The sequence below is a fragment of the Cohnella cellulosilytica genome (assembly GCF_042431195.1).
Taxonomy (GTDB): domain Bacteria; phylum Bacillota; class Bacilli; order Paenibacillales; family Paenibacillaceae; genus Cohnella; species Cohnella cellulosilytica.
On the sequence record NZ_JBHMDN010000025.1, the window covers coordinates 57,672 to 113,728 of the forward strand.

At 58.1% G+C, this 56,057-nt stretch carries 48 protein-coding genes; 35 read left to right on the plus strand and 13 right to left on the minus strand.

What is annotated here, in order from left to right:
* Positions 1 to 63 precede the first annotated feature (63 nt).
* Together ACFFT4_RS18865 and ACFFT4_RS18870 are read right to left on the minus strand one after the other, a co-directional pair.
* Positions 64 to 1,116: a Gfo/Idh/MocA family protein gene (locus tag ACFFT4_RS18865; protein ID WP_378050293.1), complete on the minus strand. Its 1,053-nt coding sequence runs from the start codon at positions 1,114 to 1,116 to the stop codon at positions 64 to 66.
* A 7-nt stretch (positions 1,117 to 1,123) separates the two neighbouring features.
* Complete coding sequence (locus ACFFT4_RS18870) at positions 1,124 to 2,209, minus strand: FG-GAP repeat domain-containing protein (RefSeq protein ID WP_378050295.1); 1,086 nt, start codon at positions 2,207 to 2,209, stop codon at positions 1,124 to 1,126.
* 151 nt (positions 2,210 to 2,360) lie between these two features.
* Between ACFFT4_RS18870 and ACFFT4_RS18875 the strand changes: the two genes are divergently transcribed.
* On the plus strand, positions 2,361 to 3,200 hold the full coding sequence (locus ACFFT4_RS18875) for a helix-turn-helix transcriptional regulator (protein ID WP_378050297.1): 840 nt from the start codon (positions 2,361 to 2,363) through the stop codon (positions 3,198 to 3,200).
* 12 nt (positions 3,201 to 3,212) lie between these two features.
* Complete coding sequence (locus tag ACFFT4_RS18880) at positions 3,213 to 3,740, plus strand: DOMON domain-containing protein (RefSeq protein ID WP_378050299.1); 528 nt, start codon at positions 3,213 to 3,215, stop codon at positions 3,738 to 3,740.
* Here ACFFT4_RS18880 and ACFFT4_RS18885 read toward each other — a convergent pair.
* A complete protein-coding gene (locus ACFFT4_RS18885; RefSeq protein ID WP_378050301.1) occupies positions 3,737 to 4,684 on the minus strand; it encodes an AraC family transcriptional regulator in 948 nt (315 codons plus the stop codon). The genes ACFFT4_RS18880 and ACFFT4_RS18885 overlap by 4 nt on opposite strands.
* A gap of 140 nt (positions 4,685 to 4,824) precedes the next feature.
* Here ACFFT4_RS18885 and ACFFT4_RS18890 point away from each other — a divergent pair, with 140 nt between their 5' ends.
* Positions 4,825 to 7,305: a glycoside hydrolase family 38 N-terminal domain-containing protein gene (locus ACFFT4_RS18890; RefSeq protein WP_378050303.1), complete on the plus strand. Its 2,481-nt coding sequence runs from the start codon at positions 4,825 to 4,827 to the stop codon at positions 7,303 to 7,305.
* 118 nt (positions 7,306 to 7,423) lie between these two features.
* Here ACFFT4_RS18890 and ACFFT4_RS18895 read toward each other — a convergent pair whose 3' ends face one another.
* Complete coding sequence (locus ACFFT4_RS18895; protein WP_378050305.1) at positions 7,424 to 8,326, minus strand: helix-turn-helix domain-containing protein; 903 nt, start codon at positions 8,324 to 8,326, stop codon at positions 7,424 to 7,426.
* Positions 8,327 to 8,442: 116 nt separating this feature from the next.
* Here ACFFT4_RS18895 and ACFFT4_RS18900 point away from each other — a divergent pair, with 116 nt between their 5' ends.
* From ACFFT4_RS18900 to ACFFT4_RS18915, 4 genes are all read left to right on the plus strand, one after another.
* A complete protein-coding gene (locus ACFFT4_RS18900) occupies positions 8,443 to 10,947 on the plus strand; it encodes a family 78 glycoside hydrolase catalytic domain (protein ID WP_378050307.1) in 2,505 nt (834 codons plus the stop codon).
* Between the two features lie 977 nt (positions 10,948 to 11,924).
* Positions 11,925 to 13,169, plus strand: a complete 1,245-nt coding sequence (locus ACFFT4_RS18905) for a hypothetical protein (RefSeq protein WP_378050309.1) — start codon at positions 11,925 to 11,927, stop codon at positions 13,167 to 13,169.
* A gap of 48 nt (positions 13,170 to 13,217) precedes the next feature.
* Entirely contained in the window at positions 13,218 to 15,650 is a 2,433-nt protein-coding gene (locus tag ACFFT4_RS18910) for a hypothetical protein (protein WP_378050311.1), read from the plus strand.
* Complete coding sequence (locus ACFFT4_RS18915; protein ID WP_378050313.1) at positions 15,610 to 16,476, plus strand: ABC transporter ATP-binding protein; 867 nt, start codon at positions 15,610 to 15,612, stop codon at positions 16,474 to 16,476. Before ACFFT4_RS18910 ends, ACFFT4_RS18915 begins: the two co-directional genes overlap by 41 nt.
* Positions 16,477 to 16,805: 329 nt before the next feature.
* On the opposite strand, the gene ACFFT4_RS18920 is transcribed toward ACFFT4_RS18915, so the two are convergent.
* The 6 genes from ACFFT4_RS18920 to ACFFT4_RS18945 all read right to left on the minus strand — a co-directional run bounded on the left by ACFFT4_RS18920 (position 16,806) and on the right by ACFFT4_RS18945 (position 23,585).
* The gene (locus ACFFT4_RS18920; protein ID WP_378050315.1) at positions 16,806 to 17,633 is read right to left on the minus strand and encodes a carbohydrate ABC transporter permease; all 828 of its coding nucleotides are present in this window, start codon (positions 17,631 to 17,633) and stop codon (positions 16,806 to 16,808) included.
* On the minus strand, positions 17,630 to 18,514 hold the full coding sequence (locus ACFFT4_RS18925) for a carbohydrate ABC transporter permease (RefSeq protein ID WP_378050318.1): 885 nt from the start codon (positions 18,512 to 18,514) through the stop codon (positions 17,630 to 17,632). Before ACFFT4_RS18925 ends, ACFFT4_RS18920 begins: the two co-directional genes overlap by 4 nt.
* A 94-nt stretch (positions 18,515 to 18,608) precedes the next feature.
* On the minus strand, positions 18,609 to 19,919 hold the full coding sequence (locus tag ACFFT4_RS18930; RefSeq protein WP_378050320.1) for an ABC transporter substrate-binding protein: 1,311 nt from the start codon (positions 19,917 to 19,919) through the stop codon (positions 18,609 to 18,611).
* Positions 19,920 to 20,000: 81 nt separating this feature from the next.
* Positions 20,001 to 21,068, minus strand: a complete 1,068-nt coding sequence (locus ACFFT4_RS18935) for a response regulator transcription factor (protein ID WP_378050322.1) — start codon at positions 21,066 to 21,068, stop codon at positions 20,001 to 20,003.
* Between the two features lie 5 nt (positions 21,069 to 21,073).
* Positions 21,074 to 22,855: a cache domain-containing sensor histidine kinase gene (locus tag ACFFT4_RS18940; RefSeq protein WP_378050324.1), complete on the minus strand. Its 1,782-nt coding sequence runs from the start codon at positions 22,853 to 22,855 to the stop codon at positions 21,074 to 21,076.
* 124 nt (positions 22,856 to 22,979) lie between these two features.
* Positions 22,980 to 23,585 carry a GbsR/MarR family transcriptional regulator gene (locus ACFFT4_RS18945; RefSeq protein WP_378050326.1) on the minus strand — a complete coding sequence of 202 codons (606 nt, stop codon included), beginning with the start codon at positions 23,583 to 23,585 and terminating at the stop codon, positions 22,980 to 22,982.
* A 203-nt stretch (positions 23,586 to 23,788) separates the two neighbouring features.
* Between ACFFT4_RS18945 and ACFFT4_RS18950 the strand changes: the two genes are divergently transcribed.
* The 14 genes from ACFFT4_RS18950 (at position 23,789) to ACFFT4_RS19015 (ending at position 40,031) form a co-directional block, all read left to right on the plus strand.
* Positions 23,789 to 24,670, plus strand: a complete 882-nt coding sequence (locus ACFFT4_RS18950) for a carbohydrate ABC transporter permease (RefSeq protein WP_378050329.1) — start codon at positions 23,789 to 23,791, stop codon at positions 24,668 to 24,670.
* A gap of 26 nt (positions 24,671 to 24,696) precedes the next feature.
* The gene (locus ACFFT4_RS18955; protein WP_378050331.1) at positions 24,697 to 25,539 is read left to right on the plus strand and encodes a carbohydrate ABC transporter permease; all 843 of its coding nucleotides are present in this window, start codon (positions 24,697 to 24,699) and stop codon (positions 25,537 to 25,539) included.
* A 41-nt stretch (positions 25,540 to 25,580) separates the two neighbouring features.
* Positions 25,581 to 26,957: an ABC transporter substrate-binding protein gene (locus ACFFT4_RS18960; RefSeq protein ID WP_378050333.1), complete on the plus strand. Its 1,377-nt coding sequence runs from the start codon at positions 25,581 to 25,583 to the stop codon at positions 26,955 to 26,957.
* 10 nt (positions 26,958 to 26,967) lie between these two features.
* The gene (locus ACFFT4_RS18965; RefSeq protein ID WP_378050335.1) at positions 26,968 to 27,747 is read left to right on the plus strand and encodes an HAD family hydrolase; all 780 of its coding nucleotides are present in this window, start codon (positions 26,968 to 26,970) and stop codon (positions 27,745 to 27,747) included.
* Between the two features lie 15 nt (positions 27,748 to 27,762).
* On the plus strand, positions 27,763 to 28,086 hold the full coding sequence (locus ACFFT4_RS18970) for a DMT family transporter (protein WP_378050337.1): 324 nt from the start codon (positions 27,763 to 27,765) through the stop codon (positions 28,084 to 28,086).
* A 138-nt stretch (positions 28,087 to 28,224) separates the two neighbouring features.
* Entirely contained in the window at positions 28,225 to 29,097 is an 873-nt protein-coding gene (locus tag ACFFT4_RS18975) for a metallophosphoesterase family protein (RefSeq protein ID WP_378050339.1), read from the plus strand.
* Between the two features lie 167 nt (positions 29,098 to 29,264).
* Complete coding sequence (locus tag ACFFT4_RS18980) at positions 29,265 to 30,410, plus strand: helix-turn-helix domain-containing protein (protein WP_378050341.1); 1,146 nt, start codon at positions 29,265 to 29,267, stop codon at positions 30,408 to 30,410.
* 85 nt (positions 30,411 to 30,495) lie between these two features.
* Positions 30,496 to 31,533: an ABC transporter substrate-binding protein gene (locus tag ACFFT4_RS18985; protein WP_378050343.1), complete on the plus strand. Its 1,038-nt coding sequence runs from the start codon at positions 30,496 to 30,498 to the stop codon at positions 31,531 to 31,533.
* Complete coding sequence (locus tag ACFFT4_RS18990) at positions 31,530 to 32,144, plus strand: nitroreductase family protein (protein ID WP_378050345.1); 615 nt, start codon at positions 31,530 to 31,532, stop codon at positions 32,142 to 32,144. Before ACFFT4_RS18985 ends, ACFFT4_RS18990 begins: the two co-directional genes overlap by 4 nt.
* Before the next feature lie 170 nt (positions 32,145 to 32,314).
* Positions 32,315 to 33,946: a helix-turn-helix domain-containing protein gene (locus ACFFT4_RS18995; RefSeq protein WP_378050347.1), complete on the plus strand. Its 1,632-nt coding sequence runs from the start codon at positions 32,315 to 32,317 to the stop codon at positions 33,944 to 33,946.
* 89 nt (positions 33,947 to 34,035) lie between these two features.
* On the plus strand, positions 34,036 to 34,980 hold the full coding sequence (locus ACFFT4_RS19000) for an ABC transporter substrate-binding protein (protein ID WP_378050349.1): 945 nt from the start codon (positions 34,036 to 34,038) through the stop codon (positions 34,978 to 34,980).
* Positions 34,981 to 35,000: 20 nt separating this feature from the next.
* Positions 35,001 to 36,077: an NAD(P)/FAD-dependent oxidoreductase gene (locus tag ACFFT4_RS19005; protein WP_378050351.1), complete on the plus strand. Its 1,077-nt coding sequence runs from the start codon at positions 35,001 to 35,003 to the stop codon at positions 36,075 to 36,077.
* 1,600 nt (positions 36,078 to 37,677) lie between these two features.
* Positions 37,678 to 38,313, plus strand: coding sequence for an MEKHLA domain-containing protein (locus ACFFT4_RS19010; protein ID WP_378050354.1), 636 nt, complete (start codon positions 37,678 to 37,680; stop codon positions 38,311 to 38,313).
* Positions 38,314 to 38,414: 101 nt separating this feature from the next.
* Positions 38,415 to 40,031, plus strand: a complete 1,617-nt coding sequence (locus ACFFT4_RS19015) for a helix-turn-helix domain-containing protein (RefSeq protein ID WP_378050356.1) — start codon at positions 38,415 to 38,417, stop codon at positions 40,029 to 40,031.
* Here ACFFT4_RS19015 and ACFFT4_RS19020 read toward each other — a convergent pair.
* Positions 40,026 to 40,373, minus strand: coding sequence for a hypothetical protein (locus ACFFT4_RS19020; protein WP_378050357.1), 348 nt, complete (start codon positions 40,371 to 40,373; stop codon positions 40,026 to 40,028). The two genes, ACFFT4_RS19015 and ACFFT4_RS19020, sit on opposite strands and share 6 nt — an antisense overlap.
* Between ACFFT4_RS19020 and ACFFT4_RS19025 the strand changes: the two genes are divergently transcribed.
* Positions 40,372 to 41,187: an ABC transporter substrate-binding protein gene (locus tag ACFFT4_RS19025; RefSeq protein ID WP_378050359.1), complete on the plus strand. Its 816-nt coding sequence runs from the start codon at positions 40,372 to 40,374 to the stop codon at positions 41,185 to 41,187. The two genes, ACFFT4_RS19020 and ACFFT4_RS19025, sit on opposite strands and share 2 nt — an antisense overlap.
* A 77-nt stretch (positions 41,188 to 41,264) precedes the next feature.
* Here the strand turns inward: ACFFT4_RS19025 and ACFFT4_RS19030 are convergent, their stop codons facing one another.
* Positions 41,265 to 41,915 (minus strand): C40 family peptidase, encoded by a 651-nt coding sequence (locus tag ACFFT4_RS19030; protein ID WP_378050361.1) that lies wholly within the window; start codon positions 41,913 to 41,915, stop codon positions 41,265 to 41,267.
* A gap of 247 nt (positions 41,916 to 42,162) precedes the next feature.
* Here ACFFT4_RS19030 and ACFFT4_RS19035 point away from each other — a divergent pair, with 247 nt between their 5' ends.
* From ACFFT4_RS19035 to ACFFT4_RS19065, 7 genes are all read left to right on the plus strand, one after another.
* Positions 42,163 to 42,462, plus strand: coding sequence for a LiaF transmembrane domain-containing protein (locus tag ACFFT4_RS19035; protein WP_378050363.1), 300 nt, complete (start codon positions 42,163 to 42,165; stop codon positions 42,460 to 42,462).
* Between the two features lie 54 nt (positions 42,463 to 42,516).
* A complete protein-coding gene (locus ACFFT4_RS19040) occupies positions 42,517 to 43,182 on the plus strand; it encodes a PspA/IM30 family protein (RefSeq protein ID WP_378050365.1) in 666 nt (221 codons plus the stop codon).
* A gap of 4 nt (positions 43,183 to 43,186) precedes the next feature.
* Positions 43,187 to 43,720, plus strand: coding sequence for a PspC domain-containing protein (locus tag ACFFT4_RS19045; RefSeq protein WP_378050367.1), 534 nt, complete (start codon positions 43,187 to 43,189; stop codon positions 43,718 to 43,720).
* Between the two features lie 4 nt (positions 43,721 to 43,724).
* Positions 43,725 to 44,408: a PspA/IM30 family protein gene (locus ACFFT4_RS19050; protein WP_378050369.1), complete on the plus strand. Its 684-nt coding sequence runs from the start codon at positions 43,725 to 43,727 to the stop codon at positions 44,406 to 44,408.
* Between the two features lie 150 nt (positions 44,409 to 44,558).
* Positions 44,559 to 45,197, plus strand: coding sequence for a cell wall-active antibiotics response protein LiaF (liaF, locus tag ACFFT4_RS19055; protein WP_378050372.1), 639 nt, complete (start codon positions 44,559 to 44,561; stop codon positions 45,195 to 45,197).
* 20 nt (positions 45,198 to 45,217) lie between these two features.
* A complete protein-coding gene (locus tag ACFFT4_RS19060) occupies positions 45,218 to 46,261 on the plus strand; it encodes a sensor histidine kinase (RefSeq protein WP_378050374.1) in 1,044 nt (347 codons plus the stop codon).
* 22 nt (positions 46,262 to 46,283) lie between these two features.
* Positions 46,284 to 46,922 (plus strand): response regulator, encoded by a 639-nt coding sequence (locus ACFFT4_RS19065; RefSeq protein ID WP_378050376.1) that lies wholly within the window; start codon positions 46,284 to 46,286, stop codon positions 46,920 to 46,922.
* Here ACFFT4_RS19065 and ACFFT4_RS19070 read toward each other — a convergent pair.
* Positions 46,919 to 47,254 carry a hypothetical protein gene (locus ACFFT4_RS19070; RefSeq protein WP_378050378.1) on the minus strand — a complete coding sequence of 112 codons (336 nt, stop codon included), beginning with the start codon at positions 47,252 to 47,254 and terminating at the stop codon, positions 46,919 to 46,921. The genes ACFFT4_RS19065 and ACFFT4_RS19070 overlap by 4 nt on opposite strands.
* A 193-nt stretch (positions 47,255 to 47,447) precedes the next feature.
* On the opposite strand from ACFFT4_RS19070, the gene zwf reads away from it, so the two are divergent.
* The 6 genes from zwf to ACFFT4_RS19100 all read left to right on the plus strand — a co-directional run bounded on the left by zwf (position 47,448) and on the right by ACFFT4_RS19100 (position 55,741).
* Positions 47,448 to 49,001 carry a glucose-6-phosphate dehydrogenase gene (gene zwf / locus ACFFT4_RS19075; RefSeq protein WP_378050380.1) on the plus strand — a complete coding sequence of 518 codons (1,554 nt, stop codon included), beginning with the start codon at positions 47,448 to 47,450 and terminating at the stop codon, positions 48,999 to 49,001.
* Positions 49,002 to 49,020: 19 nt separating this feature from the next.
* The gene (locus ACFFT4_RS19080; RefSeq protein WP_378050382.1) at positions 49,021 to 49,644 is read left to right on the plus strand and encodes a cyclase family protein; all 624 of its coding nucleotides are present in this window, start codon (positions 49,021 to 49,023) and stop codon (positions 49,642 to 49,644) included.
* Positions 49,645 to 50,022: 378 nt separating this feature from the next.
* Complete coding sequence (locus tag ACFFT4_RS19085) at positions 50,023 to 53,667, plus strand: ABC transporter ATP-binding protein (RefSeq protein WP_378050384.1); 3,645 nt, start codon at positions 50,023 to 50,025, stop codon at positions 53,665 to 53,667.
* A gap of 88 nt (positions 53,668 to 53,755) precedes the next feature.
* Positions 53,756 to 54,379: a YhbD family protein gene (locus tag ACFFT4_RS19090; RefSeq protein WP_378050387.1), complete on the plus strand. Its 624-nt coding sequence runs from the start codon at positions 53,756 to 53,758 to the stop codon at positions 54,377 to 54,379.
* Between the two features lie 11 nt (positions 54,380 to 54,390).
* The gene (locus ACFFT4_RS19095) at positions 54,391 to 55,077 is read left to right on the plus strand and encodes a hypothetical protein (protein ID WP_378050389.1); all 687 of its coding nucleotides are present in this window, start codon (positions 54,391 to 54,393) and stop codon (positions 55,075 to 55,077) included.
* The gene (locus ACFFT4_RS19100) at positions 55,070 to 55,741 is read left to right on the plus strand and encodes a hypothetical protein (RefSeq protein ID WP_378050391.1); all 672 of its coding nucleotides are present in this window, start codon (positions 55,070 to 55,072) and stop codon (positions 55,739 to 55,741) included. The genes ACFFT4_RS19095 and ACFFT4_RS19100 overlap by 8 nt, the downstream gene beginning before the upstream one ends.
* The last annotated feature ends 316 nt before the right edge of the window (positions 55,742 to 56,057 follow it).

Below are 56,057 nucleotides of genomic sequence, written 5' to 3' on the forward strand. Positions count from 1 at the left end.
GCGTCCTTCTTCGCGGCCGATTATCGCCGTTTTCCTCCCACGTACCCCGCTATCTTGCCCGGTTTAGCGGTACTGCTGCATCAGCCGGATATAATCCCTGGCCAGCTTCAGATCCTCGAGCGCTTCCTTCGACTCGCAAGGGGCCGGACGTTCGCCCCGCGCCGCGGCGATAAAGTTGATCGCCTGCTGGCGCATCGCGGAGCGGTTGGGCATAACCGGCGTCTCATACGAGGGAATGCCGCGGCCGTTGTCCTTCATGATCGTCACCTTGCCGGCTTGCTGGCGGGCCAGCGGGGGCGGAAGGTCGACGCGGACAAATCCTTTCTCGAAGCAGACGAGCAGGCATTCATGCCATTCGATCGTCGTGCTGTAAGGGGCCATCTCCAGCGCGACGGTGGCGCCGCTGTCGCTCTCGCCGGTCAGCAGCACGCCCAGGCGGTCGCCGAAGGTCAGCCGGTAAGGCTCTCCAAGCAGGAAGCGGATGGCGTTAACCTGGTGAATGTAATAGTTGACGAAGGTGTCCAGCTCGCGGGATTGCTCCTCGGTAAAATAGGAAGGGAAGGCTTCGGCGTCGATCGCCGGATACTCCTCGTCCGTGCCGAGCGGAGCGTCCGCGCCGCCGATCCAGTCGCCGGGCGGCATCGTCACGCGCACATACCGAAGCTCGCCGTATTCCCCGGTGCTTTTCCACTCGTCGATCCGCTGCTTGGCGTATTCCATGGCGGGATCGGAGCGCTTGTGGTAGCCGATCATATGCAGCGTCCGATGCTCGTCGGCAAGCTGCACGAGCCGTTCGCCCGCCTCGACGGTCAGCGACAGCGGCTTCTCGGTCAGCACCGGTACGCCCGCCCGCAAAATATCGGGAAGCAGCGCCAGATGCGAGCGATACGGTTGAGGGGCGACGATGGCGTCTACCTTGGCGTCGCTTAACAGCTCCAGATGATCCGCGTATACCTTCGGAACGCCGTAACGCGCCGCCACCGTTCGCGCAAGCCGCGAACGAACCTCCGCCAGCGCGACGACCTCGCACAGCTCGGTCAGCGCCGCGTAGTTGGACAGATGCGCCATCTGCCCCATGCCTCCCGTGCCGACGAACCCGATTTTCAATTTTGCCATCGCACACTCACTCCTTCGGTCCCAGGTTTTCGAATAAATACAAGCCTTCCGTGCCCGGCGCGACGATGTCCGGATACCCGTTGCCCGTCACGTCCTCGATCCACATGAAAATCCCGTTGCCCGAAGCCTCGCCCGCAGGCCCGTAATCGATCACCTGCTTCTCGAAGCGGCCTCCGTCGATCTTGAAGTAGTAGAGGCCGAGCGGATCGTCGAAGCCGGGATCGTCGTCGTGCGCCAGGTAGCGCTTGCCCGTGACCAGCTCCAACTCCCCGTCCAGATCGAGATCGACGAGCATCAGGTCGTGGTATTGCGAAGCGGTCGTGTCGATGTCGTGGCGAATCCAGCTGCGGGAGCCGTCTTCCCCGATCGTTTGCTCATACCAGTGCAGGCCGTAGTCGTGCGCCTGACCGACGATCAGATCGCATAAGCCGTTGCCGGTGACATCATAGCCGATAATCGGCACGCTGGCCGAGCCGAGGGAGAATTCGGGATGGAACGTCCAAGGGCCTGAGAACGGATCTTCCGGCTGCTCCAGCCAGCCGCCGCTCAGCACGACGTCCAATCTTCCGTTGCCGGTAATGTCCGCGAAGCCGAGGCCGTGTCCGCTGGGCTGGTCGAAGAGGACGGTTTTGCGAAATTTTCCGGTGCCTCTGCCGTTCTCGTCGCGGACGAGCTTATAGAAGACCTGGGGACCTCCCGGCGTATTCGGAAAAATCTCGGGAACGCCGCAGCCGTCAATGTCGCAGAAGCGAATCGTCTCGATATTGGAGGTCGGGTCGATCTCGAACGTCTCCCATTCCGCGGAGGAATCCCCCGGATTTTTGCGCCATTTCAGCGCTCCGCCCCACCAGGAGCCGGTAATGATGTCCATCCGGCCGTCTCCGTTCACGTCCAGCGGATAATCGGAGAAGTCGTCCCGGTAATGTCCGTAAGCGGCGAGGTCGCAAATTTTGTGCCGCTTCACAAAGTCCGGTCCCTCGTACCAATAGGCGCCGCTGACGATATCGGGCACCCCGTCGTTGTTGACGTCGAATACCGAGCAGGCTTCATACGGGGCGTCGCTGAGCTTTCTTTTTCTGAACGCGATCGTCATGCTCCTTGCTCCTTCCTTCGGATAATATTCGATATTTGGGAAAGCGCTGTTGCAACAGCTCACGATATTAATCTACACTAGGGGTAAAATAAGGTTCAATGCGCATTATTGCGAACTTCGACTATTGAAAATTGGGTTTGGAGGAGCGAGGATGGGACAATCGATCGTCATTCGGACGCCTTCTCTCTCGGGCGGAGCGATCTTCCGGACGCCGCCGGGCGAGCGGTTCTATTTCCCGCTGCATCAGCACGAGAACAGCTCGGAAATGCTGCTGATCGTGGGAGGCGAGGGCGAATTCCGGGTGGACGGCAAAGTCTACGCGGCCAAGGAAGGCTGCCTGCTCGTCTACAATCGGGGCGTCTGGCACGAGGAGCGGTCGATCGGCGACGGATTCAAGGCTGTCTACGCGGGCTATTCCGGGCTGCAGATCAGAGGCTTGCCGCCGGATTATTTGACCGGGACCGAGCAGCCCGCGTGCGTGGAGCTTAAGGAGCATTTTCTGCCGATCAGGCAGCTGTTCTACGAGACGGTGACCGAATGGAACAGCCCGCTGCCGGAATCGGACACCGTGGCGAACGGGCTGCTCGGGGCGCTGATCGGCCGCGTGGCGCGGCTGCTGCACTATTCCGAGGAGGCCAAGGTCAGAAGGAGGCCGGGCAAGGAGGCCGTGCATCAGGCAAGGCGATATTTGGAGGAAAATTATCCGTCCGATATCAGCCTGGCGATTTTGGCGAAGCTGACGCATATGAACGCCTATCATCTGATCCACCTGTTTAAGGGGGAGACGGGGATGAGTCCGATTCAATATTTGATCCGATACCGGATGGAGGTTGCCAAGCAATATTTGGCGACGACCGAGCTGCCGATGGTCGACATCGCCGACAAGGTGGGCTACAAGAGCGAGACTTATTTTCAAAACCTGTTCAAGAAGACGACGGGAGTGTCCCCGGGAAAATACCGCTTGTCCTGCCGGGAGGAGCCGGGAAGCTAAGGGGGGGTTACGGTGCTGGCGGTGGTCGCGGTTCCGGTTCAAGGGCTGTGGGAGCAGGATGTCGTGGAGATGTTCATCGACGAGGAGGGCGCGTGCAAGCGATACATGGAGCTTGTCGTCAGCCCGAACGGCGTGCTCTGCGATCTGATGATCGAGCATGACGACGAGACCGACCCGCTTCGCTTTAAGGCCGACAAGGAATGGGAGGCGCAAGGCTTCGAACGGGCGATCGAGACCGACGGGGATAGGCGCATATATACCTTTAAGCTGCCTTCGCGAATTTCGCGAAAGCTCCCGAGGCGGGGACGCAATGGAGAATCAACTTTTTCCGCATCGACGACGAGCCGGACGGAACCCGCCACTTCCAGGCCTGGTCGCCTACGGGGGCGGTCAATTATCCTATTTCCGACCGGTTCGGCAGGCTGGTTTTCGTCAACCGATCCAAATAACGGCCGACGCGGCACCGGGGGAACGCGGCGGAGCTTGAGCCGGATATCCTGCTTTGCGGGCCGGCCAAGCCGCCGGAGCCGATCCCGCTAACTCTCCTCCGCGGCGGCGGTCCCGGCCGGGAGCTTCGGCGCAATTCGGCCTTCCTCCCGCTTGCGGTAGGCGGCGGGGCCGACGCCGTATCTTTTTTTGAACGCTTTGCTGAAGTAGTACAAGTCGGGGAAGCCGGCGATTTCGGCGATCTCCTTGATCAGCGGCGGCGAGGGCTCGCTCAGCAGCGCCGCCGCTTTGTCCAGCCGCAGCCGGTTCATCCTCTCGATCAGGGTGATGCCGGTTCGCTGCTTGTACACCCGGCACAGATGGCCGTAGCTCATATGCAGCGAGGCGGCCAGCTCGGCGACATTAAACCGTTTGCCCCGAAAATCCTCCAAATACACCTCGATTTTTTTGATCAGCTGATCCTTGGGCCCCTCCGGCTCTTCCAGTCCGTGCCGCTCCGCTCGGGCGACCGAGGCGACTGTCTCCAGCAGCCTCAGCAGGACGAGCTGAAGGGACATCGGCGACCTGCCGGCCGACGCTTCCCCGATAAAATGCAGCAGCATCTCCCCGATCCCGTAACGATCCGTATACCCGCCCGGCTTCCATTGGCTTAACCGCTCCAACTCGTCGTAAAAGGACGCTTCCGCGCCGCCCCCGTCCTCGGGGCCGTCCGTCCGCCGAATCCGCCAGCGCAGGCAGATGCCCTCGTGCGGATTGCCCTTCGTATACGTATGAGAATGGACGAGTCCCGGCGGAATGAGGAAGAAGTCGCCTTCGTTGATCGTGACGAGCCGGTCGCGGAAGCGCGTCTGCATCCGTCCGGCCAGCACGTAGTTGAACTCGAACCAGGTGTGGGAGTGGGGCGGGCATTTGCTGGCATTGCCGATTTGTTCGAAAATGATATCGATCCAATCGACCACCGTATCGTTAATCCGGACTTCCCGGCACAGCTTGGCGAAAACCGCAGGAAGCTCCTGTTTCCAGCGCTGGATATCCATGATCGCTTCTCCTGTCGTTAACGGCTTTTCTACTATCCTATCATAATAGAACAACTATTGGCGCGAATCGTCGATTTACCGGACGGCGGCCGGCGCGGGACAATGGGGAGGAAACGAAGACGAGATGCGGAGGGATTCTTTTGAAAAAGCTTCATCTGATCAGCAACGCCCACTTGGACCCGGTATGGCAGTGGGAATGGGAGGAAGGCGCGGCGGCGGCCGTATCGACGTTCCGCGCGGCGGCGGATTTCTGCGAGGAATTCGACGGGTACGTGTTTAATCATAACGAGGTCATTCTCTATCAATGGGTCGAGGAGTACGAGCCGACGCTGTTCGCGAGAATCCAGAGGCTCGTCCGCGAAGGAAAATGGCACATCATGGGCGGCTGGTACCTGCAGCCGGACTGCAATATGCCCTCGGGAGAATCGTTCGTGCGCCAGATGCTGCTCGGCAAAACGTATTTCCGCGACAGGTTCGGCGTCGAGCCGACGACGGCGATCAACTTCGATTCGTTCGGACATACGCGGGGACTGGTGCAGATTATGCAGCAGGCGGGCTACGATTCGTACATTTTCATGCGTCCGGACGGCTTCGACAAGGCTCCTGCCCAGGAGTTCCTCTGGAAGGGCTTCAATGACAGCGCGATTGTCGCGCACCGCATCTCGGGCGGCTATAACACGCAGCTTGGAGAGGCGCATCTCAAGATCGAAAAGCTGCGCGAGGAAATTCCGGACGGCGCGATGACGATGGTGCTGTGGGGCGTCGGCAACCACGGAGGAGGCCCCTCCCGCGTCGATCTGCGGAAAATCCGCAAGCTGATGGACGAAGCCGCGGATACGGGGGGCGAGATCGTGCATTCCACACCCGAAGCGTACTTCCGGGAAGTTCGGGGCAAGAAGGAATTTCCGGCTTACGCAGGGGATCTGAATCCCCGATTCGTCGGCTGCTATACGTCGATGATCCGCATCAAGCAGAAGCACCGGCAGCTGGAGAACGAGCTGTACATGACGGAGAAAATGCTGTCGGCCGCCGCGCTGCAGACCGGGCTGGCTTATCCGGCGGACGAGCTGCGCGAGGCGGCGAAGGATTTGCTGACGGCCCAGTTTCACGATATTTTGCCGGGCTCGTCCATCCAGCCGGCCGAGGAGGCGGCTCTTCGTCAGCTGGATCACGGGCTGGAAATATTGGCTCGCTTGAAGGCGAGGGCGTTTTTCGCGCAGGCGGCCGGACAGCCCAAGGCCGAGCCGAAGGAATATCCGGTGCTCGTCTACAATCCGCATCCGTTCCCGGTTCGGGGCGTCTTCGAGTGCGAGTTTATGCTGGAGGATCAGAATTGGAAGGACGAGTTTTCCATGCCGGTCGCGTATCGGGACGGGGAGCGCATCCCGAGCCAGCCGGAGAAGGAGCTCAGCAGCCTGACGCTCGACTGGCGCAAACGGGTCGTTTTCGAGGCCGACCTCGCGCCCTCTTCGATGAACCGCTTCGATTGCCGGATCGAGATGCTGGAGCGCAAGCCGGAGCCGGAGCTTCAAGCGTCGGACGGCGTCTATCGCTTCTCGAACGGCGAGCTGTCGGTCGCGATCAACGCGGCGACCGGGCTGATCGACGAATATGCCGTCGGCGGCAGGTCGATCTTGCTGCCGGGGGCCTTCCGCCCGATCGTCGTGCAGGATAACGAGGACCCTTGGCGGATGGATACGAACGCGTTCTCCCCGGACATCGGCGCTTTCTCGCTCATGGCGCCGGGTGCGGGAACCGACTTTTCGGGGGTGAAGGAGAGGCTGCTTCCTTCCGTGCGGGTCGTCGAGGACGGGGAAGTCCGCACGGTCGTCGAGGCGGTGCTCGCTTACGGAGCGTCCGCGATCGTTCTGACGTACAAGCTGCCGAAGCGGGGGACGGAGCTCGAAGTGCGCGTGCGGACGTTCTGGAACGAAAAGGACAAAATGCTGAAGCTGTCGATTCCGACCGTTCTGCGGGACGGCTCATACGTCGGGCAGACGGCGTTCGGCGCGCAGGAGCTGCCGGGCAACGGCGACGAGGCGGTTGCGCAGAAATGGGTGGCGGTGCAATCGGAGCAAGCGGATCTGGCGGTGACTTGTATCAACGACGGCATTTACGGTTCGGATTGCCGGGACGGCGAAATTCGCCTGTCGCTGCTCAGAAGCCCGGGCTACTGCGCCCATCCGATCGGCGATCGCCCGCTGCTGCCGCAGGACCGGTTCTCGCCGCGCATCGATCAGGGGGAGCGGCAATACGCGTTCTGGCTGAATGCGGGGCCGCTCGCGGAGCGGCGCGCCGTTGTCGACCGCGAGGCCGACGTTCGCAACGAGAAGCCTTACGCGCTGTCCTTCTTCCCTTCGGGCGACGGAGAGAAGCCGGGCTCCTTCGTCCGGCTGGAGGAAGGAACGGTGCAGCTCAGCGCGTTCAAGAAGGAGGAGCGGGGCGACGGATTTATCGTGCGGCTGTTCGAGCCAACGGGCTTCCCGCAGGTGACGCACGTCTCGATTCCGGCGCTTGGCCTCCGCCATGAAGTTCGGCTGAACGGCTTCGAAATCCGGACGCTGCGGCTGGACGGGGCGTCCGGCGCGCTCTCGGATATCGGGCTGTGCGAGAACGAATAATCCGATCGTTTGCGGCGGCGGGCGGGATGCAGTGCGAAGCAGTGTCCCGTCGAAGCCGGGATTAACGCGTGGATGCGGCTTTCGATTTCTGAGTCTTAGGGATTGTCGGCATCGCGTGTCAGGAGTGCGCAGGCGAGTTTGGGGAGGGGACGTCCCGGTGACGTTCCCTCTCTTCTTCGTTCCGGTACTGGCGGGGCGTTTTTCCCGTTTTCTTGCGGAACAGCTCGTGGAAAAACTTCAGATCGCGATAGCCCGACCGCGCGGCCACCTCTTTGACAGGCAGGGCCGTTCGGCGCAGCAGCTCGCAGCTTTTGCGGATGCGCAGGTTCTGCAAATACTCGGTGAACGATTGTCCCGTCGCCCGTCGCAGCATGCGCTGCATATAGCTGACGCTTACCGGGAGCAGGGCCGCGGCCTCCGCCAGCGTAACCGGCCGCTCGCAGTTGCGTTCGAGATAGTCGAGCGCCAGAGCCAGCCGCGAGCTGGCCGGAGCGGCGGCCCCTCCCGCCGAATCCAGACGGTGAAGGCGGACAAGCAGCTCGGTCAGGCGCGCGTAGAGAATGGCCTCGTAGCCGGGAAGCTGCGATTGATATTCCCGGTAAAGCCCCTCCATGCATATTTTCCCTTCATTATAAATATCCTTGAACCGGCGGTACGGCCGGTCGTCTCCCGACAGCAGCTTTAAGGCCGACGCCGGTAAAGGATACGCGCGCGCGAGCCGCTCCGGCACGGACGGATCGAACAGGCAATTATACACGATCAGCTCATCCTTGGGCGCTTCCGACGCGGGACGGTAGACGTGGCGCGTGCCGATCGGAATGATGAACAAGTCTCCTTTTTCCACGTAAAGCCGCTCGGTACCGATATAATGGAAGCCTTTTCCTTCGGCGACGAACTGAATTTCCACGAAATCGTGAAGATGAATCGGCAGCGAGAAGCGTTCCCGCTCCCTCGTGACGGCGACCGGGAAATCGGGCGTCCAGAACAGCTTGCCTTCCAGCGTGTACGGCGAGGTGGTCATGCATACGCTCCCTTGCAAGTAAGATGCGATTGCCCTATTGATAACATATTAACCCCCCTATAAGCAACGGAAAAAAGCGGATATGCTGAGAAAAAAGACGGCGGGAGGCGGTTGGATTGACGGGACACGACGGGAAGAGCGGCCGACGAAGGGCGCATGAGACGGCTGGGAACGCGCATGGGACGGCCAGAAGCGCGCATAAGACGTCGGGGAACGAGCATGAGATGGCGGGGATGGCGCAAGAGATGTCAGGAAACGCGCATGAGGTGGCGGGGAAAGCGCATGAGACATACGGGGACGCGCATGGAACGGTGGGAAACACGTATAAGACGATAGGGAATGCGCAAGAGATAGCGTGGAACGAGCTTGATGCGGCATGGGAGGCGGATTGGATCTGGCGGTCGCGGCGCGTCCGCGTCAACGATTTCGCCTATTTCCGGAAGGAGTTCCGCGTGCGCAGTCCATTGCAGCGGGCGCTCCTGTTTTATTCCGCGCACAATACGGCCAAGGTGTTCTTGAACGGGGCGAAGCTAGGCGGGTACGTGTCTCCGGCTCCGACAAACCCGGAGAAGCGCAAAGCGTATTTGGCCTATGACGTCACAGAGTTACTGGAAATCGGTCCGAATTGCTTAACGGCGGACGCCCATTACTTGGGTGGCGGAGGGCAGAACTATTACGACGGTTTGCCGGGCTTCCGGCTGCAGCTTCATCTCGTTTACGAGAATGGCAGCGAGGAGATCGTGAAGACGAATTCGTCGTGGCACACGCTGAAAAGCATGCCGCACGAGCCGGGCACGCTCTATCAGCAAAATCGCAGAGTGTCGGCGATTGAAGCCTACGACGCGCGCAAGCTGGACCCGCGATGGCGCTATGCGGCCTGGCGGGAGGAAGGCGCGGCCGCGAGAGCGAAGCCGGCGCGAATCGGACGCGAGGATTGGCCGATGGAGGCGCAGCGCGTTCCCGAGGGCGCGATCGCGGAAGAGATCGCGTGCGTCAAGCTGCCGCTGCCGCATGGCGGAGGCGCGGAATTCGCGCAGGTGTTCGACGCCGGGGCCATCGTATCGGGCTGGCCGAGGTTGGCGCTGCCGGGAATCTCGGGCGCGACGGTGCGGCTCCGCTATTCGGAGGATCTGGACGAGAACGGGCGGGTGAAGCCTAACGTGGCGAACGAGCGCTCGGACAACTATTACGATGAATATACGATGCGCGGAGACGCGTTGGAGACGTGGCAGCCGGATTTTTCGTACAAGGCGTTCCGTTACGTGGAAGTGACGGGTTATCCGCGCGAGATCGCGGAAGGGGAGCTTATTGTTTGCTGGGCGTATACGGGGATGGCACAGGTCGGCGAATTTTCCTGCTCGGACGGGCATCTGAACGAACTATACGCCGCCTGCATCCGCACGCAGAAGAACAATACGCTTGGCCAGACCGTCGACTGTCCGCATCGGGAGCAGGCGCAGTACATCGCGGATACGGATTTGCAGGCGGAGGCGCTGCTGTATAATTTCGACGCGGTCGATATCGCGGCGAAGACGCTCACCGATTTTGCGGACGCGCAGCTGGAGGACGGCACGTTCCCGTTCGTGGCGCCGATCAATTACGGAAATCCGGATTTCCATATTCAAATTCCGGAGTGGGATTTGCATTACGCGACGCTGATGTGGAAGGCGTACGAGGCGTCGGGGGACGTCGGCGTCTTGAAGAGATTTTACGAGACGGCGCGCCGCATGGCCGACTACTTCGTCGGCATCCGGGACGCGGACGCCGGGCTCGTGCCGCTGGACAAAGGCTGGCATATCAGCGATTGGCCTTACCCTTCGGTCGAGCATCAAGGACGGTTTCTGACGGTGCAGCAGATCAAGCTCGTTATTGCGCTGCGGACGATCAGCCGGGCGGCCGACCTGATCGGACGAGGGGAGGAAGGCAAGGCATACGCCGGTTATGCCGACAGGCTGGGCGAGCGGATCGTCGAGCGGCTGTACGACCGGGAGCGCAAGCGATTCCGCGACAGCTCGGAATCGGAAGCCTGCCATCAGGGCGTGACGGCGATCGCGTTGGCCGCGGGGCTCGTGCCGGAGGGGGACCGGGAGCAGGTGATCGCCTCCGTGGCGGAGCAGCGCTGGGAATGCCGGACAGTGCTGTCGCTTCCGCTGCTGCGCGTGCTGTTAGACAACGGCCGGGAGGCCGAAGCGTTCGCGCTGCTGAACCGCAGGGAGTACCCCGGCTGGGGACATATGATCGCCCAGGGGAGCAAGACGATGTGGGAGGGCTGGGAGGACATCGAAAGCCACTCTCATGCCTGGAACGGTTACCCGGCGAGGCTGCTGCAGGAATATGTCGTGGGCATTCGCGCGGAGGCGCCCGGCTTCGCCCGGACGGTTATCCGTCCTTATATGCCGGATAGCCTGACGTTCGCCGAAGGGAAGGTCTGGACGCCGCTCGGTCCGATCTATGCGCGCTGGGAACGCGAGGGCGGCGGAGTGCGCGTGAGAGCGACGATTCCCGCCGGCATGGAAGCGCGGCTGTCTCTGCGGCTTGCAGACGGACGGATCGCCAAGCGGGGGCTGAACGAAGGGGATAACGACGTACTGTTGAGGACGGATTCTGAACGAAGGGGATAACGATGCGCTGCTGAAAGATTAACCTGCCTGCCAAATACCGAAGGGGCTGTCCGATAAGTAGGGCATGCCTGAACCTCTATCCGCGCGTCTGTCGTTTCACCTGGAATTCACTTTTTCGCTCTTCGAGCAGTAGTGAGTAAACCCTGGAAAGCCGAAGGTCTTCGGCTTTCCTCCCCCATTCTTCTTGCTCTTTTCCGCGTAACTCCCAAACGCCATGATTTTCATCTTCTCTTTCGCAACGCTAAGCTTGAATCTCTCCAGTCTCAGCACAAGTGTCGCATAGAATCACTCTGCATTGTTTCTTCACCGTAACCGTAAACCACAAGTCTATTTTTCGACTTCGGCGCGGGTAGCGTACTTGTTCAAGTAGATTAGTTCTCTTTATAGAATCGAATCGATGTTTTACGGTTACTTCATGTCCAAAATTAGTGTTCATATACCAAAATTTATGATATAACTAAATGGGATTCCATAATATCCAAAAAAGGAGAAGTGATTATGAAGAAATTAAAAAAAGGCTCATGCTGGGTGCCGCTGCTCTAATTTGCGCTTTAAGTTTCTCAAGCAGTGCTTCTGCGGCTTCGTATCAGAGCGGTACACTTGGCGGGTATTCCGTTAGCGGAAGTGTTTACATGGGCAGCAACAGTGCATCGGCTACAACAACTAGTGGCACGCTTGCCAGTTTGTATTCCAGGATTGAATATACTTACTACTATGATAATTACCAAACCGATACAGTAAACAACTACCAAGCTAATGGTAGTACATCTGTAACTGCATCTACATCGGCCAAATATGTTTCTGTTATATCGCGTTGGGCCTATGGGACGCATTCTGTCACTATCGGAACTCAATCCTGGAATGCCTCAACTTCGACCCTATAAATGAATAGAGTATGAGAACGAACCGGAAGAAGCGTTGTTCAGCCTCTTTCGGTTCGCAGCTTTTCTTACAAAATCGTGTCAGAGGTGCGGAGTATGCACGTAGGAATCTTTCGAGGTATAATGTTCGGCTTGGCAATTGTATTGCTATTGTCAAGCTGCCAAAAGGACGGAGCAGCCGATTATCGAAACGAATTTGATGCGGCAACGGACTTTCCCTATCAGTTCCAGATGCAAGGGGACGGTATCATTGTTGCTCCCTCTGAAGAGGGGTACTATGTTCTAAATGACTCCTTTCTCTTTTTTGCAGATAAGCAGAACATGAAGCCGGTTCTGCTGGATAATCGGCCGGAGAACGACTGCCAGCGGCCTTCTAGTCAAGGAATAATTGAAAATTGTCATGCCTATGTAAAGCATGATCCGTCAAGCAGGCCCAAATTTCTCCAATACTATAAGGGCAAGCTATATACTTTGGAGAGCGGCGAAGTGTGGGGGAAAGATAATGAAAACCGATGGAAGACCATGTTAATCGAATTATCCAAAGACGGTTCTTCCCGTAAGGTCGTGAAGACATTCGATTCCATGCCGAGATCGATAGCCATTCATCGGGGTAGCATATATTATACCTTGAAGAACTATAGTCTGGATTCGAAAGCAAGCTCACAGCTGATGCACTTCAGCCTGAAAGGGTCTAAGAAACCTAAGCCTATTTATACGGGGAACGAGTCCGGCAGTCAGTTACAGGACATTACCCCGTATGGGAAGAATATCTATTTTTACGAAAACGTCGGGAAAGCAGTCAGAGTCATGAGATATGATATGGAGAACGGCACCGTCACGAGAATGTTCACGAATGATGACGGGAAATTACACGTAATGCAAGGGTTTTACAAGGACCGCTTAGTGTACGTTGCCACAACCCCCATTGCGAATGGGAGGATGTTAAGAGATAAGGAGCACACCACCGTTTATTCTTCGGATCTTGAAGGAAACAATAGCGTAGAACTTCCTATCGAAAGGACCTTCTTTTCTTTTTACTATGCAAGCGGCAGCTATTTCTATGCCCGGCCCGTTTTTCCGTATTTGCTCGATGAACGATTTAAAGACAAGGTTAAAGACGTCCGACATGAACTGACCGTCTATGATGAAAAGTATAATCCTGTGAGCAGTATTGATCTCTCCTATCTCCCTATGGACCATTCGTTCATGATCGGGGATAACCGCTATATGTTTGTTCAAATTTTCAATAATGGCAAGATAACGATGCAATATTTGGACAAGAACCAGATCGGTTCGGGGAAAGGCACCTTTAAGCCATTGCTGGAAACCTCGATTCCGTAATTTCCTATCATTGTGAGGAAGCGTATGAGGCTGATTGGATACGAATACTTGAAATGGTTTCAAAAACGTCTTCTGATCGTCCTGATTCCGATCCTGCTATTAGGGACCGGTTATCTCTATGTAAAGGAACAAATGAACAATAACGGATTTCTCATTCGCAGTATGGATGCATATCGGCAGGCGGAAAGCGAATACGCGAACCTGCCGATGGACCAAGCGTACGAGAAAATCAGACGATTGAATACGCAACTGAAGGCATATCAAGTCATCGTCAATGCGGCAGGGAACCCTGATAACCCCGTTCTGTCAGAGGAAATAAGACGAATAAAGCAACAGTCGCCAACCATCATGGAAGCCTTCGCGAACAGCGGATATAATAAAATGCTGGACAAATTGTCGCAGGATACCTATATTTCGGAGCTATTATTGAACCAATACGAAGCGATACGGGGCTACAAGGATTACTTACAAGGGATTCAGAAGCGATCCGACGAGATGCTCGGCGTTTCCATCTTTCAGGATGCCCATTCCTTCTCCTACCGAAATATCGTAAAAACACCAAAAGACTTCGTTTCCATGCAAGATTTGCCCTTGCAACCAGGACCTGAGTGGGGGATCGTATCTGCCACGACTTTTTCGATTATGGATGGGTTCATGGTATTGTTGCTTTTCTTATTATGTATCTATTTATTTCAGTATGAAAAGGATTCCGGGATCGTACGTCTTATACGATCGACGGCCAAGGGAAGATTCCCTTTGGTATCGGCAAAACTGGTCGCTTTGATTTCCATGTCGGTTATCCTAACCGTCTTCTTTTACGGGATTGTATTGCTTCTAGCACAATACCTGTACGGTCTCGGTGATCTGTCCCGGTATGTGCAGTCAATGGAAGCCTTTCGTTTTTGCAATTTGCCGTTGACGGTTGGACAATATTTGGTCATGTTCTTCATCTGCAAGATTGTAGCTAATATCCTGGTGGCGCTGGCTATCTCCGTTTTATTTCAAGTATTTTCAAATGTTGCCTTGGTTTATGGAGGGTTATTGAGCTTTTTTGCCTGGCAATATTTGAGCTTTCGTTACATTCATCCACTGTCGTCGCTTCAATTGCTTAAGTATATCAATGTCTTTTCCTTTTATGACGCTTATGGATTGCTTGCCGTCTATAAGAATCTCAATATAGGAGGATATCCGGTTTGGTATCCAAGAATTATGGCAATAAGCGCCTTAGTTCTGATTCTATTATTGACTGTTGTCTGCATCACGTTTTATATGCTCAAATCCCCTATTGCCACTACCTCCCGGCTGATCGGTTGGATGGCTCGACAGCTCCTCAAGCTGCGAAAACCGCCTTCTTCAGTCAGCTTATTACGCCATGAATGGTACAAGCAGTTATTCACCGGCAAGATGTATATTATCCTTGCTTTGGCGCTATTAATTGGTTACCAGGACCTGAACAAGAAGGATCTTACCTTTAATGAAGAGGATGGGATTTATAACCGCTATATGGACATGCTCGAAGGGAGTCTGAATCAAAGGAAAATCAGCTATATTCTGGAGGAGCAGCGGCTCTTTGACGATTTGCCGCTGCAATATGAACGGATCATGAAGCAGTATGGGGAGGGAGGGCTTTCCCCGGCTGAATATATGGAGAAGAAGGGGGAGTTGGATCTCTTCTCTTTAAAAGAGAGAGCATTCAGTCGAGTGTACAGTCAATATCAGCATTTGGTAGAGCTGAAAGAAACCAGAGACATTAATGGAAGCTTTCTCAATGAGCTGACGACGAATTATTTGTTTGGGAATGCCTATCGGGACCTCATCAATGGATTGATTTACACCATCTTGCTGGTAGCTTCGTTAAGTGTGATGTTCCCCATGGATTACCAAAATGGTATGGTAACGATTATAAGGGGCACCCGGAAAGGCCGTCTTCCATTGTTTCTCGTAAAACACGTCATAGCGGTAATTGTCGCCATGTTCTTCTTGATCGTTCTTTACATGCCAGCCGTTTTCAATACGCTAAGAAGTTACCCTGCTATAGATTGGGGGGCGCCGATCCAAAGCATGACTTTATTCGGTCACTTGAAAGACTCGCTATCCGTCTTGGAGTTTGCCTGTGGAGTCTTTGGACTCCAGATTTCAGGGGCCATGCTTGTCTGTGCCTGTACCTTGTACCTGTCCATTCTGGTGCGAAAGAGAGCCACTGCTCTTCTTGTGGCATCCATCGCATTCGTCATTCCTTTTGTTATTCAATTGGCAGGTTTGGAGGAGATTCATCGCTATACGTTTAGCGGATTCTTTGTACTTTTCGGCGTTTTTACGGAGTTGGATTCTTTTCTAGCGTTGGGAGTCTACACAGGATTGCTGATGGGAGTGTCCGCTTTCGCTTGCATCTTGGCGTGGCTGAAATACACTAATCCGGATCGCAGGAAGGTGAGGATGAATGCGTCTTTCTTTAAACGCCATTCGCAAAAGTTACAATAAGGGTAAAACGATTGCGCTGGATCGATTTACTGCAGAGCTGACACCGGGGATTTACGGACTGCTTGGACCCAATGGGGCCGGTAAGTCAACGCTGATGAACATTATCGTGGACAACCTGAAGCCGGATTCCGGAGAGATTTTATTCAATGGAATTCGAGTGCTTAAGATGGGCAAAGACTACCGTTCCAGACTTGGATTTATGCCACAGCACCAGGGGCTTTACGATGACTTCACTGGACATCGGTTTTTATGGTATATCGCCGCTTTGAAAGGAATGTCCAAGCAGAAGGCGAAACAGGAGATCGAACAACTACTGGAGGTTGTGAACTTAACAGATAGCCGAAATAAGAAGCTGGGTTCCTATTCCGGGGGCATGAAGCAGCGCATTCTGATTGCCCAGGCTTTACTAAATGATCCCGACATTCTGATTCTCGACGAACCGACGGCGGGGTTGGATCCGAAAGAGCGGATTCGAATCCGAAATTTCATCTCCGAAATCGCTCAAAACAAGATCGTCTTATTGGCTACTCATGTGGTCACGGATATTGAATATGTAGCTAAAGAGGTTGTGCTGCTGAAGCGGGGCAAGCTCGTTCTCCAAGGAAAGCCGGCTCAGGCGCTGGAGGAGATGCAAGACAAGGTTTTTGAAGTGCGTACCGCCGCGGAAAATTTGGCGGTCTTGCAGAGAGAGTATAAAGTGAGCAATATTGCAGGGGGAACTTCCGAGTTGACCGTCAGAATTGTAAGCGATCGGCCTCCGGTGGGTTGGCAAGCGGAAACGGTAAGGCCCAATTTGGAGGATGTTTATTTGTATTACTTTGAGTGAATCGATTTAGGTCGATTTATAAAAATGGGTGTCGCAAACCGCCGTCGCGTAAGCGGCAATGATAAACATTATGCCGGCCTTTCCCTGGCAGAGGAAGAGAAAGAAGCTGGCCGGCAGCTTGTCGTAGAGCAGCGGCTAAAGAGGCTGAACGTAATGTAGCCGGACGCTGCGGATGGAGATGAAGGTAGTTTTCCCAGAACAAACGATGGTCCCCGCCGCCGAGCACAAGCAAGCCTCCTCATCATGAGAATTTACGCCTCGACTATAGTGGCTCGCGCGGGGTTTGTCAACCGGAGTTCTTCGATGATCTTGACGCTCGGCTCCTTTCGTCAGCCTTTGACGGCTCCTTCGGCGATGCCGGCCATAATGAACCGCTGGAAAAAGGCGAAGATGATCAGTACCGGAAGCGCCGTCAGCACCAGCGCGGCCAGAATGAGCGACCATTCCTTGTTGTACTCTCCGAACAGCGTATTGGTGGACAGAATAAGCGTGTATCGGTTCATGTCCGTCAGCATCAGCAGCGGCAGGAGAAAGTCGTTCCAGATCCACAGAAAGTCGAGAATCGCGATCGTCACCGTAATCGGCATCAGCAGCGGGAATATGATGCGGAAAAAGGTTTGCAGCTCGCCGCAGCCGTCCATATGCGCCGACTCCTCGAGCTCGCGCGGAATCGACTTGACGAAGCCGTGGTACAGGAAAATGGCCATATTGACGCCCAGTCCGACGTAGATGAGCGACAGCCCGAACAGGCTGCCTTGCGCCTGCAGCGCCTTGGCCATCCGGGTGAGCGGAATCATGATCGAATGGAAGGGCACGAGCATCGAAGAGATAAACAGGAAAAAAATAAAGCCGCTCAGCCTGCTCCTCGTCCGCGACAGCTTGTAGCCCGCCAGGGAGGAGCACAGCAGAATGCCGCCGATGCCGAGCAGCGACAGGAGAACGGAGTTCATCGTGCTTCGCAGCAGGTTGACCTGCTCGAACGCTTGAGCGTAATTTTCGAAGTGCAGCTTGCTGGGCAGAGCGACGAACGATTCGAACATTTCGCCCTGCGTTTTGAAGGAATTGACGACGGCCATGTAGATGGGGAAGCAGGCAACGGCGGCTCCCAGCGTCAGGAAGACGACGATGGCGGCCGATGCGGTGCGTCTGGGCGTCATGCTTCCACCTCTCTTTTTTTCATGACACGGATTTGCAGGAACGTGAAGATCAGCACGATCACGAACAAAATGATCGACTTGGCGCTCGCGTACCCGTACAGAAAGTTGTTGGAAAACGCCTCTTCGTAGATGTTCATCGTAATGACCTGAGTGCTCCGTCCCGGCCCGCCGCCGGTCAGGCCGTATACGGCCTCGAACACTTTGAACGCGCCGTTGAGCGTGAGGAAAAAGCAGATCGTCAGCGCATGGGCGATCATCGGCAGCGTCACGCGGACGAATGTCTGGAACGGGCCCGCCCCGTCGATCGTCGCCGCCTCCTGCAGCGATTTCGGCACGCCCTGCAGCGCCGCCAAGTAGATGATCATCATATAGCCGACCCCGTTCCAGAGGGAGACGATCAGAATCGAGTAGAACGAGACGCGCGGGTCGCCGATCCAGGACTGGTCGAGAAACGTCAGCATCGTGCGTTCGGCCAGCTGCGGCAGCACCTGCGTGAACACGAACGTCCAGATGAACGCGCTGATAATCGTGCTGATCATGTTCGGCATGAAGAACAGCGTCCGAAAAAACGCCTTGCTCTTGCGGCGCGTCTCGATGAATGCCGCCAGCAGCAGGGCGATAACGTTCTGGAGCACGACCATATACAGCACGTACTTCATCGTGAACCCCAGCGAACGGACGAAGTCCGGGTCGTCCGTCAGCGCATCGACGAAGTTGGCGAAGCCGATAAAGCCATAGGTCCGCTTCAAGCCGTTCCAGTCGGTGAAGCTGTAGTACATGCCGCCGATCGTCGGAATCAGCAGGAAAATCGCATACAGCGCAAAAGCGGGGGCGACGAACGCCAGCAGCCGCCATACGCTCTTGTTGGTTTTGATCGACACGGTGTTCCACTCCTTTCGCCGGCTTTCGCAGCGGCGGCCAAGCCAAGCCGGGACGGAGGCGGTATCGCGGCCTTGCCCGTCCCGGCCGGTCCGGCTATTGATTCACTTTATTGTAATTTTTCCACGCGCGATCCAGCGCGTTCAGCACATCGTCCTGCGTCATCTGGCCGGCGTAATACGATTGCAGCCCTTTGCCGACCTCGTCCTTGACGGCTTGCGGAATGACCGGGTCCTGATACGATTTGCCCTGCTTGACGTATTCGGTCGCGTCGTTCACCCACGAGAAGCTGTCGAAGGTGTGCACCGTGGCCAACGGATTGAACTTGAGCGATTCGTAGAACGCATTGGAATCGTTGTCGTCCAGCACGTAGTTGATAAACTCGATGGCGATCTCCTTGTTTTTGCTGTCCGGCGATACGGCCAGAGAGGTGGAGGTGCTCAGATTGATCATGGTGGCGTCCGGGTTATCGTTGACCGGCAGCGCCGCCACGCCGAAGTTGAAGTCGGGATCGGACTTCAGAATCGTATCGGCGTACCACGGCCCTTGCAGCCACATGGCCGCTTTGCCTTGGGCGAACGCGGCCGCGCCGTCGTCGCCTCCGACCTCAAGCGCCCTGTCCGTGCCGTTGGCGTTGATCAGATCGAAGATGTCGAACATCGCCTTCAACTCCTGGAAGGAGCCTTCGTCCCGGTTCATCCGGTCGATGAAGTCCGGATTTTCGGTGTTGATCAGGGCGCCGGCCGCCAGCGGCAGCACAAGCTGCGGAATCCACGATTCGCTGTACGACAGCAGGAACGGCGTCACGCCCTTGGCCTGCAGCGTCTCGGTCAGCGTCTTCATCTCCGACAGCGTGGCGGGCGGGGTCAGGCCGTGCTCGGCAAAGATGGCTTTGTTGTACAGGTAGCCCCATGACAGCTTTTCCAGCGGAACGGCGACGATTTTGCCGTCGATGGAGACGGACGACTTGACGCTGTCGAGCAGCTTGTCCGTGAACGGCTGGCCGGACAGATCGGCCAAATAGCCGGCTTTGTAGAACGACGGAATTTCGTTGATCGCATGCAGCGAGAAGATGTCCGGCGCGTCGTTGGACGCCAGTCGCGTTTTCAAAATTTGCGGAGCCGTATCGGCCGTCGGCATTTCCATCTGCACCGTCAGGTCGATGTTTTTTTCCGCTTTCATTTTCGCTTTGAACTGCTCGACGTATTGATCGAACTGCTGCTTGAATCGCGGTATGGCGACAAACATCTTCAGCGTGACCGCTTTGGCGGCGCCCGTCTCGCTGCCGGCGGCCCCGCTCGAAGCGCTGCCCGCAGCGCCGCCCGATTTCGCGGCGTTCGAGCCGCAGCCCGTCAGCAGCATCGCGGCCAGCGCTCCGGCCAGCATTGTTTTCCAGCTTGTTTTCATCGTCTTGCGACCTCCCGTAGCTTCGTTTTGTGTTTCCGCTTACATTGTAGCCCGGCAGGAGAGGCAAGAAATTGGACGCCGTTAGCCGTTTCGATTGGAAGATTTTAAACCGTCGCGCAGCTCCCCCGGCGAAGCGCCGAAATGCCGCTTGAACACCCGGTAAAAGTAGGAGAGATCCTCGTAGCCGGCCATTTCGGCCGCTGTCCTGATCGGCAGCCGCTCGTCCGCGAGCAGCTCCCGCACCTTCTCCATGCGCAGATGGAGCAAATAATCGGTCAGATTGCGTCCGTATTCCAGCCGGAACGCCTTGCTCAAATATTCCTTGCTGACGAAGAAGCGCTTGGCCAGCTCCTCCAGCGAGATCGGTTCCTGAAAGCGGTTGTCGATATGGCGGCGCACTTCGTCCAGGTTCAGCTTCGTTTTGAATTTCCGCTGCCGCACGAGACTGTCGAGCGCTACGGCGAACCGGCCCCGCAGGAAGGAAGCGAGTTGCTCTCCGGTCGCCAGCGTTTCCGGAACGGCGATCTGCCGCAGCTCGCCGATTTCCAGCGAATTTTCCTCCATCAGCTCCTTGAGCAGCATCAGCAGCTCCCCGGCCAGCCGCCGCAGCTCCTGCCTGGAAGGCCGCTTGTCGGCCAGCTCGGCTCCGAGCCGGTCGAGCTGAGCGTCCAGCCGCTCGGGACTCATATCGCGGAAGGCGGCCGCGATCAGCTCCTTGTGCGTCTTCGCCGGCAGCGCCGATTCCAGGTCGATGACCAACGGCTCGCCGGCCGCTTCCGCGAGCTGCGTCCGGCACTTCTCCAGGGCGGCGTTCAGCTCGGCGGCGTCGACGGGCTTCAATATATAGTCGAGCGCCCCGTGCTTGAGCGCCTGCCGGGCATAGCCGAATTCGTCGTAGCCGCTGATCACGATCATCCGCATGTCCGGATGCCGCTCCTTGACGGCGGTCATCAGCATGACGCCGTCCACCCCGGGCATGCGCATATCCGTAATGAGCAGCTGGGGCGCCGACCGCTCAATCAGCCGGAGCGCCTCCGCGCCGTCCTCCGCCTCGCCGACGACGGCCATGCCGAGCCTCTCCCAGGCGCCGAAGCGCTTGATAATTTCCCGCGTCGACGGTTCGTCGTCAACGACAATGACTTTGTACATGAGTCTCATCCTTTCTCCGGCAGCGGCAGCCGCAAAATGACGACCGTGCCCTTGTTGCGTTCGGAATCGATCAACAATTCGCCTTCGGCGCCGAAATGTTTGTGAATCCGCGAAGCGACGTTCGTCAAGCCGATGCGGTCGCCCGGCGGCTGCCCGGCCAGCGCGGCTTCCAGACGGCGGCGCGTCTCCTTCAGCTTCTCCTCCGGCATACCCGCGCCGCTGTCGCGAATTGCGATCGCCATGCGGCCGTTCTCCGCCCGGAGCGACACATGCAGCAGCCACGGTCCGGGCTTGGCCTCGAAGCCGTGGACGAAGGCGTTTTCCGCGAGAGGCTGAAGCGTCAGCTTGGGGAGCCGTCCGATCAGCGCTTCGGGCGATTCCGTCTCCAGGCGGCAGCTCAGCCGTCCGGCGAAGCGCATTTCCTGAATGCGCAGGTAATGCGCCAGATGGCCGAGCTCCTGGTCGACCGTCACCAGCTCGTTCGGCTCGCGAATGACGTAGCGGAACATTTCGCTGAGCGACTTGATGACGCCGTAGCATTCCTCGGGTGTTTTCGTAAACAGCATGTTCCCGATCAACTGCAGCGTATTTTGCAGAAAATGCGGATGAATTTGCGCCTGCAGCGCTTTAAGCTCCGCCGTTTTCATTTCCAGCTTCAGGCCGTATTCGGTTTTGATATGCTCGCGGATGCGGACGGACATGCTGTACAGGCGGGTTTCCAGCAGTCCGATTTCGTCGATCCGATTCGGGGGCGGCCGGTCCGTCTCCTTCATGAGCCCGACTCTGCTCATTTTTTTGGCGAGCACGACGATCGGATCGGCCATGCGCCAGGCCAGCAGGCTGGCGGCGATCGCCGAGACGACGGCGGACACCAGTCCGACGACGAGGCCGGTCCGCATCGTTCGGTTGGCGCTGCGGGTAATGACCGTCTCCGGCACGGTTTTAACCGCGACCAGACCGGCGGTCTCGATCGCGCCGTAGAAAATATAGCCTTCGTCGGTCCGGAGGAAGCCGTGGCCGTCCTCGGCATAGGCGCGGACGGCGGACACCGTCTCGGCGGAGAGCTCCGCGTCGGCCTGGCGGCTTCCGCTCGGGCGATACAGGACGCTGCCGTCCGCGTTCAAAATCATCACTCGTTCGTCGTCGTTCGACGCCAGCAGCTCCAGACTCTGATGGAAGACGCTCCAGCCGACGTCGATGGCGATCCCGCCCAGCTTTTCCCGGTTTTCGAAACGATTGATGCTGCGAACGAGCTGGAAGCGTTCCGGATTGGAGGAGGAGCGGACGACGTAATCCTTGCCGTTGTCGAACAGTTCCTTGAACGGCTCGGGCGGGAGGTGCACGGTTTCGATGTCGTTGCGCATCGAATCGACGATGAACCAGCGTCCGGCTTCTTTTAAATAGAGCTGCACGCCCCGCAGATGCCGGTTGGAGGAATACGATACCGAGGTCAGCATGTTCATGACGCTTCGCTGCGCGGCGAAGCGGCGGGAGAGGTCGTCCGTGCCGTTCATCATGTAGTCGGACAGCTCGGGATAGATTTGGATCGAATAGATCAAGTTGTTAAGCTGCGCGAAGCGTTCGTCCAGATTGTCGGCCGTCCACTTCATGTTGGTGAGGTTCGTCTCGACGATTTCCGCTTCCATGCTCGAGCGGTTGTTCTCGACGGCGATGGCGGTGACGATGGCGATCGGCACGACCGGCAGCAGCACCATGATGAGAATCAGCCGGTTCCGGATATTTCTGCGGAACGGCAGCAGCAGCTTGCGCAGCGCCGACAAAGACATAAGAGAATCTTTCCTTCCGTTGCTGGGGGGCCGCTTCCGGCCCCGGAATTTGGTTGCGCTTTCATTATAATGCGCAGAAACGAATTAAGGATTGGAGAATGTTAAACCGCCGGAGTGGACGATTTTAAACCGGATCGGGAGGGGAGCCGGCCGTCCGCGAGGCCGGCTTCGCCGCCGGGTCGCGCGATTCCGAGAAGAAGAGGCCGTCGCGAATGTCGTCGACGAAGAGCTGCAGCCATTCGTAGTAACCGGCGGCATGCTTCAGCTTGTGCAGGTCGTCCAGGCCCAGGTTTCGTTCCTCCTCCGGCGTATCCCGCGCCAGAATGCTCTCCGTCAGCTCGGGAAGCGACTCGTCGATCGCCTGGCGCATGACGTCGATCTCCCGCTGCAGCTTCGCGGCGAAGAACGCCTGGAACGCTTTGAAGAAGTCCGTTTCGGCGGCGTACAGATCCTTCCGTTCGTCCTTCTCGCTCAGCTTCGTCACCATTTTCGATTCGATTAGCGAACGAACCGCGTAGCTCATATTGCTTTTGCTCATGTTCATGCGGGTGCGCATTTCCTCGAGCGTCATCGGACGATCCTCGAAAAACATAATGCCGTACAGCTGCCCGAACGAATAATTCACTCCGTATAAGTCCATCGTCTGCGCAATGGCGTCGATTACCTTCAACCGGACTTCCTCGCGCGTCGTCGTCGGTTCCTTCATTTTCCCCGAGGTGGCCTTCTTCATGCCGCAGCTCCCTTCGTCGTTTTCGCCCATTTTCCGGACGGCTGTAGATTTTACATAAACTTTATTTTCGCTTCACGCGGAAATAACCCTTTTCTCTCCGAATGAACGTACAATAATTATTGAACATACGAAGAAATATTTGTTTTACAACCCGATTATACCAAATATTCAATCGTTATTGAACGGTAGAAAAGGAGGAAAAAATGAGACGTTTTCGCCTCGGAGACGAGCTCAAGGCGCTGCTGTTCACGCTTCCCGCGATGGTCCCGCTCACGCTGTTCTGGTTCGTTCCGCTCGGTTACGTCGTGTATTTGAGCTTTACGGAGTGGGACTTCATGAGTCCGGACAAGCTGTTCGTCGGCTTGGACAACTACCGCAATCTGTTCGTCGATCCGGCTTTCTATCAGGCTCTGCGCGTAACGGCGCTGTTCTGCCTCGGCAGCGTCGTTCCCGTCATCGTCATCGGGCTGTCGCTCGCCCTGCTGTTCAACGGCCGGATGAGAGCGGGTGCCTTCTACCGGCTGCTGATGTTCTCGCCGTGGGTGACGCCCACCGTCGCCGTATCGATCGTCTGGTCCTGGATCTACGAGCCGGAGGTCGGCCTCGCCAACAGCGTTCTGAGAGGAATCGGACTGGACGGAATCCGCTGGCTGCAGGATCCGCAATGGGCGCTCGTTGGCGTTCTGATCGTCACGGTCTGGAAGGCGGCTGGCTGGTGCATGATTTTCTATCTCGTCGCCCTTCGCAATATTCCGTCGGATCTCTTGGAGGCGGCCGAGCTTGACGGTGCCGGCGGCTGGAGGAAGCTCGTCAGCGTGACGCTCCCGCTGATCTCGCCGACGACGTTCTTCCTCGTCATCGTCCAGTTCATTCAGGCGATGCAGGCCTACGACCAGATCAACGTGCTGACGCAGGGAGGGCCCGCCGGATCGACGCGAACGCTGCTGTATTTGTACTATCAATCGGCCTTCGACGCTTTCCGGATCGGGGAAGCTTCGTCGGTGGCGATCGCGCTTATCGTCGGCTGCGTTCTGCTGTCCCTCATCTCGTTTGTCGTCGGACGCCGGACCGTTCATTATTCCTGATTCCGCCTCGAAAGGAGAGAAGCTTTATGCGAGCCGCCAACCGGCTTGCCGCGGTCCTGCGCAATTTGCTGCTCGCGGCGGCCGCGATCGCGATGGCGTTCCCGTTCTATTGGATGGCGACGAGCGCGCTGAAGACAAACGACGAAATCTGGCGGTTTCCGCCGACGCTGTGGCCGCAGGAGGCGTTGTGGGGCAATTTTGCCGAGGCCTGGCAGGCCGCGCCGTTCGCGCGGTACATGTTCAACAGCGTATTCGTGGCCGGAACGATCGTCGTGCTGCAAATCCTCAATTCCGGCATGATGGCTTACGCCCTGACCCATATGAGGTTTCGGCTCAAAGGTTTTTTCACGGCGCTGGTGCTCGTCGGCTATATGGTGCCGGCCACGGCCGTCTATTTGCCCGGCTACGTCCTTCTCGGCAAGCTGCATTTGCTGAACACATACGCGGGCCTGATTCTGTCGAACAGCGTGAGCGTATTCTCGATTTTTCTGATCCGGCAAGCGTTCCTGCAGGTTTCCCACGAGCTGGTGGAGGCCGGCAAGGTCGACGGGGCTTCGCATTTGCGGATTTTGTGGACGATTATCGCGCCGCTGACGCGCTCCTCCTTCGCCGTGCTGGCGCTCATCGCTTTTATTGAGCAGTACAACAACTATTTCTGGCCGATGCTGATCACCAAAGATCCGGATCTGCAGCTCGTGTCGGCCGGACTGAGGAGCTTTTTCGTGGAAGGGGGTGCTTACGGGCTGAAATGGCCGCTCATCATGGCCGCCAGCGCGTTCACGATCGCCCCGCTGCTGGCGCTTTTCCTGGTCGGACAACGAACGATCATGCGGAGCGTCGATCTGGCCGCGGGCGCAAGCAAGGGGTAGGAGTCATCGATCATCTATACAAAAAATCGGAGGGAACACACATGTGGAATGGGAAAACAGGATTTGCCGGATTGCTGCTGGGCTCGCTGCTGCTGATGTCGGCTTGCGGCTCCAACGGAGGAAGCGGAGGGAACGAGGGGGCTGCGGGAGGTTCGGAAGGGCAAGCGTCCCCGGCGGGCGCGTCTCCGGTCGTCTCGCCGTCGGAAACGCCGACGCCGCAGGCGCCCGTGACGATCGAGTTCTGGTACGGCCTGGGCGGCAAGCTCGGCGAGAATATGCAAACGCTGATCGACAAGTTCAACGCTTCGCAGCAAGAAGTGATCGTCAAGCCGGTCGTTCAGGCGGATTACTCGGAGACCGGCAAGAAGCTGCAGGCGGCCATCGCGTCCGGCGACGTGCCCGCGGCGGTGCTGTCGTCGAATGTGGACTGGGCGCGCAAAGGCTATTACGCCCCGATCGACGATCTGATCGCGGGAGATCCGGATTTTAACGCGGCCGACGTCATTCCGACCTTCCTCGAGCAGGGGAAGGTGGACGGCAAGCAGTATTTCCTGCCGATGTACGGAACGACGCAGGTGATGTATTACAGCAAGGAAGCGCTGGAGAAAAGCGGCATCCAAGCCGAGGATCTGACCACCTGGGAAGCGCTCGGCGAAGCCGCGGCCAAGATGACCGTCAAATCCGGCGGCAAAACGACGTTCTACGGCTGGGAGCCGATGTGGGGCGCCGACAATATGATCGACGCCACGCTGAGCAGAGGCGGCAGCATTCTGAGCGCGGACGGCAAGACGGTGACGATCGATTCGGCGGAATGGATCGACACGTGGGAGCAGTTCCGCAAATGGATTCACGAGGATCAAATTATGCGCATCCACTCCGGCGGTCAAGGCTGGGAGTATTGGTACAAGACGATCGACGATGTCATGAAGGGCAACGCTGCCGGCTACACCGGATCGAGCGGCGACCAAGGCGATCTCGACTTCGCGAAGCTGGCCGCGATGGAACAGCCCGGCTGGGAAGGCGCAGGCCCGGGCAAGCCGGTCGCCAGTGCGATCCAGGCCGGCATTCCGGCGAAAGCGAGCCCCGAGCAGCAGCAGGCCGCCTTCAAATGGTTCAGCTTCTTCATGAGCCCGGAGAATACCGCTTTCTGGTCGATGAACACCGGTTATATCGCGGTTCGCCAGTCTGCGCTCGACGATCCGGCCTTCGTCGAGTACAGCGCCGCCAATCCGCAAAGTACGGTTCCGCTCAAGCAGGCGGCGCACGCCTCGGAGCCGTTCCAGGACCCGACCGGCGGCAAAATCAACGACGCGCTCAAGATTGCCGCGGACAAGGTGCAGATCAGCGACATGCCGGCGGCCGAGGCGCTGAAGGAAGCGCAGGCGACGGCGCAGCGCGAGCTCGACAAGCTGAAATAGGAGGGCGGACATGGCGGATCTGATCGCGGGCGGCGTTCGTTATCCGATACGGGCGATCCTGTTCGACAAGGATGGAACGCTGCTCGATTTTATGTACACCTGGGGGCGCTGGAGCGAGCGAATGCTCGCCCGGTTTTCCTCCGGGCTCCGGGAACGGGAACTGCCGCCGCTGCCGGAGGAGGCCCGTTCCTGGCTGGGCGCGTTGACCGGCGCGGACGGATCGATCGCAGATTACGACCGGAACGGTCCGCTCGCCATGGGAACGGTCGGCGAGCTGCAGACGATACTGGCCTGGCACGGGTACCGTCTGGGACTGAGCTGGGCGGAGGCGAAGGTGCTGGCCGACGAATGCCGCCGCGAAGCCGACGCCGATCTGGAGCGGATTCGTCCGGTGAAGGCGCTGCCGCATGCGCTCGATTTCGTGCGGCGCTGCCGCGAAGCCGGCCTGTCCCTGGCCGTCGTGACGGCGGACGAGACGGTCTCCGCCGTTCGGCAGCTGGAGTGGCTCGGCATTCGCGACCGTTTCGCAGCCTGCATCGGAACCGATCGGGTGGAACGGGGCAAGCCGTATGCCGATATGGTGGAGCTGGCTTGCCGCGAGCTCGGCGTGTCGTGCGCGGAAGTCGCCGTCATCGGCGACACGAACGGGGATATGCGGATGGCCAAAGCCGCGGGCGCCGCCGTCGCGATCGGAATCGCCGAGCCGGGATGCTCCGGCGCGGCGCGGCTTTCCGACGCGGATGCGGTCGTGTCCTCCTATCGCGAGCTGGCCATAGAGGAACAAGAGTAGGGAGGGAGAATAAAGATGGGATGGCTGTTTCTTGGATTGGCAATCGTCATGGAGCTGCTGGGCACCGTATCCATGAAGCTGTCGGAGAGCTTTACCCGAACCGTCCCTTCCGTGCTGCTGTTCGTTTTCTACGGCTTCAGCTTCACAGCTCTCAACTTCGCGCTCGGCTACATGGAGGTCAGCGTCGTCTACGCGGTGTGGTCGGGAGTCGGGATCGTGCTGATCGCGTTGGCGGGCTTCGTCGTTTTCGGGGAGCGGCTGTCGCTCGCCTCGATCGGATGGATCGCGGTCATCGTCATCGGGGTCGTCGGTTTGAGCGCAAGCCACAGAGGACATTAGAGAAGCGGCGGGCATTGCGGAGGAATAGAGGCTATCGGGACGAAATAGGAGACATAGGGAAGAAGCAAAGAATACGAAGGCATGTTCAAGGGGAATACGTGTTAATTGAAATATTTTCGACAGGGGGCTCGGAGGATAATGGAAGCAATCGGGCATGAAGGAAACGACGATCGTCCGCTGCTGTCTTTCCAGGTCATCACGGACACGCACGTCACCGCCGATCCGCAGCACGCGCACAACCGGAATCTGGATCGCGCGCTTCGGGACATTGCCGAGCACGCGGCGGACAGCCGCGGAATTATGCATGTCGGCGACGTAACCGACCACGGCTATCCCGAAGAGTACGAGGAGCTGCAGCGGATTTGGCGGCAGTACGGAAACCGGCTCCCGGAAGCGAGATTCGCGACGGGGAATCACGATATTGCGTTGGGGAAGTGGGAGGCGCGGTTGGGGCGTTTTCTGGAAGCTACCGGCATGGCGGGGCCGTATCACGATCACCGGATAGAGGGGCATCTGTTTCTTTTTCTGGGCACGGAGAAGGGGCTTGAATTGTATTGCTCGCTGTCGGAGGAACAGCTGCAATGGCTGGACGCCAAGCTGGGCGAGGAGGCCGATTCGGGGCGCCCGGCGTTCGTCTTCCTGCATCAACCGCTCCGAAATACGGTGGCCGGCTCCCGGGAATCGCAGGGCTGGCACGGCGTGGAGCAGGACGAGGAGCTGCGGGGAGTGCTGACGAAGCACCCTCATGCGATCGTATTCACGGGCCACACCCATTGGGAATTGGAAGCTCCTTACGCTTTCTACGACGGCGAAGGCCGGCTTCCGGCGATGTTCAACGCGGCTTCGGTCGGTTACCTGTGGACGGACGACGACGAGCATAAGGACGGCAGCCAAGGGTACTACGTGGAGGTCTATCCGGACCGCGTGCGGGTGCGGGGCAGGGATTTCGAACGGGGAGCGTGGATCGAAGACGCCCGGTTCGTGGTTCGGCCGGGCAAAAGGAGAGGCTGAGCAAGACGCAGGATGCAGGATGAGGGACGGAACGTCGGAGCGTCGGAGCGTCGGAGTGTCAGAGCGTTCGCCGGTTGAAAATAGAGAGCCGTTCCCCTACAATAGTATTGAGAACTATTCTCAATAACTGGAGGGAAAGCACGTTCCCTCGGGGAGGACTCGGCGGAGTGGGGAAGGAAACGCCGCGGGACAAAATCCAAGCTGTCATTCTTTATATGAAGCGTCATCTGCGGGAGAAGCTGACGAGAGATCAGTTGGCCGAGCAGGCCGGACTGACTCCGGAGCATTTTTCCCGCGTTTTCAAGAAGCGCACCGGGCAATCTCCCGTCGATTATTTAATCGGAATCCGCGTGGAACGGGCCGAGGAGCTGCTGCGGAGCACGCCGCTGGCGATCAAGGAAATCGCCAGGCAGGTCGGCTTTGAAGATCCTTATTATTTCAGCCGCGTGTTCAAGAAGGTGACCGGAGCGGCGCCGTCGGACAGTCCGCGCAGGAGCGTGCCGCGCGTGGTCGCTCTGGATTATTACGGCCATCTGCGCGCCTTGGGCGTGGAGCCGGTCGCGATCGACGCCCATGTGGTCGGCATGCAGGGAGAACTGGCCGATTGGAGCGCCTATACGCAGGATATCGGTCCGTCGGTGGAGAAGGGGCCCGACCCGGACCGGCTTAGATCCCATCGGCCTGAGCTAATCGTCTCTCACAGCGAGGAGCATGCGTCGGCTTTGGCGGAGCATGGGCGCGTCTACGTCGTTAAGGAAAATGAAGATCCGATCTACGGGCAATTGACGTCGCTTGGCGGCGTATTGGGCAGGGAGATGGAAGCCCGGCGATGGCTGGAAGCTTACGAGCGGAAGCTCGAAGGGCTGCGCGCGGCTGCCGGGGCGTATTTCCGCGAGGAGACGGTGGCGCTGTTGAGAGTTCGCGCGGAGGTGCTCCAGGTGTACGGGAACATGATTATGGGTTACCCGCTGTACAAGGCGCTGCGGCTGGCTCCCCCGCACAAGCTGAGCAAGCAGTTCGTCATCAACGCCAGCTACCACTCCTCCGTGATCGAGCCGGAGGAGCTGCCTCATTACGGCGCGGACCATCTGTTCGTCGTCGTTCAGCCGGACGAAGCGACCCGTTCGCTATGGGAGCGGATTCGCAGCACCCGCATATGGGCGGAATATCCCGCCGTTCGGCGGGGGAACGTCTACGAGCTCGACGTCCGGCGCTGGCTGGCGTACGATCCGGTATCCATTCTGAGCCAAGCGGAGGAAGTGGCGGAATTGGCGCTCGGCCGGACGAACGCAGCGCATAAAAATCCATCTTGAACGTCATATGACTGCATGGCGAAGGACGGGGAAAGCGGCTATACTTTTTAATGATAATAAGAATCACTATCATTTGGAGGTCAACATGCCCAGTCAACCCGATTTTGTTCGCATCCGCTCTTTAGGAGCGTTCGCGCTTGCCGCGCTGCTGCTCTTCGCGTCGGTGACCGGCTGCAGCCAGTCGCCGTCCTCGCCGTCGGCGGAGACGACAGGTCCGTCCGCGTCTTCGTCTCCATCCTCGTCCGCCGCCGAATCCGCTCCCGCGGCGCCGGAAACCCGCTTATTCACGGACGGCCTGGGCCGCGAGGTGGAAATTCCGGTTCATCCCCAGCGGGTCGTCGTATCGGAGTTTTCCTCCGAGGCGCTCACCGTCGGCGTGAAGCCGATCGGTCTCGGTCCCAACGATCTGAAAAACGCCTTTACCCAAAGTCAATTGACGGGAATCGACGATGTGGGAGATCCGCCGAACGCGGAGAAAATATTGGATCTTAAGCCCGATTTGATCATTTTCTCACAGTATATGCCCGAGATTTACCCGGACGCGATGGCCCAAATCGAGAAAATCGCTCCGGTCATCTACATCGCGTTCGAAGACCCGATCTACGACGTGCTGACAACCGTTGCCGACGCGCTGGGGAAAACGGAAGAGGCCGCGGAATGGATCAAAGCCTACGAGGCCGAACGCGACCAGGTCAGGGAAGAGGTTCAGGAGGCGCTCGGCGACCAGACGGTATCGATCTTCCGCATTCAGAAGGGCCGCCTGCGCATTTATCTCAGCACCAATTTCGGGGGTTACGCGCTGCGCTCCGCTCTCGGAGCGAAGGCGCCCGAAGCCGTGCAGGAAGAGATCGCCAAGGCGAAGTGGGCCAATGCGGTGGAAATCTCGCTGGAGAAGCTGCCGGAATATGCCGGGGACAAAATGCTCGTGATCGTGGCAGGCGAAGGCGACGATCAGGACGAATATCAGGCGATCAAGGATACCGCGCTGTGGAAGTCGCTTCCGGCGGTCAAAAACGGCGACGTTTATTTTCTGGACACGCTCAAGTATTACAACTCCGATAATGTAACCGTTCGGGAAACGATGAAGGAAATGGCCGCGATGCTGACCGGCAAAACGCCGTGACCGGATCGGCAGAAGTCGAGCGCGATGCTGCTGTGACCGGCGAAGGGCCGGAGGGAATCAGCGCGCTGGAGGCGGTCGTTCGCGGTCGGCGCACCGTTCGCAAGTTCAACGGCGAGCCGCTGGACAAGCGGACGGTGATCGAGCTGTTGGAGGCGGCCTCGTGGGCTCCGTTCCATTCCCGCCAGGAGCCTTGGCGCTTCATTCTGTTCTGCGGGGATGGCCGGAAAAAGTTCGCCGAGGCGATGGTGTCCACGTTGAACAAGGAAACGAAGGCGGAGTGGGGAGAATGGTTCGAGGACCAGTTCTGTCGACTGATTCCCGCGCATCTGCTCGTCGTCATTCCCGCGGATCCCCGGCAGAAAGTATGGGAGGACGCCTTCTCCGCCGCCTCCGCGCTGATTCAAAATTTTCAACTGCTCGCCTGGGAGAGGCGGATCGGCGTCGTCTGGAAAACGAACGAATACAACTGGGATCCCCGGTTCCATCGTGCCGTAGGCGTGAAGCCGGAGGAGAGAATCGTCGGCACGCTGCATATCGGCTATTTTGATCGCGCTCCCCGCGCGGGGAAGCGCACGCCGATCGACCAACTTCTGACGTGTTTTGAAGAGTAGGCGAATATTGAAACTTGGCGACGCTAGGGGAAATGCCCTGCGTCGTCTTTATTTTCTGTTTATTGATAATGATTATCACTGTTGGTAGTATAAAGATGAACTTGGATGCATGTCGATTGGCGGACCGGGACACGAAGAGGCATCGCGCGGGAATGGAAGGGTGAACGGGAATGGACCTCAATGGAACAAGCTCCGACCGCTTGTATACGTTTGAATCGATCGAAAGCGGCATTTTGAACGGAGGAACGGAAGGGGACGTATTCGTCCACGAGCTGCCGGGATTTCTGGTAATCGCCGAAGGGGAGGGCCTGCTGGAGGCCGATACCGGCGTCGTCTACAGGGTGCAAAAAGGCAGCGTGTTTCTGAGGAAGCCCGGATCGGCCGCGAGGTTAAGCGCATCGCCCGGAAGCGGGGGAGTGCTCCACGTGCGGCATGTCGTGTTCCGTCCGATCCCGCTTTTCCCTACGGCCTCAGGCAGGGCGGCATCCGAAGCGGCCGGGGAATGGAACGCGGCAGGAGCGTTCGTCGAATCCGCCGGTTCGCTGCTCGATTGGGCCGGCGAATTAGCCCACTTCGGCACGGACGAGGAGCGCGGTTTGCGGCTGGAACGGCATATTCTCGTACAGAAGATGGTGCTCTGGTGGATCCGGAACGTCAGACTCGCGAACCCGGGCTTCGCAAGCATAGCCGTCGCGGCCGACTATGTCCATCGCCACTTCCGTCTCCCGCTGGACATGGAACGGCTCGCGTCGCTTGCCGGCTTCAGTGTCTCCCACTTCGCCCTGCTTTTTAAGAGATATACGGGCTGCAGTCCGTCGGAATACTTGAACACGCTGAGGATCAACCGCGCGAAGGAACTGCTTATCGCGGGGGAGCTCGAGTTGAAGCGGATAGCCCCGGAGGCGGCGTGCAAGGACGAATGGTACTTCAGCCGAAAGTTCAAGAAGAAAACCGGCCTTTCCCCGACGCGTTACCGCAAGCAGGCGCGCGAGCATGTCGTGTCATATTCCTTTCCGATTTCGAACCATCTGGTCGCCCTGAACGTTCGTCCCAGCGCGGCATTCGTTCATCCGGCGGATCGGCCACGGCACCGCGAAGGGACGGTCTGCCTGCGATACGGGGATACGGAATCCGAGCAATTGGCCGCGTTGAAGCGAATGCAGCCCGACTTGTCGCTGTTTCTTGACGAAATGACCCCGGAGGAGCGAACGTTCCGCGAGAAGGCGCGGGCATGGACGCCGACGCTGACGATTCCGTGGATGTCGATGGACTGGCAGGAGCAGATGCTGGCCATTTCCGAGTGGGTGAATCGGAAGGAAGCGGCGCTCGGCTGGATCGCGGATTTTGAAACCTCGGCCAGGGAAGCCCGCCGGCGAGTGCGCGCCTCCGTCGGAGAGGAGGAGACGGTCGGCGTCTTGGTCGTGTCCGGCGGCCAATGCTCCGTATACGGCGTCCGGAATATCGGTTATTCGCTGTACCGCTCGCTCAAGCTGTCGCCGCCCCCGGCTTTACGCCGTTTGTTCGAGTCTGATCGGAATTTTTACGCCGTAGAGGTGCCTATAGAGCGGCTGGCGGATTACGCGGCGGATCGTATGCTGGTAATGGTTCGGCGCGATGTTCCCGGTACGGAGGATTTTTTCCGCCGGCTTCGCCGAACGCCGTCCTGGAGAGCGCTGGAGGCCGATCCCCGCAGACGGTTTTACTATATCGAGCCCGACAAGTGGCTTATGTACGATCCGCTTTCGGTTCGGGAGCAGTTGGGCCTCGCGAAGGAACTGCTGATAAGCGGAATGTCCAAATGAACATAAGCGATTCGGATATAGTTAGGCGAGCGTCCGCCCTCTATAATCGACAATGATAATGATTATCAATTGTGGAGGGGAGCAACACCATGTTATTCAGCGGCAAGAGAGCAAGCGTTCTGGGAGTCGTGCTGGCATCGGCAATGGCGCTGTCCGCTTGTGGCGGCGCGCAGGGCGGGAACGCAGCAGGACGGACCTATTCGGACGCAAAAGGGGACAAACAAATTCCGGAGCGGCCGTCGCGCGTCGTGACGACGCAGTATTTGCCCCATATGCTGGCGTTGGGGGAGAAGCCCGTTGGGGCGCCGGGTTTTCTGATCGACGCGTTGAACCGGCTGAACGAGGTGTCCGGCAGGTCCTACGACGCGACGGGCATCGAGGACGTCGGCTACCCGCCGGACGAAGAGAGGATGACCGCGATCAACCCGGATCTGATCGTGACGTTGGATGACGAGAATTACGACAATTACAGCAAAATCGCGCCGACCGCCATCGTGTCTTTTCTGGAACTGAACGTATGGGATCAATTGCTTCGCGTTGGGGAAGCGTTGAATCGCGAAGATGAAGCCCGGGCGTGGATCGACGAATACAACCGGAAGGCGAAGGAAGCGAAGGATAAGCTCCCCTCATCGTCTGGAGAGTCCGAAACGGTGGGCGTCTACCGAATTTATCAGAAAGAGCTGCGCGTGTACGGGGCAAGAAACGGTGGCTACGTGCTGTACGATTCTCTGGGACTGAAGCCTCCCGCTCCGATCACCGATCTGATCGGCAAAGACCCGAACTTCGTCTATGAATCGATCTCTCTCGAGAAGCTGCCGGAATTCGCCGCGGATCGGATGATCGTCCTGGTGACGGACGATCAGGAGTCGAAGACATTCCTTGAGGAGGTTCAGAACAGCGCGTTGTGGCAAAATCTTGCCGCCGTTCGCGAGGGACGGCTGCATTTTGTCGACAACAACGTCTGGCTGAACTATTCCCCGCTGGCTATCGACTATCAACTGGAGCAGGCGGCCGACCTGCTGACCGGATCATGAGCGGGAAGGAGCGTGCCGAGATGAGCGACAACGGTTCGCGGCTTCCGGAGCTGTACGACGTGACGATCGTCGGCGGGGGACCGGCCGGCATGTATGCCGCTTTCTATGGCGGTATGCGGGACATGAAGATGAAGCTGATCGAAGCCAAATCCGCGCTTGGCGGCTTCCTGCACATGTATCCGGAGAAAATGGTCTGGGATGTTGGCGGCCTTCCGCCGATCCGCTGCGATTTGCTGATGTCCTGGTTGGAGCAGCAGGCGCGTACGTTCGAGCCGACCGTAGTGCTCGGCCAGGAGATTCGGGGCTTGATCCGGGAGGAGGACGGCACCTTCGTCCTCGTCTCCGCGGACGGAAAAGGACATCGCACGAAGACGGTCATCATCGCCGCCGGGCGCGGCATTACGCAAATCGAGAAGCTCAACATTCAGGGAGCCGAACGTTACGAGGTGGCCAACCTTCACTACACGATTCAGGATCTCAACAGCTTCCGGGGCAAAAAAGTGCTCGTCTCCGGAGGAGGCAACTCTGCTGTCGACTGGGCGATCGATTTGGCTGCGGTAGCGTCGAGCGTGATCGTCGTCCATCGCCGGGAGGAGTTCAGCGCGCTGGAGAAGCGAGTGTCGGACATGCAGCTCGTAGCGGAAACCCGCACCCCGTACGCGATCGACTGCCTGCACGGGGACGGCAACGCCATTCGACGCGTGACGATCGTCCATTCCCATACTGGGGAAAAGGAGGACATCGACATCGACGCCGTTCTCGTCAACCACGGATACAACAGCGACTACAGTACGTTCGAACAATGGGGGCTGGAAATCGGGGAGCGCGGGCCGGTCGTGGACGAGCGGCTGGAGACGTCGATTCCCGGCATCTTCGCCGCCGGGGATTGCATCGTGTACGGAACCAAGGTGCGCTTGATCGCCGGGGCGTTTAACGACGCCGTCCTCGCTGTCAACGGAGCGAAGCTGCACATTGAGCCGGAGGCGCACAAGATGGCGTTCGTCTCCTCGCACAACGATCTGTTCAGAGATCGGAATCGGGCGTTCCTTACGCCTGGCCGCCATTTCGGCGCCCGTCTTCCCGATGGTGCCCGATAGCGGCGGACGAAGCATTCAGGACTGGGCTCCTCCGGCCTGGATGCTTTTTTTGAATATCAGGATACAATCACTCCCCTTTTCGGAACATTTCAAGAGAACTGGCCAGAGCGATTTGGCATGCTCGATTTGAAATGCCCAATGTGAAATGCGGATAAAGATCTGGCGGCGTGGTTTATCGTTCTCTGCCTCTTTTGCCACTATCCCGTCCGCTCAGTTTTTCTGCACCGTTTTCTGAATATGTACATAGTGCCTTTTCGCTCTTTTGCCGGTATCCCGTCCAGTCAGGTTGGTCGCATGCCTCCTCCGAGAACGATAATGGCCTATCCTCCGTTTGTCTTTATCCCGACAGCTCAGAAACCTGGTTATAGCGTTCAGCGATAAGCTATCCCGTTTAATCAGTTGCTCATCCTCGCGGCGGTGAATTAGCGTTCAGCAGCTTGCTGGGTATCCCCATGATTCAGTTTGAGACTATCTTTCTGAAAAAGAACGAGATTCTTGAGGATGAGGGGGTGGCTTCGGCCCATTCGAAAAGAAGCAAATTAGCCCGTTTAAGGAATGTTGCCGTGAGGCTCGAGTCAGTCTGCCAGACTGGGAACGTCCGCTAGGTTTCATTAAATCAGGATAGGTGATTGCGAGAGGAATGGATGCAATTCGCGAGCAATTGGACGTGACTCTCAACTGACTCAAAGGGATACTGGCAAAAGGAGGTGAAAAGCGGTAAGAAAGGTATGGCGAGAACTGAATGGAGGGGATAGCGGCATAAGGGCCAGAGAAGAAAGAGGAGGGGCAGAACAAACTGACTCAAAGGGATAGCGGCAAAAGGGGACGAAAAGCGGTAAGAGAGGTATGGCGAGAACTGAATGGAGGGGATAGCGGCAAAAGGGCCAGAGAATGAAGGAGGAGAGACAGAACAAACTGACCGAAAGGGATAGCGGCAAAAGGGGTGAAAGATAGGTGTGGTGCTGGGGAGGACTGATGGAAGGGGACAGCGTGAGGGGGGAGAAAGGAGAGGAGAGGAGAGGAGACAGGGTGCTGCCTTTGTTCCTGCGGCGGACCAACCGACTCACATCAGCTTGCCAGGCCAAAAAAGCTTTTCGTCACAACCTCACCCGTGTGCCAATGTACGATTCTTTCGAGCAACAAGCCACGTTTGAGCACGATTCGAGAGACGATAACCGATTCTTTAGAACATCGTCCTCCATTTGAGCGCATTTCGGGAGACAATAACCGATTCTTTAGAACACCGCCCTCCATTTGAGCGTAATTTGGGAGACGATGACCGAATCTGTAGAACATCGTCCTTCGTTTGAGCTCCATTCGGGAGAAGATGACCGATTCTTTAGAACATAGCCCTCCATTTGAACGCGATTCGAGAGACGATAACCGAATCGGTAGAACATCGCCCTCCGTTCGTGTTGCACAAACCTCTCCATCGGGTGTTTCGTTTGCTCGTGTATGCGAATGGGTCAGCTATACTTTTGTTCGCGCGCCCGAGTCGGCGGCAAGGTTTCTTCCGATTTGATCCTAGCTATCTACCGGACAAAAGTTGCTATAATAGATAGAGACTAACGTAAAGAAAGAACGGAGCTGACCGAACGCCATGACTGAACCGACAAACGAACCGGCGAATAAAGCGGCGAACGAGTTGACGGACGAACCGGCGAATAAAGCGGCGAACGAGTTGACGGACGAACCGGCGAATAAAGCGGCGAATGAGTTGACGGACGAACCGGCGAATAAAGCGGCGAACGGGCTCACGAGTGAGCTCAAGAAGGGGCCGGCGAATGAAGTCCCCGCATCCGAAAGTCATTCCCGCCTGCTGCTGGACAGCTACCGTCGAGCGACGGGACGCGAATTGCTCACGCCGGTGCCTGAACCGGAGGAGGCCGCAGCGGCGCTGTTCCGAGCGCCGTTCGTGCTGCTCTCCCACGGGACGGAGGCCGATCCGGTGCTGAACTATGGCAACGCCGCCGCGCTTAAGCTGTGGGAGATGACGTGGGAGCAGTTCACGGGGACGCCCTCGCGCCTGACCGCCGAGCCGATGGAGCGGTCCCAGCGGGAGAAGCTGCTGGCGGACGCCAAGGAAAAAGGCTATTCCGACGGCTACTACGGCATCCGGATTTCAAGCGGCGGCAGAAGGTTCGAAATCCGCAACGTGCTGCTGTGGAGCGTGACGGACGAGCAGGGAAGCTACAGAGGACAAGCCGCCGTTTTTTCGGAGTGGGCCTACATTTGACCATAGGTCGGAAGCGGGAACGAACGAGCCGCGACCGCCCACGATCAAGCCGGGGCGATCTGTCGGCGCGAGGGTTCGTCACAGAGAATGGAGATCGATAAATGAAAACGGCCGGTGTAACGAGGCAGGAGGTCCTTGCCGTTCTGAAGAACAGCTGGTTTAAGCTGCGCGAGGTTCGCCGCGATCGGAATTCGAATGCCTATTGGGGAATTTTCAGATGGCGAAGGCTGGAGTCCTATATGCTGTTCGTGTCGCTAAGCGCCGAAGGATTCGTGACCGTAAACGGTTGTATTCGTACGCTCAAGCCCGGGACTGCCGTCGTCTGCGTACCCGGACAGAAGGTCTCGGCTCATGCGACTTTGCATGACGAGCGCGGAATTTATGTGATCCGGTTCGACGCAGGTACGGTGGGGGAAAAGCAGTACGGACTTGAGAGGTTGTTCCCGACCGACGCAGAGCTGGATTACACGCCAAGCTCGACCGATCTCGCTCTATTCGAGTCCATGCTCGGTTATTGGCAGGGAGACGGCTGGCTGGGACGCTTGCGCAGCCAGGCAGCTTTTCATGAATGGTTCTACAGCTTGCTGCAAGGCTGTATCGCGGAACCGGACGGGGACGGAAAGGCCGGACTCGCATGGGCCAGGCTGTATATTGAGCAGCATTTCGACACGAATGTGACGATCGAATGGCTGGCCGGGACGATTAGCGTCAGCCCGCGCCATTTCCGCCGCATGTTTAAGGAAACGTATGGGGTCAGCGCCATCGAATACTTGACGGAGCAGCGTATTAATCAGGTGAAAATCCGAATGGAGGAGAGCGGCAGACCGCTTGGAGAAATTGCGCGCGAAGTCGGCTACGAGAACGAAAGCTATCTCCGCCGCATGTTCAAAAAACAGGTTGGCGTTCCGCCCGCTCAATACTCCGCAAATCGTCAACTGCGCGTAGCCGCCTACAGCTGGCCCAATATCGGACAACTGCTTCCTCTTCAGATCGTTCCGCGCGCCGCGCCGATCGATCAGTATTGGACCGATTACTACCGCCGCAAATTGCATTTTGATGTAACCGTTCCGCTTGGTCATCGATACGACCCCAACAGAGAGGCTCTTCGCTTGTTTCGTCCCGACTTTATTGTCGGAATCGATTGTTTTATGACAGCCGAGGAGAGACAACAGTTGTCGGAGATCGCTCCGTCCCTGTTTCTGCCGTGGTTGACGGAGAGCTGGCAAGCTCATCTTCTCCTGACGGCAGCTTTTTTGAACAGGGAAGAGGAAGCGGAAAGCTGGCTTCGCAGCTACCGGAGGGAAGCCGAAGCTGTGGCGGACGGATTGCGACGGTTGACGGAGAGAGAAGCGGTGTTAATTATAATGGTCGACAAGAAGGCGGTGTATCGCTGGACGGACCCTCGATTGGGGGAGTTCGACGGGCTGCCGTTGGCGCCGCGGCGCATTGATCGGATCGGCGCGGAATTCACGCGAATAGATCGGGAGTGGAGAAATTTCGATGGAGCGGATCGCATGATCGTTTTGCTGTCGGAGGATGTGAAGTCGGTTTCGACCTGGCACGAGCTGCAGCGCTCGGAGGCGTGGAGAGAACGGGCGGTCGCCTTGGGCCGGCGCATTCATCTCATCCGGCTGGGCCCCGATTTCGACTACACGGCGTTTAATCACAGGGCGATTCTGGAACAGTTCAAGGTGTTGATCTCCGCGCTGCAGCTATGAACAAATCGGCCAGCTTCTTGCGCAATCCTGTCCGAAACGAGGATATACAGGACTCTGTTTCTGCTGTACACTCTCTTGGTGATAGTGATAATCATTATCATGATCATTGTCGTTAAAGGGAGAGAGATCAAGCATGAAGTACAGCAAGCCATTGTTAGGCGGTTTATTTTTACTGTTGCTGCTGTCCGCTTTTACATCCGCATGCGGAAACGAAAATGTCGGCAGCAGGGGCGGTTCGGAGGCGAATAGCGCCGCGCCGTCTGTTGACGAAGCGTCCGCGACAGCGAGCGCTTCGGCGGAAAGCTCGTCCGGCATGCGCGCCTTCACCGATGCCACCGGCATGACGCAGCAAATTCCCGTAAATCCGCAGCGGATCGTGACGTCGGGCCTTCTCGATGTGCTATTGACGCTGGGCGTCAAGCCCATCGGAGCCGGATCGTGGGAAATGAAAGCCGATTATCTGAAGGGGAAGATGGACGGCGTCTCCGACTTGGGCAATACGGTTAATGCGGAACAAATACTGGAGCTTGAACCGGATTTGATCGTCGTCTCCGGCGAGGAAGAGCCGGAGGAAATCGTAAACCTTCGCAAAATCGCGCCGACCGTCGTTGTCCCCTTCGCCGGAAGCGATGTATATAAGCTGCTGCAGGACGTGGCCGCCGTCGTGAACAGGGAGGAGCAGGCGGAGCAGTGGATTGCCGGAGTGCAATCTCAAGCGGATGAGATTAAGGCGAAGATTCAAGATCAGTTCAAGCCGGACGACACATTTGCTATGTTTTGGGTTTACGGCAAGGATGCTCTGCGCGTTTATGGCGCGAGGAACATAGGCCATGTGTTTTATCGGATGTTGGGATTGAATCCGCCGGAGCTTATCCGTGACAAGCTGGAGCAGGACCCTGACTATAATGACTTCTATTCTGAAAATATTTCGATGGAGATGCTTCCGGAGTACGCGGGCGACTACATTATTATGTGCATTTACGATGAAGAATCCCGAGAGGGGATGTTCAAGCAACTTGAGGAAAGCGCCTTGTGGAAAAATCTCCCTGCGGTGAAGGACGGTCATGTGTTCATCGTGGGCGCCGATCCGTGGTTCAGCTACTCGCCGCTGGCCATTGAGAGTCAGCTGCAGCAGGTTCAGGATCTTCTGTTATAACTTGAATGTTAGTGTTGCAAAGAAAACAGGCAGGGGCGTACGCCCCTGCCTGTTTCTTTAAGTGAACCCGGCCGCCGCTATTTCTCCGTCAGAACGCTGCCTCCGAACAGAAAGCGGTGCTCCCATTGCGAGTCCGCGAACGCCTGAACGTGCACGCCTCCGCTGGCGTTGGAGTAAGTATGCAAAATTTTGCCGTCCCCGAGGTAGAGAGCCACGTGCGTAATCCGCTCGGTTGACCTGTCTACACCTTTATAGTCCGCCGCCGTCGAGCCTTTGTAGGTCATGAAAAACATCAGGTCTCCGCGTTTCAGGCTGTGCCAGTCCGACTTGGCGGTGCCGAGCTTTTTCACGAAAGCGCCCTGCTGCCGGGAATCGAGAGGGATCACAATGCCGGCTTTCTCCTTATAGATCCAGCGCACGAAGTCGGAGCAATCGAACGTCTCCGTCGTGCCCCGGTTTGAGCCGAACAAATAAGGCGTTCCGATGTACTTCATTCCTTCCGCGATGACCTTGTCGATAACCGCGGCGAGGGTATTCCCGGTCTCTTTCGTCCCGCTGTCCGAGCCGCCGCTGCCGTCCGGGGCGCTTCCCGCATCCGTACCTTCATTAGAGAGCTCCGTTTTTTTCGCCGTCGCCGCCCCTGGAGCCGCCGAGGACGTTCCCGGAACGGCGCCGATGCCGCTCGCCAGCAGCGCTGCCGCGCATAATGCAGCTACATGCTTCTTCATGCTGTTATCTCCTCCATTTTTAAACACAACCTCGTATTTAAACGCTATCATAGGCGGATTGGAACGCGAAACCCACAATTGTTGCCAACGGCGCGGCCGCAAGTCCGATACGGCAAGGCCGCGGGACCGTAACGACCCTCGACCACAGTCTAGGATCAAAAACATACGCGGGTCCGTTATGCATAAATGCGGAGAGGTTTACAATAAGGTCATGAGGTAAACGAGTTGCAGAAAAGAGGTGAAGCAAATGAGAAGAGGGAACGGATTGGCGCTGCTGCTGATCGTCTTCGGAGGAATGATTATCCTCGGTAAACTGGGCTTCGGGTTGGGCTGGCTGTTCGGAATAATCGTTCCGGTTCTGCTGATTTTGCTTGGCGTCGCAGTCTGGAATAACGGCAGCAAGCTGCTGGGGGGAATCATCGTCGTCGTCGGAGGATTTGTGCTGCTGGGCAAGATGAGCTTCCTGCTCGTATGGGCTGCGGCGATCGCGATGATCGTGTTCGGGGTATCGATGCTGGGCCGCAACAATCGGACGACCAGATTCTAACATCCATATCATCGCAGCGACAGCCGCAATCAGGAATGAGGAGGGAAAAAAGAGATGACCGTTATGAAAAGGATGCGCGACATTACGGTGGCCACATTAAACGATCGACTGGAAAAAGCGGAAGATCCGGTAAAGGTCATCGACCAGTTCCTCTGGTCGACGCATCAGGAAATCACGCAAAGCGAAGGGCTGCAGCGACAGTACGCCGCGCATACGGACAGCTTGTATCGGCAATGGAAAGACGCCGAGCAATGGGCCGACAAGCGCGAGCAGCAAGCCGTCACCGCCCTGAAGGCGGGCGAGGAGAACGTCGCGAAGCTGGCGCTTCAAGATAAGGTGATCCACGAGGAGAGCGCCCAGCGTTACCGCCAGCTCTACGAGCAAAGCCGCAGCGAGCTGAACGATCTGGAGCTGCTGCTGCAGGAGCTTCGCAGCGAATACCGCGCGGTGTACGACCGCCGCCAATTTTACGTCGCCAGAATGGAATCCCTTCGCCTTCAGCAGCGGCTGAACGCGAGATTCGCTCCCGGCAGCGCGGATACGTCGCAAATGTTCCGCAAGATCGACGACCGCCTGACCGACATCGAGCTCGAAACCCGCAGCCTGCGCGACTTGCGCCGGATGGGACAGGAAACGCTGCTGCATGCGGGAGAGGTCGTCAAAACGACGATCGAGCGCGAGCTCGAGGAACTGAAACGTAAACTGCAACAAGGAGGTTAACCGCATGCGCAAACTTTATCGCTCCACCCGGGACCGCAAGCTATTCGGGGTGTGCGGAGGATTGGCGGACTTTCTCGGCGTCGATGCGACGCTGCTGCGGATTCTGTTGATCGTCGTAGCCGTTTTCTCCGCGGGTTCCGTTGTCCTCGTCTACATCATCGCAGGATTCGTCATTCCGAGAGAGCCTTATTACGGCGGCTTCGGACCGGGTCCTTACGATCCGGGCTATCGCGGGCAAGATCCTTATTACGGCTACAATCCCGGTCAAGGTCCGAGTCATGGACCAAGCCATGGGCCCAGCCAAGGCCCAAGCCACGGTCCAAGTCACGGTCCCGGCTGGAATCCGAATTCTTCCGGCTACGCCGGCTATTCCTCTTCAAACGCTGCCCGCCCGAACCCGGCCGCTTCGGCATCGAGCCGACCGTCGCAAGGGCTGGACGCGATGATGGAAGATATCGAGAAGAAGTCCATGCAAAAAGAGATCGAAGAACTGAAAGCCAGAATCTCAAAATTCGAGAAGGATTCGAAAGGAGAATAACACAATGGGAGTATTTCAAAGAATTAAGGACCTGACGAAGGCATCGGTACATGACCTGCTTGACAAGCTCGAGGATCCGATCGTCATGCTGAATCAATATTTGCGCGACATGGAAATCGAAATTCACGACGCCGAGGTAACGGTAGCCAAGCAGATGGCTTCCGAGCGCCGGATGAAGCAGCGCCTGGACGAACTGGTCAGACTCGGCGTCGACCGCGAAGGCCAAGCGGAGCACGCTCTGCGCTCCGGCAACGAGACGCTGGCCCGCAAGCTGCTCGAAGAGAAAGTCCAATTCAGCCAGCAGGCTACCAGCCTGGCCGAGCTTCACGATCAAGCCAGCGCTCAAGTGTCCGAGCTGACGGCCCAGCTTCACGAAATGAAGGAAGAATACTACAAGCTGCGCAACAAGCGCAACGAGCTGGCGGCCCGTTCCCAGATGGCCAAGGCCCGCAAGCAAATGGCGCAAGTGAGCACGCTTCATACGATCGAGAGCGGCACGGCTTCCCGCGGCTTCCACCGGATGGAAGAGAAGATCATGCAGATGGAGGCGGAAGCCGAGGTGGCCAGATTGCCGGGCGTTTCCTTCGGCAGCACGCCAAGCCGCATCGATCCCGAGAAGGAATTCCGGGTCGAACAGGAGCTGGAAGCGATCAAAAGCCGGATCCAGCCCAAGCTGGACAAAGAGTAAGCGACAAACCAAGCATTCTCCCGTGGCGCAAGATATGCTATGATGTCGAATAGTGATGTCGCGCTCATATGGCAAGCCATAACGGTCTAATCGCCGTTATGGCTTTCCCTGCGACATGGAGATGCAATTCAGCAGGAGGTGTGACCCGACATGAGAAAATCCAGCAACGCGACCGTATTCATAGCAGCCGGTATTTACCTCGCGCTTGGCGCCTTGGCGGGTTACACGACGGTTAACGCGGTCCTGCTTCTGCTGCTCGGCATCCATCGGTATCAATCCGATCGTTCCCGAGTGTCGGTTGTCGTCATTGCGGTCAGCACGCTGGTGCTGATCGTGACGCAGTTTGCGCTTTTCGTCATCGTGGTGCTTGTCTCGCTCGGCATTTATTATTTCCGTGCCCGGCCTCCGGAATTCGGGACGCATGTCAGCAAGCACCGGTTATTTGTCAACATGCGGCTGGACGAACAATCGTGGGTGCTGCATTCGATGAGCCACTGGCATGCGCTGGGAGAAATTCATATGGATATGTCGCTTGCCGTTCCGGAAGAGAAGGAGACGACGATCGTCCTTCAAGGCGTCGCCGGCAACGTCGACTTGATCGTCCCCGAGGACTACGGCCTGCAGGTGGACGCGTCGGTGCTGATGGGCCAGGCGTCCTTCCGTCAAATTCAGGAGGGCGGCGTTATGCAGCGCCTGTCGTGGAAGTCGCCGAACTACGAGCAATGCGAGCAGAAGCTGAAACTCCAGCTTTTTTATCTCGTAGGAGATATTAAAATACGTACCGTATAATGTTGTAGAGGAGGAGTCGCATGGAGTCTCGTAAGGTCACCAATATGGTCTGGCGCCACATGGGCGAGGCCGTGCTGTACTCCTTGGGCATAGGCGCTCTTGTCGTATACCTGCTGATCCGCTACGGCGTGGACGGCTCCTTCCATTCGGTGAACAAAGCGATTTCGTTCTCGCTCACCGCGATCGGAGTGCTGACCGTCGCCGGAGCGGCTTTCGGTTTTTGGAGAAGCTATCCGGTACGAAGTCGGCTGGAGATGCTTCGGGAGTCGATGGTGACGTTGGAAAAAGGAACCCCGTCGCTGCCCCTGCCCGATCTGGGCAAGGACGAAATCGGGCGGCTCGGGGAGCAGCTCGGCAAGCTGGGGCGGAAGTGGGAAGACCAGGTATCGTCGCTTCAGCGCCTGTCGACCAACAACGCGGAGCTTGCCGCGCAGGCCCGGATGAGCGCGGTCGTCGAGGAGCGCCAGCGGCTGGCGCGGGAGCTTCACGACGCGGTCAGCCAGCAGCTGTTCGCGATCTCGATGACCGCGACCGCGGTCGGCCGGACGATGGACCACGATTTCGAACGGGCCCGCCGGCAGGTGGAGCTGATCGAGGAGATGGCTTCGGCGGCGCAATCCGAGATGAGGGCGCTGCTGCTGCATCTGCGGCCCGTCCATCTGGAGGGCAAACGCTTGGCCCAAGCGATTCCGGAGCTGGTGGAGGAGATGATGGCGAAGGTTCCCGTCGATATCGCGATCGATATCGAGCAGGATCTGCCGCTGAACAAAGGCGTGGAAAACCATCTGTTCCGCATCGTGCAGGAAGCGCTGTCCAACACGCTCCGTCATTCGAAAGCGACGAAGATGGACATCGTGCTTCAGCGCCGGGGAGAAGCGGTGCGGCTGGGCATTCGCGACAACGGGATCGGCTTCGACACCCAGGTGAAAAAGCAGGCCTCGTACGGCATGACGAACATGGAGGAGCGCGTCAACGAGCTGGGCGGCTCGTTAAACGTCGCGAGCGCGCCGGGCAAAGGAACGAGAATCGAAATCAGAGTGCCGTTGATGGCGGAAGGCGGTTGAACGCGTGGAGGAGGAACAGGCGTTGGTGCGGGTATTGTTGGTGGACGATCATGAAATGGTCAGAATCGGCCTTGCCGCCGTGTTGGGCACGGAGGATGGCATCGAGGTCGTCGGGGAGGCCGGCAACGGAATGGACGGGCTTCGTCTGGCGCGGGAATATTCTCCCGACGTCGTGCTGATGGACCTCGTGATGGAAGGAATGGACGGCATCGAGACGACCCGGCGGATTATGGAAGAGATGCCGGATTGCCGGGTCATCGTGCTGACCAGCTTCCTGGACGACGAGAAAATGTATCCGGTTATCGAGGCCGGCGCGTTCAGCTATCTGCTCAAAACCTCGCGCGCCTCCGAGATCGCGGATGCGATTCGCGCGGCGGCGCGCGGCCAATCGGTGCTCGAATCCCAGGTGGCTTCCAAAATGATGAATCGCTTCCGCCGGCCGCAGCAGACGGCCGCCCAGCCTCACGAGGATTTGACGGAGCGCGAGATGGAAGTGCTGAAGCTGATCGCGCTGGGCAAGTCGAATCAGGAGATCGCCGACGATCTGTTCATCGGAATCAAGACGGTCAAATACCATCTGACGAACCTGTTCGGCAAGCTCGGCGTAGAAGACCGCACGCAGGCGGCCATCTATGCGCACCGGAACGGCCTGGCGGACTAGATCGGCCAGACCGCCTTCACGCGGCCCAAGGAGAGGATCGTTTTGGACAAGCTGATTTCCATCGGCGGTTCCAGCCCCATTTTCCCCCAATAGACCGGTTCCGACGCTTCCGTATCCTCCTCTTCCGAAGCGCTGATTTCGGCCCGAAGCTTGGATTTGCGTCCCCGCTTGACGGGCCGGGCCGTTCTTTCCCCGTTGAGCACAAGCGTCGAAGCTCCGCACGAGGTTAAAATTCCCGTATGCCGGGCATCGTCGTGCGTGATCACGCAAACGGGACGGCCGAACAGCGGCCTCAGCGAGTATTCGTCTACCTCATGATCTTCGTCGAACATAGTGCGCCAACCTCCTGGGTGATCGATTTGATGCATTGTATTCCCGCCGTGACAAACGTGTACGGGCGATTACCCATGCAGCTGGAAAAGACAGGTTAAAAACGTAGCGTTGTCCCCCTAATTGTGCTACACTACAATTCATGAGATTTGACAAAATCGGCTCATCCAATCCCGACCAAGAAAGATGAGGATCATGACGGACAATAAAAACGATACGGTTTCCGCTCCCGCAGCGGTCTATTTCATTTTCGGAGCCACGGGCGACCTAGCTCGCCGCAAGCTGTTCCCGGCCTTGTACAGCCTATACCGCGAAGGCAAGCTCGGCGAGAAGTTCGCCGTCGTCGGACTGGCGCGCCGGCCGCGCACGAACGAGCAATTCCGCGACGACGTATTCTCGTCCATCGGCGAGTTTTGCCGGTACAAGCCCCAGGAGAACGAAGATTGGAGCGCTTTTTCCGATCGCTTTACATACTTGTCGCTGGACACGGGCAACGTCGCCGCGTTCCAGCAATTGAAGGAGCACACGGAGGAGCTGGAAGCCGGATACGGCATTCCCGGCAACCGTCTGTTCTATTTGGCGCTTGCGCCGGAGCTGTTCGGCAGCGTCTCCCGCAACCTGCGGGACGGCGGCATGCTGGAGAGCGAGGGCTGGCACAGACTGGTCATCGAGAAGCCGTTCGGCTACGATTATCCGTCCGCGGAAAAGCTCAACGAGGAAATCCGCCAGGTGTTCCGCGAGGACGAGGTGTTCCGGATCGACCATTACCTGGGCAAGGAAATGGTTCAGAACATCGAGGTTATTCGGTTCGCGAACGCCTTTTTCGAGCCTCTGTGGAACAAAAATCATATCGCCAACGTGCAGATTACGCTGTCGGAGACGGTCGGCGTCGAGGATCGCGGGGCGTATTACAACAAGTCCGGCGCGCTTCGGGACATGGTGCAGAACCATATGCTGCAGATGCTGACGATGATCGCGATGGAGCCGCCGGCGCGGCTCGATCCGGAGAGCATCCGCGACGAGAAGGTGAAGGTGCTCCGGTCCGTCAGAAGGTACGCGGCCGAGGAGGAAGTGCGCGACAACATCGTGCGCGGGCAGTATTCGAGCGGTTCGCTTAAAGGCAAAGAGCTGAAGGGCTATCGCGAAGAGGACAACGTCGATCCGGCATCGGTCACGGAGACGTTTTTCGCCGCCAAGCTGTTCGTCGAGAACTTCCGCTGGGCGGGCGTTCCGTTCTACGTGCGCACGGGCAAGCGGCTTCCGGTCAAATCGACGGAGATCGTCGTCGAGTTCAAGAACGTGCCGGGCAACGTCCTGTTCGCCAGGAGGCAGGAGCTTCAGCCGAACCTGCTCGTTATTCGCGTCAATCCGATGGAAGGCATTTATTTCCGCGTCAACGCCAAGACGCCGGGCAACGGCTTGACCATCCAGCCGGTCGCGATGGAGTTCTGCCAGAGCTGCCAGGTGGGCATCAACACGCCGGAGGCGTACGAACGCCTGCTGTTCGACGCGGCCCGCGGCGAAGGCACGTACTTCACCCGGTGGGACGAATTGGCGGCCGCCTGGAAGATTGTCGATCCGATCGCGGCGGCCTGGAGAGAGCACGAGATTGCGCCCGACTTGTATCCGGCCGGCTCCTGGGGACCGGAGAAAGCGGAGAAGCTGCTGAGCGACGAAGGCTATCGCTGGTGGCCCGTCAACGGGCAGGATGAGGACAACGTCGTATGGGTGTCCAACACGGATAAATAAGGTCCGGGAGGCGAAGGCCGTGCCTAAAATATACGATATCAGCATGACGATCGAAGAGAGCATGCAGGTATGGAAAAATTACGAGGCCAAGAAGCCCCGAATCGAGAACGCGCAAAACCACGATCAGGGCAAGCCCCATGAAAGCCTGCTGGCGATGAACGTGCACACGGGAACGCACGTTGACGCGCCGCTGCACATGCTGGCGGGCGGCGCGACGATCGAGACGATTGCGCTGGAACGGCTGGTCGGTCCGGCTCGCGTGCTTGATCTGACGCATGCGCGGGATTGCATTACGAAGGCGGACCTCGAGCCGTTCGCGATCCGGAAGGGCGAGCGGATACTGCTGAAGACGTCGAGTTCCTTCAGCGAGGCGTTTCTGTCGGATTTCGTTTTCCTGCGGGAGGACGGAGCGCGCTATTTGGCCGACATCGGCATCGGCCTCGTAGCGACGGACGCGCTGGGCATCGAAAGAGCCCAGGCCGAGTACCCGACGCACCGTACGCTGATGCGCAGCGACGTCATCATCGTCGAAGGCCTGCGTCTGAAGGACGTACCGGCCGGCAACTACACGCTCGTCATCGCGCCGCTGAAGCTGACCGGCATCGACGCGGCCCCGGCCCGCGCGCTCCTGATCGGCGACTAACGCAGAGAAAAAGCTGCCCGTTGAGGCTGCCCCTTGCCGGGCAGCCTTTTGTCGTTGGCCCAACCCAGCCGCCCTGCCGCCAACGGTTTCTCCATCGATAGTACCGCCCCGCGAGCTAAAGTGTGCCACCTAGTCGAATTCTCCGCTGATAGTACCGTCCTGCGTGCTAAAGTGTGTCACCTAGTCGAATTCTCCGCTGATAGTACCGTCCTGCGTGCTAAAGTGTGCCACCCAGCCCAATTCCTCCCCACACGATTACCAAAAACGCGCCCGAGATTACTTTTTAATTGATAATGATTATCACTATCTATATACTAAGCATAAAAGCGCTTTTCATCGGGAAAGCCGCCACTATCGTTCATTTGCGGAGGAAAATTCATGTCTCAGAAGAAGGCTAAAAGCAAGCGTCCATCTCCCGTTAAGAAACTGATGCCTTATCTGCGGCGCAAAAAAGCGCCGATGATCGGATCGATGCTGCTGGCCGTGCTGGCGTCGCTGCTGGGGCTTGTTCCCTATGTCGTCGTGTATCTGCTGTGCGTTCGCATTTTGGACGGGACGGGGGATTCGGCCGTATATTCGCAATTGGCCCTGGCAGCGCTGGGCGCGGTCGTCGCAAAAGGGCTGTGCATGCTGCTCTCGACCAATCTGGCCCACAAAGCCGCCTACGACATCATCTACGAGGTTAGACTCGATCTGGCGGATAAGCTGACGAAGCTTCCGCTCGGGTATTTCGACCGCCACGACATCGGCAGCGTCAAGCAAACGATGAACGAGGATGCCGAGCAGCTCGAAGAGGGCGTCGCGCATCTTATTCCCGACATGACGTCCGCGATCGCCATTCCCGTGCTGACCTTTATTCTCATGCTGACGCTGGACTGGAGATTGGCGCTGGCCTCCTTTGCTTTCATTCCGATTTTGAGCGCCGCGTTCTCCTATGCGAACAGCAAGATCAAGCCGCTCGCACCGCTGTTCGCGGAGTTTAACGCCTTGGTCAGCTCGGCGCTGCTGCGGTATGTGTACGGAATGAAGGTGATCCGCGCGTTCTCCCGCTCGGAATCGGCCTATGCCGAATATAGCCGCGTCATTCGCCAATCGGCCGAGCTGGGCGAACGCGCCGACGAGCAGAGCGTCGCCGGGAAGTCGCTGGCGGCCGGCCTGTCGCAGATGCCGCTCCTGGTCGTCGTGCCGGTCGGCATCGCGCTGTACGCGGCCGGGCAGATTGCGCTGCCGCTGTTTGTTCTGTTCGTTCTGCTGACGATCGGAATCGGCAATACGCTGCTGAAGACGTTTCGGACGAGCGGACATATTTCCTTCCGTCTGGCCGGCGCCACCCGCAGGGTGACCGCCCTGCTGGAGCAGCCGGAGCTGTCGCGCCCCGAGCGGCCGCAGCGCCCGCAAGGCACGGACATCGTCTTCGATCGCGTGAGCTTCGCCTATGACGACAAGCGGGAAGCGCTGAAGGACGTTTCCTTCACGGTGCGGGAAGGGACCTTCACTGCGCTGGTCGGTCCGTCGGGAGCTGGCAAAACGACGATCGCCCGCCTGCTGCCCCGTTTCTGGGACGTGGCGGAAGGCTCTGTCTCCATCGGCGGCGTCGACATCCGCGAGATGGACGCCGAGGCGTTGATGCAGATGATCTCGTACGTGTTTCAAGACGTGTATTTGTTCCAAGGCACCATTATGGACAACATTCGCATGGGAAGGCCGGACGCGACCGACGAGGAAGTGATCGAGGCGGCGCGGCGGGCGAGGTGCCACGACTTTATCGCCGCGCTTCCCGACGGCTACGACACCGTGGTAGGCGAGGGCGGCGGCAAGCTGAGCGGCGGGCAGAGGCAGCGCATCAGCATCGTCAGGGCGTTCCTTAAGCAGGCGCCGATTCTGGTGCTGGACGAAGCGACGGCGCTCATCGATCCGGAGAACGAGGCGCGCATCCAGGATGCGATCAACGAGCTGGTCAACCCGACCGACGGCAAGCCGAAAACGGTGCTGATGATCGCGCATCGTCTGCACACGGTCGTCCATGCCGATCAGATCGTCGTCGTCGAGGACGGACGCGCGGCCGCCAGCGGCACGCACGAGCAGCTGCTTGCCTCCTATGAAGGCTATCGCAAGCAGTGGGAGGCTTATACGCAGCTTCCCGAGGACGACGCCCTGTTCGCCTCGGGGCTGGCGGCTTCCGGCGAGACGGCGGCCGCGCCGTCGGCCAGCGCGGACAGCCGGCCCGCAGCGGACGTACAGGAGTCCGGCCGGAAGGACGAGGATTTGTATCGGCAGCTCGGCAGCCTGCCGCTGCTGCAAAAATCGTTCGTTCTCGCCGATGACGAACGGGATCGCAAGCGGCTCCGCAAAGGGTATTGGCGCACGCTGCTGGAAAGCCCGTTCATCAGCCTGGCGCCGATTCTGGTCGCGCTGGCGGTCGCCGGCATGTCGGCGGACGAGATGGATAATGCCTGGCTGTACGCGGGAGCGATGGGTCTTGGCTTCCTCATTCAGGGCATTCTGTATTACCGCTCGAACAAGGTGATGTTTCCGTTTTATCCGAAGCTGGCCTCCAACGTTCGGCTTTATTTGGGCAAACGGCTGAAAAACCTGCCGCTCGGCTTTTTCGTCGGACGCGAAACCGCGACTTTGGAGATGCGGATCAAGCAGGACGCGATGATGGCGGGTTTTATGCCGACATTGGTTACGATCCTTGTCAAAGGGACGATCGCTCCGCTGGTGACGCTGGCGGCGCTGCTGTGGATCGATTGGCCGCTCGCGCTGGTCGCGGCGGCGGGGATTCCGTTCAGCCTGCTCGTCACGTTGCTGGCCGACCGCCGGCTTCACGGAGTGATGAACCGGCTGCGGGTGGCGCGCGACAACGCCAACGGCCGCATCGTCGATTTCATTCGCGGCATTTCGGTCGTTCGCGCCTTCGGGCTGGCTCGCAGCTCGCTGATCGGATATAAGGATACGATGGACGAATACCGGCGCAGCAGCGTCGCGATCAACAACAGCCTATCGCCTTTCTCCGCGCTGAACGGCATCGTGTTCGAGCTCGGGTTCGTCGCCGTTATCGTCGTGGGGGGCTATCGTTATACGAGCGGCTCGATCGACGGCCTGGGCTTCATTTGCTTTATGATGCTGGCCGCCGTTCTGTACGAGCCGCTGCCGATGATCGATTATATGGCCGGCAGACGCACGATGCATGCGACCGTGCGCAACCTGAACGAAATCGTCCTCGAGGACGATCTGACCCAGCCGAAGGCGGGGGAGGAACGGCTGCCGCAAGGGCACGAGATCGAGCTGCGCGGCGTGAGCTTCGGCTACGACAGCGGCCGGCCGGTGCTGAAGGGCGTCGATCTGACCATTCCGGCCAAAGGCGTAACGGCGCTCGTCGGTCCTTCCGGAGGCGGCAAAACGACAACGCTGAATCTGATCGCCAGGTTCTGGGACGCGGAGGAAGGAAGCATATCGATCGGCGGAACCGACGTACGGGAGATGAGGCACGATACGCTGATGTCCCGGGTGTCGTTCGTTTTCCAGGATGTGTACCTGTTTCCCGACAGCATTCTCGCCAACATCAAATACGGCAATCCCGAGGCGACGACGGAGCAGGTCGTCGCCGCGGCCAAGGCGGCGCGCTGCCACGACTTCATTATGGAGCTGCCGGACGGCTACGATACGCTCGTCAGCGAGGGGGGCGGCACGCTGTCCGGCGGCCAGAGGCAGCGGATCAGCATCGCCAGGGCGATGCTGAAGGACGCTCCGATCGTTCTGCTGGACGAGGCGACGGCCAGCGTCGACCCGGAGAACGAGCGTCACATTCGCGAGGCGCTGCAGGCGCTGGCCGCCGACAAGACCGTTGTGATGGTCGCCCACCGCTTGCATACGATCCGGCAGGCCGATCTGATCGCGGTGATGCAGGACGGGCAAGTGGTGCAGACCGGCAAGCACGAGGAGCTGCTCGCCGAGAACGGGCTTTACCGCACGTTCTGGGAGGAGCGCAGCCGAGCCGAGAGCTGGCAGATCCAGCATTAAAGAAGGATGAGCCCGATTTTGCATCGGGCTCATTTTTTTGTTGATTAACGTAACAGTGTTATGTTACGATAACTGCGGAGGGATTGAGATGGAGAGCGAATTGATATCCAAGAAGGAATTGCTGGACGAGAAGGGCATCTCCTACGGCCAGCTGTACCGATGGAAGCGGAAGCGGCTCATTCCGGAGGAGTGGTTTATCCGCAAGTCTACGTTTACGGGACAGGAGACGTTTTTTCCTCGGGATCTCATCCTGGCCCGGATCGATAAAATCATGAATATGAAAGAGGACCTGTCTCTGGACGAGTTGGCCGACAAGCTGTCTCCGGCGCTGCCGGACTACGAGCTGCGCAAAGCCGACGCGGTCAAACGGAACATTGTTTCGTCGATTGTGCTGCAGCGTTTCGCCGCCGAAGACGACGAGGCTCTTGTTTATACGTTCGACAAGCTGCTGTATTTTTACATCGTCGATCAACTGCTCCAAGCGGGCGAGATGAGCATGGAGGAGGGGGAACGGCTGCTGGAGACGCTGCGGGAGCATTTTCCGAAATTTTCGGGCAAGGCCTGCGATCTGGTGTTTACGCGCAAGATGGGCGTATCTTCGTTTGCGCTGCTGTCCGCTTCGTCCGAGTTGTATTTCGAGAGCGGCGTGAAGGTCGTTGCGCGCATTTCCATGACGGAATGCATTGAGCGTCTTAAAGGAAAATGGGTATAGGAGGAAAAAGAATGAATCAGGCAGCGCAAGCGGATCTTGTCATTAACGGAGTGAGCACGGCAAGCGGCGGGCGGTACGGCAATGTGAAAATCGACGGCGTCGGGACGGTCGAGGGCGATCTGATCTGCGACGATTTCGATTGCAACGGAATGACCAAAGTCCGGGGAAGCTTGACCGCAAATCGGATGGATGCGGACGGCATGTTTACGGTTGACGGATCGATGTCGGCCGGAAGCTCGGTCGTTGACGGACAAATGCGGGTCAAGGGGGCGCTAAAGGCGGAAAGCTTCACGATCAACGGGCTGCTGCGCGTGGGCGGCGACTGCGAGATCGAGCGGCTGCGCCTGGAGGGAGCCTTCGACGTAGGCGGTCTGATTAACGCAGGGAGCATGAACGTGCTGCTGCACGGCCGCGGCAAAGCGAAGGAAATCGGCGGCGAAACGATCGAGGTCAAGAGAAAGGCCAGAGGGCCGCTGAGCAAGCTGCTGACGTGGTTCGTGCCGAGATTCGCCCCCGAGCTGAAGGTGGATACCATCGAAGGAGACGACATCGAACTGGAATATACCGAGGCGGTTGTCGTGCGGGGCAACCGGGTCGTCATCGGTAAAGGCTGCACGATCGATCTGGTGGAATACCGTACGGAGCTGAAGGCGCACCCCGGTGCGAAAATCGGAAAGGAGGCGAAGATCGGTGGCTGAACAAGTCAGAAAAGATATTCGAATGGTCGGGGAGGTCAGCTCCGCGGGCGGATACTATCGTCACGTCAGGCTTACGGGAGAAGCGACGTTCTCGGGAGACGTCGATTGCGTGAAGCTGACGCAGGTCGGCGAGCTGGAGATCGGGGGCGGCCTGAAAGCGGGAGAGTTGAAAATCACCGGGGAATGCGACGTTCGGGGACGGATCGACGCGGGAGCGGTGAGCGGCCGGGGCAATCTGACGACCAAGGCGGGCATGCGCGCCGACAGGCTGAAGTTCACCGGCAATGTCGAGACCGCGGGGGATTGCGAGGCGGGCGCGTTTACGCTGGAGGGCGTTTTCGCCGTATCCGGGCTGCTGAGCGCCGATTCGATCGACATCCGGATGTTCGGTCCGTGCTCCGCCCGAGAGATCGGAGGCTCGAAGGTTATCGCGCGCAAAAGCCGAACGAAGAAGCTGCTCGGCCTGATCAAGGCGGACGGGAACTGCATTCTGAACGCGGAGCAGATCGAAGGCGATTACGTGGAGCTGGAGCATACGGAGGCGGCGGTCGTCAGCGGCAATCGCGTCGAAATCGGCCAGGGATGCCGAATCGGACGGGTCGAGTACCGCAGCGAGCTGGATATTCACAAGAGTGCGATCGTGAACGAGGTCGTGCAGCGTTAAACGGCGCCAGACTCGTTATTGTTCCGGGAGCGATCCCTGCGGCAACAATTCCGGAGATGAGGCTTTCCATAAGCGAACCAAGTTGCTGTAAAAGATAATCGATGAACAAGGTGCAAGGGGTATGTACCTCCTTCCGATGCTATACGCTCCCGAAATCTGAAATGGTAAACCCGTGATTGGGTGATTTCAGGAGCGTATGAGGCATTCTCCAGGCTATGCTTGACCCACAGTGAATCCAATAAATGGGAGGGGCTAAAACGAGGTATATCGACGGTGCTTGAGTACCGTATGCAGCTCGTTTAAGCCTCTCCAAAGC

Excerpts from the sequence above, each read along its gene's own strand:
- ACFFT4_RS19020 (WP_378050357.1), bottom strand. The coding sequence starts at position 40,373 with ATGCCGGTGGCATCGGTGAAGGCGCGCATGCCGGACGAGCTTTCCGCC.
- ACFFT4_RS18965 (WP_378050335.1), top strand. The coding sequence starts at position 26,968 with ATGGCGGATCTGATCGCGGGCGGCGTTCGTTATCCGATACGGGCGATC.
- ACFFT4_RS19000 (WP_378050349.1), top strand. The coding sequence starts at position 34,036 with ATGTTATTCAGCGGCAAGAGAGCAAGCGTTCTGGGAGTCGTGCTGGCA.
- ACFFT4_RS19015 (WP_378050356.1), top strand. The coding sequence starts at position 38,415 with ATGAAAACGGCCGGTGTAACGAGGCAGGAGGTCCTTGCCGTTCTGAAG.
- ACFFT4_RS18995 (WP_378050347.1), top strand. The coding sequence starts at position 32,315 with ATGGACCTCAATGGAACAAGCTCCGACCGCTTGTATACGTTTGAATCG.
- ACFFT4_RS18950 (WP_378050329.1), top strand. The coding sequence starts at position 23,789 with ATGAGACGTTTTCGCCTCGGAGACGAGCTCAAGGCGCTGCTGTTCACG.
- ACFFT4_RS19040 (WP_378050365.1), top strand. The coding sequence starts at position 42,517 with ATGACCGTTATGAAAAGGATGCGCGACATTACGGTGGCCACATTAAAC.
- ACFFT4_RS18895 (WP_378050305.1), bottom strand. The coding sequence starts at position 8,326 with ATGACCACCTCGCCGTACACGCTGGAAGGCAAGCTGTTCTGGACGCCC.
- ACFFT4_RS18885 (WP_378050301.1), bottom strand. The coding sequence starts at position 4,684 with ATGGATATCCAGCGCTGGAAACAGGAGCTTCCTGCGGTTTTCGCCAAG.
- ACFFT4_RS19010 (WP_378050354.1), top strand. The coding sequence starts at position 37,678 with ATGACTGAACCGACAAACGAACCGGCGAATAAAGCGGCGAACGAGTTG.
- ACFFT4_RS19095 (WP_378050389.1), top strand. The coding sequence starts at position 54,391 with ATGAATCAGGCAGCGCAAGCGGATCTTGTCATTAACGGAGTGAGCACG.
- ACFFT4_RS19090 (WP_378050387.1), top strand. The coding sequence starts at position 53,756 with ATGGAGAGCGAATTGATATCCAAGAAGGAATTGCTGGACGAGAAGGGC.
- ACFFT4_RS18915 (WP_378050313.1), top strand. The coding sequence starts at position 15,610 with ATGCGTCTTTCTTTAAACGCCATTCGCAAAAGTTACAATAAGGGTAAA.
- ACFFT4_RS18970 (WP_378050337.1), top strand. The coding sequence starts at position 27,763 with ATGGGATGGCTGTTTCTTGGATTGGCAATCGTCATGGAGCTGCTGGGC.
- ACFFT4_RS18870 (WP_378050295.1), bottom strand. The coding sequence starts at position 2,209 with ATGACGATCGCGTTCAGAAAAAGAAAGCTCAGCGACGCCCCGTATGAA.
- ACFFT4_RS18935 (WP_378050322.1), bottom strand. The coding sequence starts at position 21,068 with ATGTACAAAGTCATTGTCGTTGACGACGAACCGTCGACGCGGGAAATT.
- ACFFT4_RS18975 (WP_378050339.1), top strand. The coding sequence starts at position 28,225 with ATGGAAGCAATCGGGCATGAAGGAAACGACGATCGTCCGCTGCTGTCT.
- ACFFT4_RS19005 (WP_378050351.1), top strand. The coding sequence starts at position 35,001 with ATGAGCGACAACGGTTCGCGGCTTCCGGAGCTGTACGACGTGACGATC.
- ACFFT4_RS19070 (WP_378050378.1), bottom strand. The coding sequence starts at position 47,254 with ATGTTCGACGAAGATCATGAGGTAGACGAATACTCGCTGAGGCCGCTG.
- ACFFT4_RS18920 (WP_378050315.1), bottom strand. The coding sequence starts at position 17,633 with ATGACGCCCAGACGCACCGCATCGGCCGCCATCGTCGTCTTCCTGACG.
- ACFFT4_RS19060 (WP_378050374.1), top strand. The coding sequence starts at position 45,218 with ATGGAGTCTCGTAAGGTCACCAATATGGTCTGGCGCCACATGGGCGAG.
- ACFFT4_RS18955 (WP_378050331.1), top strand. The coding sequence starts at position 24,697 with ATGCGAGCCGCCAACCGGCTTGCCGCGGTCCTGCGCAATTTGCTGCTC.
- ACFFT4_RS19085 (WP_378050384.1), top strand. The coding sequence starts at position 50,023 with ATGTCTCAGAAGAAGGCTAAAAGCAAGCGTCCATCTCCCGTTAAGAAA.
- liaF (WP_378050372.1), top strand. The coding sequence starts at position 44,559 with ATGAGAAAATCCAGCAACGCGACCGTATTCATAGCAGCCGGTATTTAC.
- ACFFT4_RS19050 (WP_378050369.1), top strand. The coding sequence starts at position 43,725 with ATGGGAGTATTTCAAAGAATTAAGGACCTGACGAAGGCATCGGTACAT.
- ACFFT4_RS18940 (WP_378050324.1), bottom strand. The coding sequence starts at position 22,855 with ATGTCTTTGTCGGCGCTGCGCAAGCTGCTGCTGCCGTTCCGCAGAAAT.
- ACFFT4_RS18930 (WP_378050320.1), bottom strand. The coding sequence starts at position 19,919 with ATGAAAACAAGCTGGAAAACAATGCTGGCCGGAGCGCTGGCCGCGATG.
- ACFFT4_RS19030 (WP_378050361.1), bottom strand. The coding sequence starts at position 41,915 with ATGAAGAAGCATGTAGCTGCATTATGCGCGGCAGCGCTGCTGGCGAGC.
- ACFFT4_RS19045 (WP_378050367.1), top strand. The coding sequence starts at position 43,187 with ATGCGCAAACTTTATCGCTCCACCCGGGACCGCAAGCTATTCGGGGTG.
- ACFFT4_RS18875 (WP_378050297.1), top strand. The coding sequence starts at position 2,361 with ATGGGACAATCGATCGTCATTCGGACGCCTTCTCTCTCGGGCGGAGCG.
- zwf (WP_378050380.1), top strand. The coding sequence starts at position 47,448 with ATGACGGACAATAAAAACGATACGGTTTCCGCTCCCGCAGCGGTCTAT.
- ACFFT4_RS18865 (WP_378050293.1), bottom strand. The coding sequence starts at position 1,116 with ATGGCAAAATTGAAAATCGGGTTCGTCGGCACGGGAGGCATGGGGCAG.
- ACFFT4_RS18960 (WP_378050333.1), top strand. The coding sequence starts at position 25,581 with ATGTGGAATGGGAAAACAGGATTTGCCGGATTGCTGCTGGGCTCGCTG.
- ACFFT4_RS19025 (WP_378050359.1), top strand. The coding sequence starts at position 40,372 with ATGACGCAGCAAATTCCCGTAAATCCGCAGCGGATCGTGACGTCGGGC.
- ACFFT4_RS19035 (WP_378050363.1), top strand. The coding sequence starts at position 42,163 with ATGAGAAGAGGGAACGGATTGGCGCTGCTGCTGATCGTCTTCGGAGGA.
- ACFFT4_RS18905 (WP_378050309.1), top strand. The coding sequence starts at position 11,925 with ATGCACGTAGGAATCTTTCGAGGTATAATGTTCGGCTTGGCAATTGTA.
- ACFFT4_RS18985 (WP_378050343.1), top strand. The coding sequence starts at position 30,496 with ATGCCCAGTCAACCCGATTTTGTTCGCATCCGCTCTTTAGGAGCGTTC.
- ACFFT4_RS18945 (WP_378050326.1), bottom strand. The coding sequence starts at position 23,585 with ATGAAGAAGGCCACCTCGGGGAAAATGAAGGAACCGACGACGACGCGC.